Annotated in this window: 60 protein-coding genes and 1 pseudogene (2 of these 61 running past the window's edge); 41 read left to right on the top strand and 20 right to left on the bottom strand. The window is 60.0% G+C overall.

Annotation, left to right across the window (positions count from 1 at the left end; all coding sequences use genetic code 11):
• Together dnaN and dnaA are read right to left on the bottom strand one after the other, a co-directional pair.
• A protein-coding gene (gene dnaN, locus ACWTV3_RS08270) for a DNA polymerase III subunit beta (RefSeq protein WP_100387780.1) crosses the window boundary here: on the bottom strand, nucleotides 1–837 show its 5' portion. The gene continues 309 nt to the left of window position 1, outside the view; the window shows 837 of its 1146 coding nt (coding positions 1–837); the start codon lies at nucleotides 835–837; the stop codon falls past the left edge of the window.
• A gap of 326 nt (nucleotides 838–1163) precedes the next feature.
• Nucleotides 1164–2582, bottom strand: coding sequence for a chromosomal replication initiator protein DnaA (gene dnaA / locus ACWTV3_RS08265; RefSeq protein WP_100387781.1), 1419 nt, complete (start codon nucleotides 2580–2582; stop codon nucleotides 1164–1166).
• 287 nt (nucleotides 2583–2869) lie between these two features.
• Between dnaA and rpmH the strand changes: the two genes are divergently transcribed.
• From rpmH to ACWTV3_RS08220, 9 genes are all read left to right on the top strand, one after another.
• A complete protein-coding gene (gene rpmH / locus ACWTV3_RS08260; protein ID WP_022895130.1) occupies nucleotides 2870–3007 on the top strand; it encodes a 50S ribosomal protein L34 in 138 nt (45 codons plus the stop codon).
• Nucleotides 3008–3016: 9 nt separating this feature from the next.
• Nucleotides 3017–3358, top strand: coding sequence for a ribonuclease P protein component (gene rnpA, locus ACWTV3_RS08255; RefSeq protein WP_498477708.1), 342 nt, complete (start codon nucleotides 3017–3019; stop codon nucleotides 3356–3358).
• A complete protein-coding gene (yidD, locus tag ACWTV3_RS08250; RefSeq protein WP_100387782.1) occupies nucleotides 3355–3666 on the top strand; it encodes a membrane protein insertion efficiency factor YidD in 312 nt (103 codons plus the stop codon). The genes rnpA and yidD overlap by 4 nt, the downstream gene beginning before the upstream one ends.
• Nucleotides 3667–3673: 7 nt before the next feature.
• Entirely contained in the window at nucleotides 3674–4651 is a 978-nt protein-coding gene (gene yidC / locus ACWTV3_RS08245) for a membrane protein insertase YidC (protein WP_498477707.1), read from the top strand.
• Nucleotides 4648–5178 (top strand): Jag family protein, encoded by a 531-nt coding sequence (locus tag ACWTV3_RS08240; RefSeq protein ID WP_100387784.1) that lies wholly within the window; start codon nucleotides 4648–4650, stop codon nucleotides 5176–5178. The genes yidC and ACWTV3_RS08240 overlap by 4 nt, the downstream gene beginning before the upstream one ends.
• 14 nt (nucleotides 5179–5192) lie before the next feature.
• Nucleotides 5193–5828 (top strand): 16S rRNA (guanine(527)-N(7))-methyltransferase RsmG, encoded by a 636-nt coding sequence (gene rsmG / locus ACWTV3_RS08235; protein ID WP_498477706.1) that lies wholly within the window; start codon nucleotides 5193–5195, stop codon nucleotides 5826–5828.
• A 66-nt stretch (nucleotides 5829–5894) separates the two neighbouring features.
• The gene (locus ACWTV3_RS08230; protein ID WP_498477704.1) at nucleotides 5895–6812 is read left to right on the top strand and encodes a ParA family protein; all 918 of its coding nucleotides are present in this window, start codon (nucleotides 5895–5897) and stop codon (nucleotides 6810–6812) included.
• The gene (locus tag ACWTV3_RS08225; protein ID WP_498477703.1) at nucleotides 6812–7762 is read left to right on the top strand and encodes a ParB/RepB/Spo0J family partition protein; all 951 of its coding nucleotides are present in this window, start codon (nucleotides 6812–6814) and stop codon (nucleotides 7760–7762) included. Before ACWTV3_RS08230 ends, ACWTV3_RS08225 begins: the two co-directional genes overlap by 1 nt.
• Nucleotides 7763–8049: 287 nt before the next feature.
• Complete coding sequence (locus ACWTV3_RS08220; protein WP_498477702.1) at nucleotides 8050–8184, top strand: hypothetical protein; 135 nt, start codon at nucleotides 8050–8052, stop codon at nucleotides 8182–8184.
• Nucleotides 8185–8611: 427 nt separating this feature from the next.
• Here ACWTV3_RS08220 and ACWTV3_RS08215 read toward each other — a convergent pair whose 3' ends face one another.
• Together ACWTV3_RS08215 and ACWTV3_RS08210 are read right to left on the bottom strand one after the other, a co-directional pair.
• On the bottom strand, nucleotides 8612–9562 hold the full coding sequence (locus ACWTV3_RS08215; RefSeq protein WP_498477700.1) for a D-alanine--D-alanine ligase family protein: 951 nt from the start codon (nucleotides 9560–9562) through the stop codon (nucleotides 8612–8614).
• 7 nt (nucleotides 9563–9569) lie between these two features.
• Nucleotides 9570–10874, bottom strand: a complete 1305-nt coding sequence (locus tag ACWTV3_RS08210) for an aminotransferase-like domain-containing protein (RefSeq protein WP_498477698.1) — start codon at nucleotides 10872–10874, stop codon at nucleotides 9570–9572.
• A 235-nt stretch (nucleotides 10875–11109) separates the two neighbouring features.
• On the opposite strand from ACWTV3_RS08210, the gene ACWTV3_RS08205 reads away from it, so the two are divergent.
• On the top strand, nucleotides 11110–12054 hold the full coding sequence (locus ACWTV3_RS08205; protein WP_498477697.1) for an oxidoreductase: 945 nt from the start codon (nucleotides 11110–11112) through the stop codon (nucleotides 12052–12054).
• Nucleotides 12055–12087: 33 nt separating this feature from the next.
• Here the strand turns inward: ACWTV3_RS08205 and trxA are convergent, their stop codons facing one another.
• From trxA to ACWTV3_RS08185, 4 genes are all read right to left on the bottom strand, one after another.
• On the bottom strand, nucleotides 12088–12414 hold the full coding sequence (gene trxA, locus ACWTV3_RS08200) for a thioredoxin (RefSeq protein ID WP_100387791.1): 327 nt from the start codon (nucleotides 12412–12414) through the stop codon (nucleotides 12088–12090).
• Between the two features lie 27 nt (nucleotides 12415–12441).
• Nucleotides 12442–13428 carry a thioredoxin-disulfide reductase gene (gene trxB / locus ACWTV3_RS08195; RefSeq protein WP_100387792.1) on the bottom strand — a complete coding sequence of 329 codons (987 nt, stop codon included), beginning with the start codon at nucleotides 13426–13428 and terminating at the stop codon, nucleotides 12442–12444.
• 181 nt (nucleotides 13429–13609) lie between these two features.
• Nucleotides 13610–15298 (bottom strand): murein biosynthesis integral membrane protein MurJ, encoded by a 1689-nt coding sequence (gene murJ, locus ACWTV3_RS08190; RefSeq protein WP_498477696.1) that lies wholly within the window; start codon nucleotides 15296–15298, stop codon nucleotides 13610–13612.
• Entirely contained in the window at nucleotides 15291–16967 is a 1677-nt protein-coding gene (locus tag ACWTV3_RS08185) for a DUF6049 family protein (protein ID WP_498477695.1), read from the bottom strand. Before ACWTV3_RS08185 ends, murJ begins: the two co-directional genes overlap by 8 nt.
• 124 nt (nucleotides 16968–17091) lie before the next feature.
• Here ACWTV3_RS08185 and ACWTV3_RS08180 point away from each other — a divergent pair, with 124 nt between their 5' ends.
• The 14 genes and pseudogenes from ACWTV3_RS08180 to ACWTV3_RS08115 all read left to right on the top strand — a co-directional run bounded on the left by ACWTV3_RS08180 (nucleotide 17092) and on the right by ACWTV3_RS08115 (nucleotide 28126).
• Nucleotides 17092–18531, top strand: coding sequence for a CCA tRNA nucleotidyltransferase (locus ACWTV3_RS08180; RefSeq protein WP_498477694.1), 1440 nt, complete (start codon nucleotides 17092–17094; stop codon nucleotides 18529–18531).
• 157 nt (nucleotides 18532–18688) lie between these two features.
• Nucleotides 18689–19030 (top strand): annotated as a pseudogene (rpsF, locus tag ACWTV3_RS08175) (30S ribosomal protein S6); the annotation flags it as partial.
• Nucleotides 19031–19134: 104 nt separating this feature from the next.
• Nucleotides 19135–19644 carry a single-stranded DNA-binding protein gene (locus tag ACWTV3_RS08170; RefSeq protein ID WP_100387797.1) on the top strand — a complete coding sequence of 170 codons (510 nt, stop codon included), beginning with the start codon at nucleotides 19135–19137 and terminating at the stop codon, nucleotides 19642–19644.
• 42 nt (nucleotides 19645–19686) lie between these two features.
• Nucleotides 19687–19950, top strand: a complete 264-nt coding sequence (rpsR, locus tag ACWTV3_RS08165; RefSeq protein WP_009773575.1) for a 30S ribosomal protein S18 — start codon at nucleotides 19687–19689, stop codon at nucleotides 19948–19950.
• Nucleotides 19951–19962: 12 nt separating this feature from the next.
• The gene (gene rplI / locus ACWTV3_RS08160; RefSeq protein WP_100387798.1) at nucleotides 19963–20415 is read left to right on the top strand and encodes a 50S ribosomal protein L9; all 453 of its coding nucleotides are present in this window, start codon (nucleotides 19963–19965) and stop codon (nucleotides 20413–20415) included.
• 396 nt (nucleotides 20416–20811) lie between these two features.
• Nucleotides 20812–22200 carry a replicative DNA helicase gene (dnaB, locus tag ACWTV3_RS08155; RefSeq protein WP_339618552.1) on the top strand — a complete coding sequence of 463 codons (1389 nt, stop codon included), beginning with the start codon at nucleotides 20812–20814 and terminating at the stop codon, nucleotides 22198–22200.
• Between the two features lie 72 nt (nucleotides 22201–22272).
• Entirely contained in the window at nucleotides 22273–22920 is a 648-nt protein-coding gene (locus ACWTV3_RS08150) for a DUF308 domain-containing protein (protein ID WP_498477692.1), read from the top strand.
• Nucleotides 22917–23162 (top strand): FXYD domain-containing ion transport regulator, encoded by a 246-nt coding sequence (locus tag ACWTV3_RS08145; RefSeq protein ID WP_100387801.1) that lies wholly within the window; start codon nucleotides 22917–22919, stop codon nucleotides 23160–23162. Before ACWTV3_RS08150 ends, ACWTV3_RS08145 begins: the two co-directional genes overlap by 4 nt.
• 200 nt (nucleotides 23163–23362) lie before the next feature.
• The gene (locus ACWTV3_RS08140) at nucleotides 23363–24346 is read left to right on the top strand and encodes a siderophore ABC transporter substrate-binding protein (RefSeq protein WP_498477691.1); all 984 of its coding nucleotides are present in this window, start codon (nucleotides 23363–23365) and stop codon (nucleotides 24344–24346) included.
• A gap of 95 nt (nucleotides 24347–24441) precedes the next feature.
• Complete coding sequence (locus ACWTV3_RS08135; protein ID WP_498477689.1) at nucleotides 24442–25428, top strand: ABC transporter permease; 987 nt, start codon at nucleotides 24442–24444, stop codon at nucleotides 25426–25428.
• A 4-nt stretch (nucleotides 25429–25432) separates the two neighbouring features.
• Nucleotides 25433–26473, top strand: coding sequence for an iron chelate uptake ABC transporter family permease subunit (locus ACWTV3_RS08130; RefSeq protein WP_498477955.1), 1041 nt, complete (start codon nucleotides 25433–25435; stop codon nucleotides 26471–26473).
• Complete coding sequence (locus ACWTV3_RS08125) at nucleotides 26470–27225, top strand: iron ABC transporter ATP-binding protein (RefSeq protein ID WP_486176171.1); 756 nt, start codon at nucleotides 26470–26472, stop codon at nucleotides 27223–27225. The genes ACWTV3_RS08130 and ACWTV3_RS08125 overlap by 4 nt, the downstream gene beginning before the upstream one ends.
• Nucleotides 27226–27338: 113 nt before the next feature.
• The gene (locus ACWTV3_RS08120) at nucleotides 27339–27764 is read left to right on the top strand and encodes a hypothetical protein (protein WP_498477687.1); all 426 of its coding nucleotides are present in this window, start codon (nucleotides 27339–27341) and stop codon (nucleotides 27762–27764) included.
• Nucleotides 27764–28126, top strand: a complete 363-nt coding sequence (locus tag ACWTV3_RS08115) for a hypothetical protein (protein WP_498477686.1) — start codon at nucleotides 27764–27766, stop codon at nucleotides 28124–28126. The genes ACWTV3_RS08120 and ACWTV3_RS08115 overlap by 1 nt, the downstream gene beginning before the upstream one ends.
• Nucleotides 28127–28239: 113 nt before the next feature.
• Here the strand turns inward: ACWTV3_RS08115 and purB are convergent, their stop codons facing one another.
• Together purB and ACWTV3_RS08105 are read right to left on the bottom strand one after the other, a co-directional pair.
• Nucleotides 28240–29631 (bottom strand): adenylosuccinate lyase, encoded by a 1392-nt coding sequence (gene purB, locus ACWTV3_RS08110; protein WP_498477685.1) that lies wholly within the window; start codon nucleotides 29629–29631, stop codon nucleotides 28240–28242.
• Nucleotides 29632–29639: 8 nt separating this feature from the next.
• Entirely contained in the window at nucleotides 29640–30170 is a 531-nt protein-coding gene (locus ACWTV3_RS08105; RefSeq protein ID WP_498477684.1) for a low molecular weight protein-tyrosine-phosphatase, read from the bottom strand.
• A gap of 125 nt (nucleotides 30171–30295) precedes the next feature.
• Here ACWTV3_RS08105 and ACWTV3_RS08100 point away from each other — a divergent pair, with 125 nt between their 5' ends.
• Nucleotides 30296–30556: a hypothetical protein gene (locus ACWTV3_RS08100; RefSeq protein ID WP_498477682.1), complete on the top strand. Its 261-nt coding sequence runs from the start codon at nucleotides 30296–30298 to the stop codon at nucleotides 30554–30556.
• Nucleotides 30546–31973 (top strand): hypothetical protein, encoded by a 1428-nt coding sequence (locus ACWTV3_RS08095; protein WP_498477681.1) that lies wholly within the window; start codon nucleotides 30546–30548, stop codon nucleotides 31971–31973. Before ACWTV3_RS08100 ends, ACWTV3_RS08095 begins: the two co-directional genes overlap by 11 nt.
• On the opposite strand, the gene ACWTV3_RS08090 is transcribed toward ACWTV3_RS08095, so the two are convergent.
• Nucleotides 31970–32365 (bottom strand): phage holin family protein, encoded by a 396-nt coding sequence (locus ACWTV3_RS08090; protein ID WP_100387813.1) that lies wholly within the window; start codon nucleotides 32363–32365, stop codon nucleotides 31970–31972. The genes ACWTV3_RS08095 and ACWTV3_RS08090 overlap by 4 nt on opposite strands.
• A gap of 62 nt (nucleotides 32366–32427) precedes the next feature.
• Here ACWTV3_RS08090 and ACWTV3_RS08085 point away from each other — a divergent pair, with 62 nt between their 5' ends.
• From ACWTV3_RS08085 to ACWTV3_RS08065, 5 genes are all read left to right on the top strand, one after another.
• Complete coding sequence (locus ACWTV3_RS08085) at nucleotides 32428–33498, top strand: histidinol-phosphate transaminase (RefSeq protein WP_498477680.1); 1071 nt, start codon at nucleotides 32428–32430, stop codon at nucleotides 33496–33498.
• 24 nt (nucleotides 33499–33522) lie between these two features.
• Complete coding sequence (pdhA, locus tag ACWTV3_RS08080) at nucleotides 33523–34638, top strand: pyruvate dehydrogenase (acetyl-transferring) E1 component subunit alpha (protein ID WP_498477678.1); 1116 nt, start codon at nucleotides 33523–33525, stop codon at nucleotides 34636–34638.
• Nucleotides 34638–35615, top strand: coding sequence for an alpha-ketoacid dehydrogenase subunit beta (locus tag ACWTV3_RS08075; RefSeq protein ID WP_498477676.1), 978 nt, complete (start codon nucleotides 34638–34640; stop codon nucleotides 35613–35615). Before pdhA ends, ACWTV3_RS08075 begins: the two co-directional genes overlap by 1 nt.
• A 14-nt stretch (nucleotides 35616–35629) precedes the next feature.
• Nucleotides 35630–37027, top strand: a complete 1398-nt coding sequence (locus tag ACWTV3_RS08070) for a dihydrolipoamide acetyltransferase family protein (RefSeq protein WP_498477675.1) — start codon at nucleotides 35630–35632, stop codon at nucleotides 37025–37027.
• Nucleotides 37028–37097: 70 nt separating this feature from the next.
• A complete protein-coding gene (locus tag ACWTV3_RS08065; RefSeq protein ID WP_498477674.1) occupies nucleotides 37098–38234 on the top strand; it encodes an AI-2E family transporter in 1137 nt (378 codons plus the stop codon).
• Nucleotides 38235–38238: 4 nt separating this feature from the next.
• Here ACWTV3_RS08065 and ACWTV3_RS08060 read toward each other — a convergent pair whose 3' ends face one another.
• Nucleotides 38239–39492, bottom strand: a complete 1254-nt coding sequence (locus ACWTV3_RS08060) for an FAD-binding protein (RefSeq protein ID WP_498477672.1) — start codon at nucleotides 39490–39492, stop codon at nucleotides 38239–38241.
• A 153-nt stretch (nucleotides 39493–39645) separates the two neighbouring features.
• Here ACWTV3_RS08060 and ACWTV3_RS08055 point away from each other — a divergent pair, with 153 nt between their 5' ends.
• From ACWTV3_RS08055 to ACWTV3_RS08015, 9 genes are all read left to right on the top strand, one after another.
• The gene (locus tag ACWTV3_RS08055) at nucleotides 39646–40704 is read left to right on the top strand and encodes a metal ABC transporter solute-binding protein, Zn/Mn family (RefSeq protein ID WP_498477671.1); all 1059 of its coding nucleotides are present in this window, start codon (nucleotides 39646–39648) and stop codon (nucleotides 40702–40704) included.
• A gap of 13 nt (nucleotides 40705–40717) precedes the next feature.
• A complete protein-coding gene (locus tag ACWTV3_RS08050; RefSeq protein ID WP_498477670.1) occupies nucleotides 40718–41566 on the top strand; it encodes a metal ABC transporter ATP-binding protein in 849 nt (282 codons plus the stop codon).
• Nucleotides 41563–42468 carry a metal ABC transporter permease gene (locus ACWTV3_RS08045; RefSeq protein WP_498477669.1) on the top strand — a complete coding sequence of 302 codons (906 nt, stop codon included), beginning with the start codon at nucleotides 41563–41565 and terminating at the stop codon, nucleotides 42466–42468. Before ACWTV3_RS08050 ends, ACWTV3_RS08045 begins: the two co-directional genes overlap by 4 nt.
• Nucleotides 42469–42478: 10 nt before the next feature.
• Nucleotides 42479–42862: a Fur family transcriptional regulator gene (locus tag ACWTV3_RS08040; RefSeq protein ID WP_498477667.1), complete on the top strand. Its 384-nt coding sequence runs from the start codon at nucleotides 42479–42481 to the stop codon at nucleotides 42860–42862.
• A gap of 160 nt (nucleotides 42863–43022) precedes the next feature.
• A complete protein-coding gene (gene rpmB, locus ACWTV3_RS08035) occupies nucleotides 43023–43259 on the top strand; it encodes a 50S ribosomal protein L28 (RefSeq protein ID WP_022885355.1) in 237 nt (78 codons plus the stop codon).
• The gene (gene rpmG / locus ACWTV3_RS08030; RefSeq protein ID WP_009773536.1) at nucleotides 43259–43426 is read left to right on the top strand and encodes a 50S ribosomal protein L33; all 168 of its coding nucleotides are present in this window, start codon (nucleotides 43259–43261) and stop codon (nucleotides 43424–43426) included. Before rpmB ends, rpmG begins: the two co-directional genes overlap by 1 nt.
• A 2-nt stretch (nucleotides 43427–43428) precedes the next feature.
• Nucleotides 43429–43734: a 30S ribosomal protein S14 gene (gene rpsN, locus ACWTV3_RS08025; protein ID WP_100387825.1), complete on the top strand. Its 306-nt coding sequence runs from the start codon at nucleotides 43429–43431 to the stop codon at nucleotides 43732–43734.
• 71 nt (nucleotides 43735–43805) lie between these two features.
• Nucleotides 43806–44096 carry an HU family DNA-binding protein gene (locus ACWTV3_RS08020; protein WP_498477665.1) on the top strand — a complete coding sequence of 97 codons (291 nt, stop codon included), beginning with the start codon at nucleotides 43806–43808 and terminating at the stop codon, nucleotides 44094–44096.
• A 121-nt stretch (nucleotides 44097–44217) separates the two neighbouring features.
• Nucleotides 44218–46179, top strand: coding sequence for a bifunctional copper resistance protein CopD/cytochrome c oxidase assembly protein (locus ACWTV3_RS08015; protein WP_498477663.1), 1962 nt, complete (start codon nucleotides 44218–44220; stop codon nucleotides 46177–46179).
• A 28-nt stretch (nucleotides 46180–46207) separates the two neighbouring features.
• On the opposite strand, the gene ACWTV3_RS08010 is transcribed toward ACWTV3_RS08015, so the two are convergent.
• Complete coding sequence (locus tag ACWTV3_RS08010) at nucleotides 46208–47254, bottom strand: hypothetical protein (RefSeq protein WP_498477662.1); 1047 nt, start codon at nucleotides 47252–47254, stop codon at nucleotides 46208–46210.
• A 95-nt stretch (nucleotides 47255–47349) separates the two neighbouring features.
• Between ACWTV3_RS08010 and ACWTV3_RS08005 the strand changes: the two genes are divergently transcribed.
• Nucleotides 47350–48648: an ATP-dependent DNA helicase gene (locus tag ACWTV3_RS08005; protein ID WP_498477660.1), complete on the top strand. Its 1299-nt coding sequence runs from the start codon at nucleotides 47350–47352 to the stop codon at nucleotides 48646–48648.
• Between the two features lie 71 nt (nucleotides 48649–48719).
• Here the strand turns inward: ACWTV3_RS08005 and ACWTV3_RS08000 are convergent, their stop codons facing one another.
• From ACWTV3_RS08000 to ACWTV3_RS07970, 7 genes are all read right to left on the bottom strand, one after another.
• On the bottom strand, nucleotides 48720–49613 hold the full coding sequence (locus ACWTV3_RS08000) for a carbohydrate ABC transporter permease (RefSeq protein WP_498477659.1): 894 nt from the start codon (nucleotides 49611–49613) through the stop codon (nucleotides 48720–48722).
• On the bottom strand, nucleotides 49610–50491 hold the full coding sequence (locus ACWTV3_RS07995) for a carbohydrate ABC transporter permease (RefSeq protein ID WP_498477657.1): 882 nt from the start codon (nucleotides 50489–50491) through the stop codon (nucleotides 49610–49612). Before ACWTV3_RS07995 ends, ACWTV3_RS08000 begins: the two co-directional genes overlap by 4 nt.
• A 98-nt stretch (nucleotides 50492–50589) precedes the next feature.
• Nucleotides 50590–51858, bottom strand: coding sequence for an ABC transporter substrate-binding protein (locus ACWTV3_RS07990; protein ID WP_498477656.1), 1269 nt, complete (start codon nucleotides 51856–51858; stop codon nucleotides 50590–50592).
• A 2-nt stretch (nucleotides 51859–51860) separates the two neighbouring features.
• Nucleotides 51861–53282, bottom strand: coding sequence for a protein O-GlcNAcase (locus ACWTV3_RS07985; RefSeq protein WP_498477655.1), 1422 nt, complete (start codon nucleotides 53280–53282; stop codon nucleotides 51861–51863).
• Entirely contained in the window at nucleotides 53279–54037 is a 759-nt protein-coding gene (locus ACWTV3_RS07980; protein ID WP_498477654.1) for a sugar isomerase domain-containing protein, read from the bottom strand. The genes ACWTV3_RS07985 and ACWTV3_RS07980 overlap by 4 nt, the downstream gene beginning before the upstream one ends.
• Nucleotides 54034–54957 (bottom strand): N-acetylglucosamine kinase, encoded by a 924-nt coding sequence (locus tag ACWTV3_RS07975; protein ID WP_498477653.1) that lies wholly within the window; start codon nucleotides 54955–54957, stop codon nucleotides 54034–54036. The genes ACWTV3_RS07980 and ACWTV3_RS07975 overlap by 4 nt, the downstream gene beginning before the upstream one ends.
• On the bottom strand, nucleotides 54957–55598 hold the 3' portion of the coding sequence (locus ACWTV3_RS07970; RefSeq protein WP_339618595.1) for a GntR family transcriptional regulator. 99 nt of this gene lie beyond the right edge of the window; the window shows 642 of its 741 coding nt (coding positions 100–741); the start codon falls outside the window, past its right edge — the gene reads right to left on this strand; the stop codon is at nucleotides 54957–54959. Before ACWTV3_RS07970 ends, ACWTV3_RS07975 begins: the two co-directional genes overlap by 1 nt.

The raw sequence follows: 55598 nt of genomic DNA, 5'->3' as shown, positions 1-55598 counted from the left end.
GCGTTCGAGTACAAGAGAGACACGACGAACAGCTTCGATCAGCTCTCCCGTGTTCATGACGGCGAAGTTATCCACAGTCTCGGGAAAAAGTCGGCGAACCGGTGGAAAGTTGCCCTTGATGAGCAACGACGTCACAGTTTTCTTGTCTGCTTGGAAGGCGATGAGCTCGCGCTCATCGGTGCTCGTGATGGCCACGGAAATTTCTCCGCTGTTTCCGAAGGTCTTTCCGACCTCCATCAGCGTCTTCGCCGGCACGAGAGCGGTGGCGGTTTCAACGCCTGAGGCGCCAGCATCCCATTCGATGTCCCGAACGGCAACGCGGTAGCGGTCAGTGGCGACGAGCGAAATGTTGTTTTCAGAAACTTCGAGCTGCACACCGGTAATGACCGGAGTGACATCGTCACGCGAAGCCGCAACGGCGACCTGAGAGATAGCGGCCGAGAACAAATCCGCTTTCAGAGTTCCAACCTTGTCGGAAATCTGGGGAAGGCTTGGATACTCCTCGACGGGCATGCTCGACAATGTGAAATGACCAGTGCCACAGGCAACGATGATCTTGTTCTCTTCAGTGCTAAAACGCACGGGAGCATTGGGGAGTCGGCTCGCAATGTCGGCGAGAAGCTTGCCCGAAACAAGGATGCGACCTGGCTCTTCAACCTCAGCAACGATCTGGGTGCGAGCCGAAACCTCGTAGTCAAATGACGACAGTGTCAGACCCTCATCGGTGGCTTCAATCAAGACTCCACTCAAAATGGGCAGCGTTGTGCGCTGCGGCAGCAGTTTGACCGCAAACGAAACCGCCTCGCTGAAGACGTCACGATTGACCTGAAACTTCATGAACTACCCCTAACCGGATCACGCTCTGGCCGTTAATACTGGCACAGCCGATCCACTTGCGAACTACAGGTTATTTGGGATTCAAATTTCATTCTTTAAAGGTCACACTCTTAACCGCTGTGGATTGTGTGCATAACTCGTCGAAATTCTTGTAATTGCTGGAAACTACATCCTTGTGACTTGTTGACGAGTCGTGGAGAACAGTCGCACTCTCCGTGGAAACTCGAGTTACAAGAATTTCCAATTCCACAGAAAGATTCTTGTGATCAACAATCTTTCCGGCGAGTTGGAGAGGTTATCCCCAAGTTATCCCCAAGTGGAAAAACCTATTTTTGAGTGAATCGGTGGTTTTGCTTGATGCGACTGGTCAGTTCAGTGACCTGGTTATAGATAGAACGACGCTCTTTCATGAGCTCCGTGATCTTCTTGTTCGCGTACATCACGGTGGTGTGGTCCCGGTTGCCGAAGAGCTGACCGATCTTGGGCAGTGACAGATTCGTCATTTCACGGCAGAGATACATTGCGATCTGACGAGCAGTAGCTACAGCCTGGGAACGAGATGACCCGTAGAGGTCATCGACCGTGAGCTTGAAGTAGTCGGCTGTGTGATTAATGATGTCGACCGGTGCAATGACGTTGTCTTCGTCGAGGGTGATGAGATCTTTGAGCACTGTTTGAACCAGTGCCATGTCCACCTCTGTGCGATTGAGGCTCGCAAAAGCGGTAACGCGGATAAGCGTGCCTTCGAGCTCGCGGATGTTCGATGAGACCTTCGATGCCATGAACTCCAGGATGTCGTTTCCCACTTGCATCTTCTCGCTCTGCGCTTTCTTGCGAAGAATGGCGATGCGGGTCTCGAGATCAGGCGCCTGCACGTCGGTAATCAGGCCCCACTCGAAGCGTGACCGCATGCGGTCTTCGAAACCGGTGAGGTGCTTCGGAGGCAGGTCGCTCGTGATGACCACTTGCTTGTTGTGGTCGTGAAGGGTGTTGAACGTGTGGAAGAACGCCTCTTGCGTGGAGTCCTTGCCTTGTAAGAACTGGATGTCATCGATGAGCAGAATGTCGATCTCGCGATAGCGCGACTGAAATACCGAGGCCCGGTTGTTGGCGATCGAGTTAATGAAGTCGTTCGTGAATTCTTCTGAACTCACATAGCGAACGCGGATGCCGGGATAGAGGCTCTCGGCGTAATGACCGATTGCGTGCAAGAGGTGAGTTTTGCCGAGCCCTGATCCTCCATAGATGAAGAGCGGGTTGTAAGCCTTGGCGGGAGCTTCGGCTACGGCAACTGCTGCGGCATGGGCGAAACGGTTCGAGCCGCCGATAACGAAGTTGTCGAAGCTGTATTTGGGATTGAGTCGTGAGTCACTGCGGCGAGGAGAGGATGCTTTTTCTACGGGAGCAGGAGGAGTGGGTTCGATGTACGGCTGCTCGGTATGAGGAAGATCCTGGGAAAGAGCATCCTGTTGAATCTCTGGATTCACGACTGTCGCGAAGTTGGTGACTCCGTGCGAGTCATCGAGGGCAGCAATCGCATCGATGAATGGTTGTCGAAGTCGTTGTTCGAGCATGCCGCGGGTGAGTTCGTTCGGAACCTCGAGATAGAGCGTTCCAGCCATCACACCTTTAGGTTCAACCAGGTTCACGAAGCCCTGCAATTGCGGGGTAATTCGCTCGTCTCCGTTGAGGTGCGTTAGAACTACTTGCCATAGTCCCTTAGTCGGGTCGGGTGTTTCCGACATTCTTTTCCCATCCCTCTGCAGTAATTACTCACAGGCTTATCCACTGGTGAGTACAGCTATTCTCGCTGAAATACTGTGATCTTTTGGCCGTTATGCACCGATAGTCACCTTAGTTGTCCACAGCATGTCGTTACCAATACCGATGTATTCTGTGTGGATAATGCGGCGTTGTTCACATTGCGGTTTGACCGCATCCGTTTAACGCCGTAGTTTTAATCAGTTGACTTCCGGCCTTAGGGCCTACCAATTCTTCCCGGCTGCTAGAGCTGGGCCTTGGAGATATAGCTATGAGCAAGAGAACTTTTCAGCCGAACAACCGTCGCCGCGCGAAGGTTCACGGTTTCCGTCTTCGCATGCGTACCCGTGCCGGCCGCGCGATCTTGAGCGCGCGTCGTCGTAAGGGACGCACCGAACTCTCCGCGTAATCTCGTCCGGTGCTGTCTAAGGCGAACCGCGTCGCGTTACCAAGCGATTTTCGTTTGGCTGTTCGTCGGGGTCGCCGTTTTACATCACCGCACTGCGTTGTCCACATTGTGAACAACGAGAGGTCTCAGGGCGTGCGCTTTGGATTCATTGTTTCCAAGGCAGTAGGCAACGCGGTTATACGTAACCGGGTTCGTCGTCGGCTCCGGGCGGCGGCAGCTCAGTTGCTCCCGGACGTGCACGCGAATGCGGACATCGTTGTTCGGGCTCTGGCAGGTTCCGCTCAAGCGGAGTGGACTACGCTACAGGCTGAGATCTCAGAAGGGATTGACCGCATCGTGGTGAAGGTATGAACGCCGTCGTTACGTTCGCGTTGCTCATTCCGCGAAACCTCTGTGTGTTTATCCTGCGCATCTATCGTGCAGTAATTTCTCCGCTGTATGGAGATGTTTGCCGGTATTACCCGTCGTGCTCTCACTACACTCTTCAAGCTATTCAGCAGCACGGTGTTATCCGTGGTGTGTGGCTTGGCTCTCGTCGACTCCTTCGCTGCCACCCTTGGGCAGAGGGCGGTATCGATGACATCCCGGCTCGCCGGCATGACCGCTACCAGATCACCCGGTTCGGCTTTGTTATAGCCGCAAGCCACGAAAGGGGCTAACCACTTCATGGATCTTTTTGCTTTCTTTGGCAATCTGCTTTGGCCAATCAAGTGGGTAATCGAGGCAATCCTCGTCGCCTTTCACGAAATCCTTACCTTCTTCGGTATGGACGCGGATGCTGGCCTGACCTGGGTTCTTTCGATCGTCGGCCTCGTCCTCGTTGTGCGTGCAGCCTTGATTCCAGTCTTCGTGCGCCAGATCAAGAGCCAGCGTCGCATGATGGAAGTCGCACCTCAGCTCAAGAAGATCCAGGACAAGTACAAGGGCAAGAAAGATCAGTTCTCTCGCGAGGCAATGTCTCGTGAAACGATGGCGATGTACAAGGACGCGGGTACCAACCCGTTTAGTTCTTGCCTTCCTCTTCTTCTACAGATGCCGATCTTCTTCGGTCTCTTTTCAGTACTGCGCAACGCTCAACTCGAGGGAAATGCCCCGGGTGTTGGACTCCTCAACGCCGAGCTCTCAGAATCCTTTGGTACCTCGTCACTCTTTGACATCGCTCCCCTGCACCTCGCGATCAGCACGGCAGAGGGCAACGTAGCAGTCATCATCACCGCGGTCATCATGGTCATTCTGATGACCGGATCGCAGTTCATCACTCAGCTGCAGATCATGTCGAAGAACCAGTCGGCAGAGATGAAGGCTAGCCCCATGTACCGCCAGCAGCGGATCATGTTGTACCTACTCCCCCTCGTCTTCGCGTTCTCGGGATTCACGTTCCCGCTTGGCGTGATGTTCTACTGGCTGGTGTCGAACTTCTGGACCATGGGTCAGCAGTTCCTCGTCATTCGCAATATGCCCACCCCTGGCAGTGAAGCAGCACTCGCTCGAGAAGCGCGCCTCGCTAAGCGCAATCAGCGCAAGGGCATCGTTGAAGAGACTCCCGATGCTGGCACGATCGTGATCGAGGAACCTAAGAACCCGCAGCGGGAACAGCCCGTTAGCAAAAACCGTGCGAAGAAGAAGCAGGGAAAGAAGAAATGACGAACGTTTCTGACACCGAGACCACCGCTGTCGAGTCCGCTCCCGTGGACGATCGCGAAGACCGAACCACCGCGCAACTCGAAGAAGAAGGCGATATTGCGGCTGACTACATCGAGGAGCTGCTCGATATCGCAGACCTCGATGGCGACATCGAGATCGATGCGCGGGCGGGTCGCTCATATGTATCAGTGACATCCAGCGAAGACACTAATCTTCGTTTGCTTTCCAAGCCTGACACTGTGACAGCACTTCAGGAACTGACCCGAATCGCGGTTCAGAACAAGACCGGTGCATTCTCGCGTCTTATCTTGGATATTGGTGGCTCGCGTGAGGCTCGCGCCGCGGAACTCTCGAAGCTTGTCGATGCGGCGGTTGCGCGCATCGAAGCGGGATCTGATTCCGCAGCACTCCCCCCGATGTCTTCGTACGAGCGCAAGCTTGTTCACGATGTTGTGGCTGAGCGCGGTTTCGTCTCGCAGTCCAGCGGTGAAGGCCGCGACCGTCACACTGTCATTACTCGTTCATAGTTTCACGTGAAACATTGACCGACGGAGTAGTGCTCGAACAAGAGCCTCAAATTGCGGCTGAGCTATTTGGCTCGCGTATCGATCTAGCGCGTGCGTACACCGAGAGCTTGGCTCTTCGAGGTGAAGAACTTGGTCTTATTGGTCCCCTAGAGGTTCCCCGTTTGTGGTCCCGTCATATTGTGAACTGTGTGCTTGTCGCTCCCCTGCTTCGACCGGGGCTCGTCGGTGACATTGGCAGTGGCGCAGGTCTTCCTGGTCTGGTTCTAGCAATTGCTCGCCCCGACGTGAACTTCGTTCTCATCGAACCGATGGAGCGGCGCGTGGACTGGCTTAATGCTGAGGTCGAGCGCCTCGGGTTGTCGAATGTAGTCGTTGATCGCTCTCGTTCACAGGATGCTCCTTACGCTGAAGCTCTCTCGCAGATTACCGCGCGTGCTGTTACTGCGCTCTCGAAGTTGATCCCCTCCACAGAGCACCTCCTTGCACCTGGCGGCGAGATGGTGTTCATGAAGGGTGCGCGCATCGACGAAGAGATAGAGGCTGCTGCGAAGGTGATTCGCAAGGCCCGCCTCAAGGATGTGGAGTCTCTCGTTCTAGGCGAAGGCATCACTCCGGAGATCACAAGGGTCTTTCGGGCTAGAGTGGACTAATTCGGCATTCACTATTGTCGCTACCAGTCTTCCCCGTTTTTACAGCAGTCTGAGAGAAAGTTTCACGTGAAACATCCCGAAAGCGAAGTCAACGAACAAGGTAAGCCGTTCGATGAAACCACGCCGCTTGCGCGGGAGATTGCGGATCTCACTCGTCGCCGACAGGCTGTTGCATCAGCCTCCTTGCCCCTCCCCTCTTCGCCACGTGTTTTCACAGTAGCGAACCAAAAGGGCGGGGTTGGAAAGACCACATCCACAGTGAACCTTGCTGCTGCTCTGGCACGCACGGGTGCCCGCGTTCTTGTGATCGATCTTGACCCGCAGGGAAATGCTTCGACTGCCGTTGGTGTCGAGCACCGTTCGGAGACGTCAAGCGTCTACGACGTCATGATCAACGATGTTCCGATGGCAGATGTCGTACAGAAGAGTCCTGAATTCGACGCACTTTACTGCGTGCCGGCCACGATTCATCTGGCTGGTGCCGAGATCGAGCTTGTTTCTCTCGTTGCCCGTGAACAACGGCTGCGGTCAGCGCTCGACGCCTTCCTCTTGGAGACGCCGGAACCGTTCCACTACGTTTTCATCGACTGCCCGCCGTCACTAGGACTGCTCACCATCAACGCTTTCGTTGCAGCTCAAGAGGTCCTGATCCCGATTCAGTGTGAGTACTACGCACTTGAGGGCCTGAGCCAACTCCTTAATAACATCAAGCTCATCGAGCGCCATCTGAATCCGCGACTGCGAGTCTCCACGATTTTGATGACCATGTATGACTCTCGGACCAATCTTGCTAACCAGGTCGTCGATGACGTGCGCGCTCACTTTCCTAAGCAGGTGTTGACTACCCTCATCCCCCGCTCGGTCCGTATTTCTGAGGCACCCAGCTACGGCCAGAGTGTTATTAGCTACGACCAGAACTCCCCTGGATCGCTTTCCTATCTTGAAGCGGCAGCGGAGATCGCACATCGAGGAGCACCCAAATAATGGCAGCACCAAAACGAACTGGTTTGGGTCGGGGAATCGGCGCGCTGATTCCCTCCGCGGATGAGAACCAAGAGCGCCCTGTCGACGTATTCTTCCCCGGTGGCGAGATTGCGCCCGAACGGTTGCGTTCCGTTCCTGGGGCTCGCCTCGCAAGCCTCTCCCCTCTCGACATCGTTCCTAATTCGCGTCAACCGCGCAGTGAATTCCGTCAGGAAGAACTAGAGGAACTGATTGTCTCGATTCGCGAGATCGGTGTTCTTCAGCCAATAGTGGTTCGCCCTCTTGTCGATGCGGTCGAAGGTGGGCCACAGTACGAACTGATTATGGGTGAACGTCGCCTTCGCGCGAGCAAGCACCTCGGGCTTGCAAGCATTCCGGCCGTTATCAAGAGCACTGCTGATGAAGACATGCTTCGTGATGCTCTTCTCGAGAACCTGCACCGCGCTAACTTGAATCCGTTGGAAGAAGCATCCGCCTACCAGCAGCTTCTTGCCGATTTTGGGATCACCCAGGAACAGCTTGCGGAGCGGATTGGCCGTTCTCGCCCGCAAATTACGAACACAATGCGTCTTTTGCGCCTTCCAGAAAGCGTTCAGCGCCGAGTAGCGGCGGGAGTTCTCACCGCAGGACACGCTCGAGCGCTCCTATCGCTGCCTGACAGTGCCGGAATGGAGCGTTTGGCGGAGAAAATCGTCAATGAAGAGCTCTCCGTGCGCGCAGCGGAAGCCGCTGCAGGGTCGCTTTCAACCAAGCCCCCTCGCACTAAGCCGTCCCGCGGCAAGAAGCAGGGCCATCTCGATGAGATTGCTGAACGCCTCGGTGACCGACTGAATACCCGCGTGAAGGTAACTCTTGGAGCGAGTAAGGGCCAGGTGGTTATCGACTTCGCAACCGTGGCGGATCTCAACCGTATCCTCGAAGAACTGGGCGACACCGGTTTCAGTTCCTAGAGAGCGATGACGACCACTCCCCCCGCGGGAGTGCTTTAGCTAAGTGCGCTGCTATTCAAGATTGCGGTGAGCTGTGGTCCAAGGAAGCTGTGCGGATTGGCAATCGTGATCACGGCGAGCCTTAGTGCCAACACATGAAACAGCTAACACACGGGTTACGCGGGATCTAAAGCCTCGATCCCTTCATCGGTAGATGGGTTTCGTCGTGGCTGGCACGTTGAACGTGCTGGTCATGTTCGTCTGGGGTGTTCGTCGACCTATATGCCGCTGAAGTAGAGGGGCGGCGATTGCCCCGGGTTCCGCGGTCGGCTTGGTTGGTGTGGGTGTGGGTGTGGGTGTTGGTGTTGGTGTGGGTGTTGGTGTTGGTGTGGGTGTTGGTGTGGGTGTTGGCGCTCACCGCCACCGCCACGCTGACCGTGTGAGGGTGACGGTGACCGCCACACCGCCCGTGCACGTTCACGGCTGATCGTGCGATGTGGTGAGCATGCGCCTCGCTGCAACACCGGGTTACACCGGGCATGTTTCACGTGAAACTTCGCTATTCGCTATTCGCTATTCGCTATTCGCTATTCGCTATTCGCTATTCGCTATTCGGCAGTCGGCAGTCGGCAGTCGGCAGTCGGTTCAGCAGCGCTTACAGAACGACGGTGCGGAAGGCGCGTGGGGTGTGTACGACCTGTGGATAACGGGGCCTCACTTTTGCTATGTTCCACGTGAAACATGGCATCTCGTGCTGTGGATAGGCCTGTGTATAACAGCAAGGGCATCCGCGGCCGAACGTTAGATAAAGACTTCGCCGGACGATTAAATCTGCACTGCTGCTGACGGCACGAGGGTGGTTGAGGTGCCCTAGTTCTCCATCGCAATGTCGGCGAGAGCGGCGTAAACCCAGCCGAGATCGTGGCCCGCGGCGACCAAAGCTTGCGGCAGAATCGAAGTTTCGGTGAGGCCGGGCAGCACGTTTGCCTCGAGGAACCAGGGCGTGCCGGCACCGTCCACGATGAGATCTACGCGCGACAAGTGACGGAGTCCGAGCGCGGAATGAGCGGCGAGTGCTGCTTCAGCGGCGCGATCAGCGTGCTCCTGCGAAATGCGAGCCGGGGTGTAAAAGCGTGTCTGACCAGCGTTATAGCGAGCCTCGAAAGTGTAGGCTCCGTCGACTGGATCGATCTCCACGGCGGGAAGTGCCACTGGACCCATACCGCTGTCGAGAATGCCGATAGCGATCTCGACTCCGGTAATGCGTTGTTCGATGAGAGCAACGTCGCAATAGTTGTAGGCATTAACCATGGCGCTCGGAAGATCGGCACGGTCCGTCACGATCGAGACACCCTGTGCTGATCCACCCTGAGCTGGCTTCACAACCAACTCCCCCGACAATTCGTCGGCAAGCTCGTCCAAGATGCTGTGAGCACCCAGTTCGCGGAAGGAATCGCGAGACAAAGCGATCGACAGTGGCGTACGAACTCCCACACGAGAGACAAGCGACTTGGCGGTGGGCTTATCCCACGCCAAACGCGCTGCGTCTGCTCGCGATCCCACGTAGGGAATGCCGATGAGGTCGAGGAGACCGCGCAGGGCACCGTCCTCTCCACTTGCGCCGTGGAGTGCAGGCCAGACCACATCCGGCTTAGCCTCACGCAAGTAGGGCAGCAATGACGCATCCGGGTCTCGGAGCTCGACGATCTTGCCCTGAGCACGGAGGCCATCGGCAACTCGGCGACCGGAACGCAGCGAGACGTCCCGTTCATGCGAGATTCCGCCAGCTAGAACGAGTACGCGGATGGGTGAATCGTTCATGATGTTCCTAGCTGAGGTTGGCTGGAGGGTTGATCATCGATGGCGCGGGGGGCGACACCGTCAAAGGAGCTGTCTGCGAAAAGGTGTTGAGAAGCTCGAGTTCACCGTTGATCACAGTAGAAAGCCGGCGAATGCCCTCGCGAATGAAATCGGGGGTCGGATAGCAGAACGACAACCGCATATTGCTGCGTCCATTTCCATCCGCAAAGAAGGCGGTGCCAGGAGTGTAGGCCACTAGTTCTTTCACGGCACGGGGCAACATCGCCTTGGAATCAAGGTTGTCGGGCAGCGTGACCCAGATGTAGAACCCACCGTTGGGCACTGTCCACTCAAGATCGGGGAGGTAATCACCGAGGGCGCCCAACATGGCGTCACGACGTTCGCGGTAGACCCCGCGGAAGGTATCGATCTGCCCCTTCCAATCGGCGACGCTCATGTACTCGCTAATGATGTTCTGGGTGAACGAGCTCGGCGACAACACCGCAGCCTCATTTGCTAAAATGAGTTTCTCTCTAATTGCGTGAGGTGCGAGGACCCAACCCACGCGGAATCCTGGAGCAAGAGTCTTGGAGAACGTGCCTAGGTAGATGACGCCGTCTTCTTCGACCGAACGCATCGCGTGGGGCGGAGGGCCATCGAAGTAGAGGAGCCCATAAGGGTTGTCCTCGAGAACGAGAATGCCGTTTTCGCGCGCAATCTCGAGAACTTCGAGACGGCGTTGCCAGCTCAAGGTTACGCCGGCAGGGTTGCTGAAGGTGGGAACCGTATACAGGAATTTGATCGTCTTGCCCGCGGCGCGCACCGAGGCGATGTGGGCCCGGAGTGAATCGGGAACGAGCCCGTGCTCATCCATTTCAACGTGGGTGATTTCAGCCTGAAACGACTTGAACACGACCATGGCCGTGACGTAGCTCGGCCCCTCGGCGATTACGACGTCACCGGGGTTGATAAAAAGCTTTGTGACGAGCTCAAGTGCGTGCTGAGAGCCCGTGGTGACAACGACATCGTCGACGCTGGCACGGATGCCCTCGAGTGCCATGACGTCGAGGATCTGCTCACGTAGGGCCGGGAGACCCTGCCCTGAGCCGTACTGGAGAGCGGCAGGCCCACGATCGCGCATGACGCGGTCGATCGACTCTGTAACGAGATCTTGAGGCAGCGCAGAAACGTACGGCATACCGCCGGCAAGCGAGACAACTTCCGGTCGCGAGGCTACGGCAAACAACGCTCGTACTTCAGAGGCGGCGAGTCCTGAGGCGCGATCGGCGTAGTGGTCAAACCACTGGTCGAGGTTGTTTGGCTGTGTTGTCATGGGTAGTCCCGTTCGGTTGACTTTAAACAATAGGCGTTTGAGGGTTCTGACCCGAAACTGAGCCTTCATCTCGATGCACGCGCCCACAATCCACGGCAGCCGCGGCTCCGAATAACTTTCACAGCATCACCTGCGGAATTCGCTGACAAACTCCGCGGTTCTACAGTGAGCAGAGCGGCAAACTACCTTTGCCCCTCCCCTGTCTCACCCCTCGATTTCTTTACGAAAGCTGACGATGAACGCTCGCACCGACTGGACCGAAGCCGACCTCGGAGACCTCTCCGGAAAAGTTGCGATTGTGACGGGAGCGAACTCGGGCCTCGGGTTAGAGACAAGCCGCGCGCTGCTGCGGGCTGGCGCCCATGTCGTGATGACTATGCGCAGCGAGACTAAGGCCGAATCGACCGTGGCTGCTCTGAGGGCAGAACTGGGCGACGTGCCCCTTGAGACAATGCTTCTCGATCTCGCTGATCTCGAATCGGTGCGACGCTTCAGCGAGATGTTTCACGGGAAACATTCGCGTCTTGACCTGCTGATCAACAACGCCGGAATCATGATGACGGATGCACAGCTCACGATCGACGGATTCGAATCGCAGCTCGGCACCAACCACCTAGGTCACTTCGCTCTCACTGGGCACCTGCTCGACCTCATCCGAGCCACCCCCGGCGCACGCGTCGTGAGCCTGTCGAGCGTTGCCCACCGCTGGGGTTTCATGGAATTCGGCAATCTGATGTTCCAGAACGGTTCCTACACTCCTCGAGCTGCTTACGGCCGCTCCAAACTCGCCAACCTGCTGTTCGCCTACGAGCTGCAGCGCCAGTTCGAGGCAGCCGGTGTCGACGCGATTTCGGTAGCCGCGCATCCGGGAACCGCAGGCACCGGGCTCGCCGACCACCTGTTCAACCGCTGGTATTTGCGCCCGTTGAAGCCGCTGGTGTTCCTAGGGATCCAGACCCCCAAGCAAGGCGCTCGCCCGTCGTTGCGGGCTGCGACAGACCCGCAGGCGAAGGGTGGCGATTACTTCGGCCCCGGTGGCCGCAAGGAATACCGCGGTGCCCCGGTGCTGGTCGAGTCGAACGCGGCCTCGCACTCTGAGGTCGACGCCCGCAAACTCTGGGTCGAGTCCGAACGCTTGACCGGCGTTAAATACGAAAGCCTCCGTACATCCACCGAATAGTGGATGCCGGAGGCTCTCGGCAGAGTCTGAGCTTTAGGCCAGGAACTCTGCGAGGTCTGCTTCAATCGCAGGCTTCGGCTTGGCGCCGATAACGGTCTTGACGACCTCGCCACCCTTGAAGACCTTCATCGCGGGGATAGAGGTGATCTGGTACTTCATGGCCATCTGCGGGTTGTCGTCAACGTTGAGCTTGACGATCTTGATCTTGTCGGAGTTTTCCGCAGCGATCTGATCGAGGATGGGGCCAACCTGGCGACAGGGGCCACACCACTCAGCCCAGAAGTCAACCATGATGGTCTCCCCTGAGTTGATGACGATCTCTTCAAAGTTAGCGTCGGTTACATCTGTTGCTGAAGACATTTTGTGTTCCTTTGTTCGGTGAAACGATTAGACGGTGGCGGCGACGGGCGCTGCGGGCTCTGGAGGCTGTACTGCGCTGGCGACGAGTTCGCGCGGCAGTGATGCGAGGTAGTGCTCCGCATCGAGCGCAGCAACAGTGCCGGAACCGGCGGCTGTGACTGCTTGACGGTAAGTCGGGTCGATAACATCGCCGGCTGCGAAAACTCCGGTGATGTTGGTGCGAGAGGAGCGACCATCCACGGCCACTGTTCCGTCAGCGTTGATGTCGAGCTGACCGTGCACGAGGTGCGTGCGGGGGTCGGCGCCGATAGCAATGAAAAGACCGCTGACATCGAGGTGAGAAGTGGAACCGTCAACGGTGTCCGTGAGGTCGATACCGTCCACGAGGTCGGAACCGGTGATGCCGGTTACAGCCTTGTTCCAGACGAACTCGATCTTCGGATCGCTGAAAGCGCGCTCCTGCATCGCTTTGGAGGCACGCAGCTCATCCTTGCGGTGAACCACATAAACCTTCTCGGCAAATTTAGTGAGGAAGGTTGCTTCTTCCATGGCCGAGTCTCCCCCGCCGACAACCGCAATCGTCTTCTGACGGAAGAAGAAGCCGTCGCACGTGGCGCACCAGGAAACTCCGTAGCCACTGAGACGTTCTTCGTCAGCCAGGCCGAGCTTGCGGTAGGCAGAACCGGTCGCGAACACGACGGCGAGCGCTTCGTGAACGTCGCCGTTGCCAAGCGTGACCTTCTTGACTTGGCCCTCGAGCTGAAGGTCGGTCACGTCGTCGAGAACGATCTCGGCGCCGAAGCGTTCGGCCTGCTTCTGCATTTCGAGCATGAGGTCAGGGCCCTGGATGCCATTGGCGAATCCGGGGTAGTTTTCGATCTCGGTGGTCTTCATGAGTTCACCACCGGCCTCGACTGAACTAGCAATCACCAGCGGCGCGAGGTTTGCGCGCGCCGCATAGATCGCAGCGGTGTAGCCGGCCGGGCCGGATCCGATGATGATGAGTTGGCGCACTTTTCGTGTCTCCTTGGGATTGTGATTACCCGGTTCAACACATCCTAGCTACGGAGTATTCCGAGCGGCTGTGGCGTGCGGGCTAGCTACAGAATGTTCGTAGCCGAGACACTTTTGGTTGGCTTTCGTTCGCTACGAGGACGCGTGACGCGACGCGGAGCGGCGCCGTTTGCGGGCCCGTTTAACGACGAACGAGTCTCGCCATGATCGGGCGAACGAAGGCAAAGAACTCATCGTTCTTGGTGAGAGCCAGAACGCCTGCGTACACGGCGAGCATTGCTGTACCCGTAATGGCGATGGAAGCGAAACCGCCAAAGAAGCCGGACACGACAAAGGAGTCCTCGCCAAATCCGCCCAGCAGTTGCAGGATGCCGTAGCCGGCGCCAGCGGCGGGAATCATGGCTGCAGCGAACCAGAGGATGCGGCGCAGCAGCGGAAGGATCTCGAAGCCAGGGACGCGCTTGCGAATGACGAACAGCGCCACGGTGGTCTGGATAGTGCCAGAGATCGAAATCGACGTCGCCAGGCCCATCGCAATCTGCTCCACGGGGAGCGTGGAGACAAACAGCGCACCGCAAATGTAGAGCACCACCTGGAAGCTCTGCAGAAAGAACGGAGTGCGGGTGTCTTCGAACGAGTAGAACACGCGCTGCAGCACGTACATCATGCTGAAAGGCACAAGGCCGATCAGATAGATCATGAGCACACCGGCAAGCGACACCACTTGCTCGTGGTCATTGCCAAACAGAGCGCTGAACGGGAAGGCGATGACGATGAGGCCGATCGCAGCGAACACCAGAAGGATCAGGATGGAGCGCAGGGCACCCGAGACATCGGTGCGCATAGCGACGAGGTCTTTGTCTCTCGCGTGGCCACTCATTCGGGTGAAGTAGGCCATTCCGATCGACACGGCGATGACCGAGTGCGGAAGCATGAAGATCAGCCACGCGGTGCCCATGGCGAACACCGAGGGACTACCCGACGCTAAGGAGGCCACGTTGGTCTCCACGACGGCCCCAATCTGGGTAACCAGGATCATGCCAAAGGTCCACGCGGCCGCCTTGCCGGCGTTACCGAGACCAACGCCGCGCCACTGAAACTCCGGGCGGTAGCGCAAGCCGGCGCGGTGCCAGAAATACGCCAGAAGACTTGCCTGCACCGCAATGCCGAGAGTGGCACTGCCAGCAAGCACGGCGATCATTTCCGGAGTCCAGTCTGTAGACGGCAGGCCGTCGGCACTGCCGAAAATGAACTGGAAAACGATGAGGCCGGTGACCATGACCACGTTGTTTGCCACCGGAGCCCAGGTGAAGGGCCCGAACTTACCACGGGCGTTCAGCACCTCGCCGAGGAGTGAGTACAGCGCGTAGAACAAGATTTGAGGGAGGCACCAGTACGCGAACGCTGTAGCAAGAGCGACCTCGTCGGTCCCAAATTTTGCGCTGGTCTGCGTATAAAGGTCGACCAAGAGCGGAGCGCTCAACGTCGCTGCGATCGTTACCGCGACAAAGATGACGATGCCGAGAGTGACGAGGCGGTTGATGAACTTCTGGCCACCGTCTTTGTGCACGGCAGCGCGCACGATTTGAGGCACGATGACCGCGCTCAGCATTCCCCCGGCCACAATCGCATAAACACTCTTGGGCAGTTGATTCGCGATCGCGTACGCGTCAGCGCCTGATCCGATGACTCCGAGCGTGCGAGCAAGGAGAAGTGCGCTGAGGAAACCTAGGATGCGCGACACAAAGGTGCCCGAAGCCAAGAGAGCGCTTGCGCGACCAATGGATGATTCCTTGTGGTCAGGTAGCCCCAGCGAGGCGGAGGGCACGCCGGGTTCGGGCTCGGCTTCGGGACCGGGCTGATTAGTCATCTTCTGGCTTTCTGCGGCGAACAATGCTGCGCACAAGGCCGACAGCAAAGATCACGACGACTATCGCGGCGAACGAGAGCACAATAGGTGTCTCCCACCCGGCTTGCACATTGATCTCGCTCACCGTGGTGGAGCCGATGGTTGTGCCGTTGCTGCTGGTCAGGCTGATCTCGACATCCACGACACCGTTGGAGAGCGATTGAACGGGGATCTCACCTTTGGCTTGGGAGTTCGCCTCGATGCGGAGTTCAACAAGCTCGTCTCCCACCGCGAGGAGCCCCGTGCGAGGATCAACCGTGATGTAGACGGTGACAGCTTGGTTGAGGTCGTTGCTCACGGAGATAGGCAGGTAGCCGTTGTCAGCGACGAGCAGGAAGTTGCTGGCTTCCACCACGGTCACCGCGTCGCGCAGGTCACGGGAATCCACCAGAAAACGGTTCACTTGAGTGAGCCAGCCAGAAGGGTCCTCCGTGGGCATAGTGCCCAAGACGTCTAATAGAGCGAGGCGACGTTCGGCTGCGAGCGCGTCGGGGTCTTCAGCAATAGAGAAGAAGGATCGTTCGGCTTGGGCCGCATCGAACAAGCGAGTGACATCACCGATACGTGATTCGGACTGCGGCATGTCCGCGATTGTGGCTGCCGTTGGTGTTCCGCTAGCCAGCTCCGTTAGGGAGATCATCGTGATGGAGGGGCTTGCCGTGAGGGTGGCGAGTGCAGCATCGAGACGCGCGGAGCTCACTTCGAGCGAGTGATCGATGGCAATGAGAACGGATGCCGTGCCCGCCGTCTGAGCTGCGCCAGCATCTAATACAGCCTGACTGAGGGCAGTATCTGCGGCGGTGACGTCGCGGTCGAGAGTAGAACCGAGGGCGTTGTCCATTGCGGCGGATGCGGTGGCGTCGGAGATGAGCGCCGTGACACCGTCGATGGTGGTTACGGCACCAGCTCCTGTTGTTCGTGAAACATTCGTAGACGACAACACGACAGTGCTGAAGCCACTCTCGGTGAAGGCGGTGAGGTCACTCGCGATGACAGTGTCTGTGCGTGGGCGAAGAAAACCGTCGATTGCGTAGTCCCAGCCGAGAAGCTGCTCGGTGGTGGGGTAACCGGTGATCATGGTTACGGCGTCATCCAGAGGATCAGCAGTGGCGGTCGGAGCAGGCTCAGCGGCATCCGTTTCGGCCTCGTCGAAATTCGCCGCATCGAGCGCGAAGTCGAAAGAAATAGGGTCGGGAGTCGACTCGAGACCACTCTGAGTAGCGAGCGTGACATCAGCATGCGCATAGGGCAGTGGAACAACGTCGTTGCTGATGAGCGAGAGGCGCTCCAACCAAGAACGAGCTGACTCGGGAGCACTCGTGCCGAGCACGCGAATGGAGGCCAAAATCATCGGATCAATAGCGATAGCAACGGGCTTACCGGCCACGGCATCCAATTGACGAGTGAGCAACCCGAGGGGCGCGGTGTACTCGGCGAGGGTCTCCGCATCAAGGATGCCGCCATTACCTGCGGGCACCGTCATCGGCGCCATAACGGCGACGTTGGTCTCCGCGGACGCCGTGGTAACCGCCGAAACTTCGCTGACGACGGGTGCGGCACTGGCTCCGCTCGCGGCGAGCGTAAGCCCGAGACCGAGCGCGATGGCGGCGCTAAAGACTCTTATAGGCAAGGGGAAACCCCGTACTCTCGCTCGGCCAGCATGATGTGAGTTTATTCGTCCTTGCCTGAGTGGTGGGTGCTTTGATGTTAACCGAGCAAACTTCACCCGATGTCCGTGCAAAACTAGTCGCACCATGGAGAGTGTTGCCCACGCGATTAAGAGTCTCGACAAACTTGCCGACTCTAAGCCAGTAGCCACCCTAGCGGCGCGATTCGCTGCCGAGGGTTTCGAACTCGCGCTTGTGGGCGGACCCGTTCGGGATGCGTTCCTGGGCCGTAAGGTCACCGACCTTGATTTCGCCACGAATGCTAACCCTGACGACATCATGCGGTTGGTGAAGCCCATCTCGGATGCCCAGTGGGACATCGGTCGTGACTTTGGAACTATCGCTGCACGTATCGATGGCGAGACCGTAGAGATCACGACGTATCGTGCGGATAGCTACGACGGCGAAACCCGCAAGCCGGTCGTAGCTTTTGGCGACTCGCTGGAGAAAGATCTTGAGCGCCGCGACTTCAGCGTCAATGCGATGGCATTGCGCTTACCGGAACGCGTTCTCGTTGATCCCTGGGGAGGAGTGGAGCACCTTCTTACTAAAACGATCACTACGCCGGGCTCCCCCGAAGTGTCGTTTGGTGATGACCCGCTGCGGATGATGCGGGCTGCGCGCTTTACATCGCAGCTTGGTTTCACGGTTGACCCGGCGACGGTGGCGGCGATGACGGAGCTCGCTCCGCGCCTCGACATCGTGAGTGTTGAGCGCGTGAGCGATGAGTTGACGAAACTCTTGAAAACGGATGACCCGGTTCCGGGCATCCGCCTCATGGTGGAGACGGGGCTTGCCGAGCAGGTTCTCCCCGAGATTCCTGCCCTGAAGCTTGAAATGGATGAGCACGCTCACCATAAGGACGTCTACGAGCACTCTTTGACAGTGTTGCGTCAGGCGATCGACCTGGAGAAGAGTCGGCCCGGTATTGAGGGCCCCGACCTCATCCTGCGCATGGCGGCCCTGCTGCACGACATTGGCAAGCCATCCACTCGTAAGATCGAGCGCGGTGGAGTGGTGACCTTCCACCACCACGATGTGGTGGGCGCCAAGCTCGCGACGAAGCGCCTACGGGCTCTGCGCTTCGACAAAGAGACTGTTAACTCGGTAGCGCGCCTGGTTGAGCTGCACTTGCGCTTCTTTGGCTATACCGAGGGCGCGTGGACTGACTCGGCAGTACGTCGCTATGTTCGGGATGCCGGCGATCAGCTCGAGCGCCTGCACATCATTACCCGGGCGGATGTAACCACGCGCAACGTGCGCAAGGCCGACCGATTGGCGTTTGCTTACGACGACCTCGAAGACCGCATCGCCGCGATCGCCGAGGCGGAGGGCATTGCCGCAGTGCGCCCTGACCTCGATGGCGAAGAGATCATGGCGATCTTGGACCTCAAGCCCAGTCGTGAGGTGGGAGAGGCCTACAAGTTTTTGCTCGAGTTGCGCCTTGATGAAGGGCCGCTCGGCGCTGACGAAGCGGAAAAGCGCTTGCGGATGTGGTGGGCCGAGCGCTCTCGAGCGTCGCTTTAATCTCCACCTTGAGTATTGCCCCGCGTAACAACTACACTAGGCAGGTTGTCTGACTGCTTTCGTGCGGTCGGATGAACGTCAACACCCTCCTGTTACAGACCGTCTGTAACCGTTTAAGTCCGAAGGAGGTGGGTTTGTGACGCATCAGTACGAACTCATGGTTATCCTCGATCCAGAGATCGACGAACGTACCGTGGCTCCCAGTCTCGACAAGTTCCTCAATGTCATCCGCAATGACGGTGGCACCATCGATAACATCGATATTTGGGGTCGCCGTCGTTTGGCCTACGAGATCAACAAGAAGACCGAAGGCATCTACGCCGTCGTTAACTTCACCGCAGAGAGCGCGTCGACTGACGAGCTCGACCGCCAACTCTCACTCAGCGAAGCTGTCATGCGCACCAAGGTGCTGCGTGCAGAAGCTGGGTTCGCCCAGGTAGCTGCTGCCAAGAAGGTTGCTGAAGAGAAGGCTGCTCGCAAGGCTGCTGCTCCGGCAAAGACTCCTGCTGCAGACGCTAAGGCTCCTGCTGCTCCCGCTGCTGAAACTAAGGCTCCCGCGGCTCCTGCTGCTGACGCCAAGGCTGAAGCGGAAGCTAAGTAACCGTGGCCGGCGAAACAGTCATTACGGTCGTGGGAAACCTCACGGCAGATCCCGAACTGCGTTACACGCAGGGTGGACTTGCCGTAGCTAACTTCACCATTGCCTCTACGCCGCGCACCTTCGATCGAGCATCCAACGAGTGGAAAGACGGAGAAGCACTATTCCTCCGCGCTTCCTGCTGGCGTGAATTCGCCGAGCACGTTGCCAGCTCACTGACTAAGGGAACCCGCGTTGTTGCGCAGGGTCGCCTTCGTCAGCGTTCCTACGAAACCAAAGAGGGCGAAAAGCGCACGAGCATGGAACTGGAGATCGACGAGATCGGTCCCAGCCTCCGCTACGCGACGACGCAGATCACCCGCGCCCCCCGTGACAGCTCAGCTCCTCGTGGAGTTCAGCAGAACAACGGCGGCGGCCAGTCAAACGAAGAGCCGTGGGCAGCTAGCGCTCCTGCAGCATCCTCGGGCGACGTGTGGAACACCCCTGGCAACTACTCCGACGAGACGCCTTTCTAGGCCCTCGGCGCTCAGTCTTAAATACAGAAAGAAGTAACACTCATGGCAGGAAAGAGCAGCGGCGACCGCCGCAAGCCCATCCGCAAAGGCAAGGACGGCAAGAACGCCGCACCCGCCAAGTCGATCCGCGTAGGCGTCATCGACTACAAGGATGTCGCAACGCTTCGTAAATTCATCTCCGAGCGTGGAAAGATCCGCGCCCGTCGTATCACCGGTGTTTCCGTTCAGGAGCAGCGTCTCATCGCCACGGCCGTCAAGAACGCTCGTGAGATGGCATTGCTGCCCTACGCCGGCGCAGGCCGTTAAGGAGCCACCGACATGTCAAAGCTCATCCTCACTCACGAAGTGACCGGTCTCGGCGCGCCTGGCGACGTTGTAGACGTAAAGAACGGGTTCGCTCGTAACTACCTCATCCCCCAGGGCTTCGCCGTGGCGTGGACTCGCGGTGGCGAAAAGCAGGTTGAATCCATCAAGGCAGCACGCGCCTCGCGCGAGCACGCCACTCTCGAAGAAGCGCAGGACCTCAAGGCTCGCCTCCAGGCGACCAAGGTCAAGCTCACCGTGACCGCTGGTCAGGGTGGACGTTTGTTCGGTTCGGTCAAGCCCGCACACGTAGCGGATGCTGTTGCCGCTGCAGGACTTGGCGACATCGACAAGCGCAAGATCGAGATCACCTCGGCAATCAAGATTGTTGGAGATCACGAAGCTACGATCCGTCTGCGTGACGACATCGTTGCCACGATCACCCTTCAGGTGGTTGCTAGCAAGTAACTGTTTTAGAACAAGGACGACGGGCCGTTTGGCTCGTCGTCCTTGTGTTTTAAGGCCCGTTGTCAAGGGTTTTGTACACAGGATTTGGAAAAATGCGGAACCCTCAAGCGTGACTTTAGGTATGTTTCTACACACTGTGTGTGAAAAGTAAAAGTGCTGGTCAGGGGATAATTTTAGTGATTACCCACTGTTGTTTCCACAGGAGTTTCCACAGCTTGTTCACACGGTCCCCGGCGTTTCGCCGGAGTTGTGCACAACGTTATCCACAGCCCCAGTTGTGGGTAGTTGATTCTGGTTCGTAAGGTGAAGCAGCCTTGAAGCGGGACTCGCTCTGAAGCTAGCCCGAGTGTCGGGGGTTGCCCGTATAACTAGGGCTGCCCCACTAGGAGGAAAACTATGTCGATTGCGCATCTAGGCCTTGCTGGCGACGATCGCCAATCCGGCGAATCTCGCGGTGGCTCGCGAGGAGATCGCGTTCCTCCCCACGACCTTCTCGCTGAACAGAGCGCTATCGGTGGAATGCTCCTGAGCAAGGATGCCGTAGCCGACGTCATCGAGACCGTGCGCGGAGTGGACTTCTATGTCCCCAAGCACGAAACGATCTTCAACGCGGTACTCACCCTCTACTCTCACGGTGAACCGACCGACGTCATTGCCGTCACCGACGAACTCACCAAAACGGGTGAACTTTCCCGCGCGGGTGGAGTCGAGTACCTCCACACGCTGACAGGACTTGTTCCTACCGCGGCTAACGCCGGCTTCTACGCGACCATCGTTACGGAGAAAGCTGTACTGCGTCGTCTCGTGGAGGCGGGAACCCGCATCGTTCAGATGGGTTACGCCAGCGAGGGCGAAGTGCTCGACCTCGTCAACAACGCCCAGGCCGAGATCTACTCGGTTACCGGCGGCGTGGAAACCGAAGACTACGTACCCCTCACGATGGCCGTCGAAAGCGCTATCGACGAAATCGAAGCAGCGCGCGGCCGCGACGGCCAGATGATCGGTGTTCCCACCGGCTTCGCTGAGCTCGATGAACTCACCAACGGTCTACACCCCGGTCAGTTGATCATTCTGGCCGCGCGACCCGCTATTGGTAAGTCGACTCTTGGTTTGGACTTTGCTCGCGCAGCATCCATCCATCACGATCTGCCCTCGATTGTGTTTTCGCTCGAAATGGGTCGAAGCGAAATCGCTATGCGTTTGTTGTCGGCAGAAGCCAGCGTTCCTCTGCAGCACATGCGTAAGGGCTCGGTGCACGCCAACGACTGGACCACGATCGCTCAGACCCGTGGTCGTATCAACGATGCACCGCTCTATATCGACGACAGCCCCAACATGACCCTGGTTGAGATCCGCGCCAAGTGCCGTCGACTCAAGCAAAAGGTCGGCCTGCGCATGGTCATCATCGACTACCTGCAGCTCATGACGAGCGGTAAGAAAGTCGAATCACGTCAGCAAGAGGTCAGCGAGTTCTCGCGTGCTCTCAAGCTTCTCGCCAAGGAACTCGAAGTTCCCGTTATTGCTATCTCTCAGCTGAACCGTGGTCCTGAGCAGCGAGCCGACAAGAAGCCTGCGCTCTCCGACCTTCGTGAATCAGGCTCGCTGGAGCAAGACGCTGACATGGTGATCCTGCTGCACCGTGAAAGCGCCTACGAAGCAGACAGCCCTCGCGCCGGTGAAGCTGACCTGATCATTGCCAAGCACCGTAACGGACCGACACGCACCGTCACCGTGGGCTTCCACGGTCACTTCTCGCGCTTCGTCGACCTCCCGCCCGGCTCCTAAGCACCAGGGTAAGAGATCGTTGCAAGCGGCCTAGACTAGAAGCACCCGCTTGTTCAGAAAGAAGGCGATCGCTTGACTAGTGCTCACACCGAGCCGCTGCCTGCATCTACTGCGTGGTACGTGCCCTTAGCCCGCGCCATCCCTGCGCTGATTCTCGCTGTTGTCATCACGTTCTCGGCTGACCATTCGTCGCGCCTCGGGCTTGTCACGCTGGCCAGTTACACGCTTATCGTCGGCGCCGTGCTGTTGACCGCAAGCGTGCTCTCCACGCACCGTGGAATCGGGCGCAACCTCACGATTACCCAGGGCGTCCTTTCGATCGCTACCGCCATCGCCGCGTTCATTGCATCGAACGGCGGGCAAGCCTATTTTGTCTTCCTGTTGACCGCGTTCGCCGCGATCACCGGATTCATTGAGCTTTACCTCGGGCTGCGCAGCCGCGGCCGCGACGCATCATCGCGCGACTGGGTTTTCGTCGGTAGCCTCACCGCGCTGCTCGCCCTCGTGGTGCTGCTCGTGCCGCCGGGATTCAGCCAACCCTTTACGGGGCCGGATGGAATCGACCGTGAACTCACGGCATCCATCGTGGTAGTCGGGCTTCTCGGAGCCTATTGGGCCATCCTTGGTGTGTACCTAGTGATTGCTGCACTCTCTCTCAAGTGGAGCACAACCGATCATGATGCTGTTACTTCAGCCGTGCAAGAGAAAGAGGACCAGTGACTACCCCAGACAAGCGTGACCGCACGCGCCCCGCAGAGATGCTCGGCCTCTCCGCAGTTTTCGGGCTGTTTACGGGACTGGTGGTTTTCATGGCTACCCGCGACCTGATGCTTGGCCTCATCTTCGCCGGTGTTGCCTTCATCGTGTCGCTGGTCGTTATCGCAATGCTCACGCTCGCGGTGCGCCCCGACAAGAATGAACTTCTCGATCTCGACGAACAGGATCGCGAAGCCGGGCACTAGCTCCTTCCCGTTCTAGCTCGCTGCCGAGGGGTAGTTCTGCGCGGCGTAATTGCGGCGCGCCCGGGGTTCAGAATTTCGCCCGAAGCTCTTTGACTCCCCGTCTTTATTAAGGTTAGGCTTACCTAAGCAACACTCGCTGCAGCGGGTGTTGCGTTTTTACGCCCGACCGCTTTCGGTCATCCGAAATAACTAAGGACATCATGAACTTTTCACGAACTCGGCACGGAGTGCTCGTCGGAGTACTGGCTCTCGCGCTTGCTGCCTGCAGCACCGCGGCGCCTGAAGCTGCAGATTCAGACGGTGCAGAAGCATCCGTTCAGTTTGAGGACAACAATGGCAGCCACACGCTGATGACGCCGCTTACCTCGGTCGTGGCCACCGATAACCGCACGTTCGAAACTCTCTCAGACTGGGGAATCGAACTCAGTGCCGCTGCTGTCGCCCTGATGCCCAGCACGATTGCCTACACCGAAGACGACTCGATCATCGATCTCGGTAATCACAATGAGCCTGACCTCGAAGCTGTCGTTGCCGTCCAGCCCGACGTCATCATCAACGGGCAGCGGTTTGCGCCGTACCACGACGACCTCGCCAAGCTCGTGCCTGACGCCGTGGTCGTTAACCTCGACCCGCGCGAGGGTGAGCCCTTTGACGCCGAACTCAAGCGCCAGACCACCGTTCTGGGTGAGATCTTCGGCAAGCAAGCAGAGGCCGAACAGCTGAATGCTGACTTCGATGCCGCTATCGAGCGCGTGAACGCGGCGTACAACAGCGAAGACTCCGTGATGGCTGTCATCACCTCCGGTGGAGAGATCGGATACGCGGCTCCGACCGTCGGTCGTACCCTCGGCCCGCTCTTTGACATCTTCGACTTCACCGCGGCACTGGATGTCGATGACAGCAGCGAAGACCACCAGGGTGACGACATCTCGGTAGAGGCAATCGCTGACTCCAACCCCGACTGGATTCTCGTTATGGACCGCGACGCCGCGATTCTCGCCGACGACCCCACCTACGTGCAGGGCAGCGAAGTTCTTGAGAACTCCGAAGCGCTCTCGGGCGTCACCGCGGTGAAGGAAAGCAACCTCGTATACATGCCGGCCGACACCTACACGAACGAAGGCATCCAGACCTACACCGAGTTCTTCAACGCTCTCGCTGACGCGCTAGAAGCCAAGAACTAGCGTTACTCACGCCGTTCGGTGCTGAAGCGTGCCCCCCCCGGGCGAACTTCAGCACCGAACGGTTCTGGCCTTCAATCAGAAACCCTCACTCACGGATGACGTCAACACTGGCCCGACGGCGGCCCGCTAACACGACCACCCTCTTCGACTGGAAACTCCTGCTCGCGACGGTGGGTGTTGTGCTGCTGCTGATCGCCTCCCTCTTCACGGGTGTTTACGACATTTTCGGGGCGGATGACGGCCAAAGAATGTTCGCCATCACGCGCGTTCCGCGAACGATTGCCCTAGTGCTCGCGGGCGCCGCGATGGCGATGAGCGGCTTGGTAATGCAGCTGCTGACGCAAAACCGTTTCGTGGAACCGACCACGACGGGCACCACCGAGTGGGCTGGCCTTGGACTGCTCACCGTCATGATCCTCTTTCCGGGAGCCAGCATCCTCGCCCGCATGAGCGGTGCGGTTGTAGCCGCGTTCATTGGCACCGGAATCTTCTTCCTCTTCTTGCGCCGCGTCACGCTGCGTTCCTCATTGATCGTGCCGATCGTCGGCATCATGCTCGGCTCGGTGGTCGGTGCCATCTCCACCTACATCGCTCTCTCGACGGACATGCTTCAGAGCCTTTCCGTGTGGTTCGCCGGTAGCTTCACCTCGGTGATGCGCGGGCAGTACGAGCTCCTCTGGATCGTTGCGCTCGTGGTCGTTGCAATCTTCTTTTTCGCCGATCGGCTCACCGTCGCGGGGCTCGGCCAAGACATCGCAACCAATGTCGGCGTGAACTACAACCAGATTTTGCTCATCGGCACCGCGCTCATCGCAATCGCGACCGGAGTCGTGACCGTTGTCGTGGGCAATCTGCCGTTCTTGGGCCTGATCGTTCCCAACATCGTGTCGATGTTCCGTGGCGACGATCTGCGCAGCAACCTACCCTGGGTGTGTTTACTGGGCATCGCGATCGTGACGGTGTGCGACATCGTCGGTCGCACGATCATCATGCCGTTCGAAGTTCCCGTCTCGCTCATCTTGGGTGTTGTGGGCGCGATCGTCTTCATTGCCCTCCTGTTGAAGCAGCGCCGCCGTGCATAGCGCCGTGCATGCTGAAGAGAAGCCGACTATTGCAGTCGGGGCGCCCGGCGTGACTGGCCCATTCCCCACGGTCAAGGCACGACGCCGCTACTGGATACTCCTCAGCATCCTGAGCGTGGCGGCTGTCTCGATCGCCGTCGGCCTGTTGGCGTGGGACAACCCAATGCCGGTGGGCACCGACGGCTTCTGGCTCATCGCTGAACTGCGCGCCACCAACGTGATCGTGATTGCGGTCGTGGCCTTCTGTCAGGCGATTGCAACCGTGAGTTTTCAGACCGTAACGAACAACCGGATTCTCACGCCATCCATCATGGGTTTCGAATCGCTGTACGTGGCCGTTCAAACCTCTTCGGTGTATTTCCTCGGCATCAGCGGCATCGTCGCCCTACAGGGTCTCCCCCAATTCTTGCTTCAGATCGCGCTGATGGTGGGGCTTTCGCTGCTGCTGTACGGCTGGTTACTCACGGGAAAGTACGGCAACCTGCAGATCATGCTGCTCGTGGGCATCGTCATCGGCGGCGGGCTGGGAGCAGTGTCGACGTTCATGCAGCGCCTGCTCACGCCCAGTGAGTTCGACATCCTGACGGCCCGCCTGTTCGGCTCCATTTCGAATGCGGATGCCAGCTACCTGCCCATCTCGCTCGTGCTGTGCCTGGTGGCCGGCACCGTGCTGCTCTCGCAAGGCCGCCGCCTCAACATCATTGCGCTGGGTTCTGACACCGCCACGAACTTGGGAATCAGCTACCGGTTCGAGATCATGCGCGTGCTGTTCTTCGTCTCGATTCTGATGGCTGTCTCGACGTCGCTCGTCGGCCCGATGACCTTCTTTGGGTTTCTGGTCGCGACGCTCGCCTACCAATTCGCGGACACCTACGACCATCGCCGCATCTTCCCGATCGCGGTGTTGGCCGGGTTCGTGGTCTTGGGTGGCGCGTATTTCGTAATGAAGAACCTGTTTTACGCGCAAGGAGTGGTGTCGATCATTGTTGAACTTGTCGGAGGAACCGTCTTCCTCATCGTCATTCTGAGAAAGGGACGACTGTGATCACCCTGAACAATGTGGGCAAAAGCTACGGCCACGAAATCACCATTGGCCCCGTCGACCTCACGATTCCCGAGGGCGGCATTACGGCGCTGGTGGGCCCGAACGGTGCGGGCAAATCCACGCTGCTAACCATGATCGGTCGCTTGCTCGGGATTGACTCCGGCCACATCGAAGTCGCGGGCTACGACGTCGCGAAGACTAAGTCGAAAGACCTCGCCAAGATCATCGCGATCCTGCGGCAAGAGAACCATTTCATCGCCCGCCTCACGGTGCGTCAGCTCGTGGGGTTCAGCCGCTTCCCGTATTCGCAAGGTCGACTGACCGAAGCGGATGAGGTGGCAATCAACAACTCCATCACCTTTCTGAACCTTGAAGGCCTGCAAGACCGCTATCTTGACGAGCTCTCAGGCGGACAACGCCAGCGCGCCTACGTTGCCATGGTGCTCGCGCAAGACACCGAATACGTGCTGCTCGATGAGCCCCTCAACAACCTCGACATGAAGCATTCTGTCCAGATGATGCGCCACCTCAAGCGCGCCGCGCAAGAACTCGGCCGCACCATCATCATCGTGCTCCACGACATCAACTTTGCGGGGCACTACGCTGACCATATTTGCGCCGTCAAAGACGGCCAAGTCACCGAATTCGGAACGCCCGCTGAGATTTTGACCGATGACGTGCTCACCCGAATCTTTGACACACCCGTTCACGTCATCGACGGCCCCAACGGTGCGCTCGCTGTGTACTACTAACGCTGCCTCACGACGACATCGTTAGCCCCGGCGGCCGTCCCGTCCCAAGGGGCCGCACCCCTGCAGGTAATGTCGTGAGTATTCATCGCCTGCAACGACGATAAGGGGTTCCTATGTTCCAGACGAACGGTTCATCGACGGAAATGACAGATTCCGAGCGGGGGCTCAGCTGGCGGGTGGTGGGTCGGATAGAGCAAGGCTTGGTGACCATCGTTGCGATCACCGTCGACGGGGTGGAGGTTCCCTATGAGTATCGCGTAGAGCAGCAGCGGGGTGAATCCGAGCCTTGGTACAACATAGAAATCGGAGCTTTCGGCACTAGCCCGATAGGTCAGCTCGAGATGGGCCTGAGCCCGGTCTACTTTGATTCTGCGAAAGACCGTGATCCGGTAGTTCTTCTTGCGATTGAAGCGGTTCTCGCTTGGGAGCCCCATGGGCTCGGGATGCGTCGCGGCGACGGTTACAACCGCTGCACGTTCAAGGGCGTGCAGTACCGATTGAGTGACTTTGGTTCGTACTTTGACGATGAGGGGCGCTGATGTTTCAGCTGAGTGAGTCAGATACGAAGATGACGGACTCTGCCAGGGGAAACACCTGGCGCCATGTAGGCGACATCGAGCAGGATCTCGACAAACCTGACCCTTGGTACAACATTGAGCTTGGAGCCTTCGGCACTAGTCCGATAGGGCAGCTCAAGATGGGCCTGAGCCCGGTCTACTTTGATTCTGCGCAAGACCGTGATCCGGTAGTTCTCCTCGCGATTGAAGCGGTTCTCGCGTGGAGACCGTACGGGCTTGGCATGCGCAGGGGCGACGGTTACAACCGCTGCACGTTCAAGGGCGTGCAGTACCGATTGAGTGACTTTGGTCCGTACTTTTCAGAGGAGCCCGATGCACCGTAGGGCATCCACCGCCTGAATAATACGACCCAATCGCACCTGTCGAACAGAGTGATCACGGGCGGAAACACTAAAGGCCGGCCTCACGAAGAGGCCGGCCTTCTATAGAGCGTGAACTACTTGGTGTCGCCCAGGTAGTCGACGAGCGAGCTCGCAAGGCCGACATAGGTCGCCGGCGTGAGCGCCTGCAAGCGGGCTTTGGCATCGGCACCGATGTCGAGCCCTGAGATGAACTCGGTGAGGTCGACGGAGTTGATGCGCTTGCCGCGCGTGAGTTCCTTGAGGATGGCGTAGGGGTCGCTGATCGTGCTGCGACCGGCAGTGACCTCGGCGCGAATGACCGTCTGGATGGCCTCGCCGAGGATCTCCCAGTTGCTGTCGAGATCAGCGTCGAGAGCCACCGGGTCAAGGGCGATCTCCTTGAGGCCGCGCTCGATGTTGTCGAGAGCGAGCAGCGAGTGACCGTATGCGACACCCACGTTGCGCTGCGTCGTGGAGTCGGTGAGGTCACGCTGAAGTCGTGAAGTAACGAGAGTCTGAGCGAGCGACTCAAGAAGAGCACTCGAGAGCTCGAGGTTGGCTTCAGCGTTCTCGAAGCGGATCGGGTTGATCTTGTGCGGCATCGTCGACGAGCCGGTCGCGCCCGCTTGCGGAATCTGGCGGAAGTAGCCCATCGAAATGTACGACCACACGTCGGTGCAGAGGTTGTGCAGCACGCGGTTGGCGTGGCTCGTGGCCTGGTACAGCTCCACTTGCCAGTCGTGCGATTCGATTTGCGTGGTCAGCGGGTTCCAGTCGAGCCCGAGGGACTCCACGAACTCCTTCGAGAGGGCTGGCCAGTTCTGCTCGGGGTCTGCAGCGAGGTGAGCGGCAAACGTGCCAGTTGCACCGCTGAACTTGCCGAGGTAGCTGATGCCTTCAATGCGAGTCAGGATGCGGTCGAGACGGTATACGAAGACCGCGAACTCTTTGCCCATGGTGGTCGGCGTCGCCGGCTGACCGTGGGTGTGAGCGAGCATCGCGTTGTCGCGCATGAGCTCGGACTGCGCGCGAAGGGCATCGATCACGGTACGGAACTTGGGCAGCCAGACTTCGCGTACGGCATCCGAGATGGTGAGCGCGTAAGAGAGGTTGTTGATGTCTTCGCTCGTGGCGGCGAAGTGAGTGAGTTCAGCGATCGCGCTGAGGCCTAGCTCGTCGAGCTTGGCGCGCACCAGATACTCGACGGCCTTGACGTCGTGGCGGGTGGTGGCTTCGAGGCGAGCGAGTTCATCGATCTGCTCTTGGCCAAAATCGGTGGCGAAGGCGCGCAGGGCGGTGACCTGGTCGGCGCTCATTGGGCTCGAACCGAACAGGCTCTTGCTCGTGAGGAAAATCAGCCATTCGACTTCAACGTGCACGCGGGCCCGGTTGAGGCCAGCCTCGGAGAGGTGCTCGCCCAGGGCCGAAACGGCGGGACGGTAGCGGCCATCGAGGGGGCTCAGTGGTTGAACGGGCAACGGGCTCATGGGGCTCCCTAGTTGTTTGCGGTGGATGCCGAGATACCTGGCGTGATCTGACGAAATAGTGAGCCGCAAGCCTGCTCAATCATGCCGAGGACATGATCAAAAAGTGCGGCATCCGAATAGTAGGGGTCTGGCACGTCAATGAGCGGAGCGAGTTCGCTGTCAAAGCTCAACATGGGCTGCACTTTCGACCGGTCTTGATCGTTGGGTGCCCACGTGCGCAGAATTCGTTCCTGTCCTCGATCGAACGCGACAATGAGGTCGAACTTGTCAAACCATTCGGGGTCGAACTGGCGGGCGCGATGCCCAGAACCATTGTAGCCGCGTGCTGCAAGGGCGTTAATGGTGCGATCGTCGGCAGCTTCACCCACATGCCAATCGCCAGTTCCTGCTGACGTGACGGCGATGTGGTTCTCGAGACCGGCCTGAGCGACGAGGTCTCGGAAAACTGCTTCCGCCATCGGTGACCGGCAGATGTTTCCGGTGCACACGAAACAGATTCGGAACGTAGTCGAGTCAGAGAGTACTCGCTCGAAGGTCATGCCTCATTGTGTCGCAGTTTCACCTCCTCAACAGCGGTGGGTGCTGGATTCTCTCAACCGAAAGCTGGTGGTCACCGTGTTGTGGAGCGCTGTTTAGCGAGAGTTGTCTTCTCGAAAGGTAGGAAATGACGACTCCCCCCAATGCGATGGCTCTCGATGCCCTCGACTTTCAAGCGCAACAACTCCGCATGATTCTCGAACGACTGACCTATGTGACGAGCCTCTTACCCGACGCCAGCATTGACTGGCGCGGACCTGCTCAGCAGCTTTTCGATGCCGGGGTTGGAGAGTTGCATAGCGACCTTGCCTGCGTTCGCAGGTTGATCGAGGCTGCGGAAAATCGAACCGTGATGGCCGCCAGTCAGATGGGTTCCTATGTCGGATAGTCTCACCATCTCGGGAGGCGGCAGTGTCTCCGTCGCCACCACTGAAATGCTCATCAGCGCGAGTGCGCTACACCGCGCTGCGAGTATGTCGCGAGACATCGCGGGCGCGGTTTCGATGGTGGATGCTCGGCTCACGACGAATCAGCTCGTGACGTTGGGCATCCCCACCGCTGCCGCACTCGCGGAGAACGATCTCGATTGCGCGTTCGCTGAGCTTCAGTCGCTCGCGCAGCGCGCGGAGAGGCTGAGCAGCTTGGTGCGATTTGCCGCGGAAAGCTACGGCATGGCGGAGGCCATTGCCGAGGGGCTGAGCCGGAAGTTCACCGCCGAAGCCGCTGCGCTGTTCGGATTCTTGTTCCCGAAACACCTTCTGGTTTGGGGGGCCAGCCTTGTTGGCTTGCCGATACTGTTCGGCTTCACAGCGGCAGCGTTGGTGACAGGGCGCCAACCCGCAGAGTTGCTGGCCGATAAGGAGCTCATGGCGGGGCTCAACGCCCTGATTTCTGACCCACTCTTCGTGCAGACGGTGCGCTTGGGCGTGATGAATGTCGACGAGATTGTTGCCGGGGCAAGCGGGTTACCGCCGTCGCTCGTGGCGTTGCTGAGCGCTGCAGGACTGATTGGGTTGTCGTCATCAGCGGCGGGCGTCGGACGCTTGGCAGGAGTGGCGGGGATGATGGCCGAAACTCCCGTAGCGCTCGTGAGTAGAACCGACACGACACCAGTGAAGCCAGCACAGACCGTCGACGAGCGGGCCGAGCGAATTCCTCAGCACACCGAAGAGAGTCCCTTCCAAGTGCGCGTCGAAAAGACCTCGCGCCCCGGAGAGGAAGACACCTTCGAGGTCTACATCGGCGGCACTGTGGACTTCGCATTTGGAGACTCCGCGCAGCCTTTTGATGGTTCAAGCAACGTCAACCTCGCTGCCGGTCAGGAGGCGGCGGCGATGAAGGCCGTGCTGATGGCGATGGAGGAGGCTGGGATCACGGCCGAAAGCGAGGTGATGCTCAACGGTTACTCGCAGGGTGGTGCCGTTGCCGCGATGATCGCGGCGACCGGCGACTACAACGTCACGGGAGTTCTGACGTTCGGTGGAAACACCGGCCAGATTCCTATTCCGGCCGGAGTGAATGCCGTACTTGTCGAGCATGAGGATGACATCGTTCCCGCTGCAGGCGGCTCCCAAGACAACCAGCACGCAACGATTGTGACCCGCGAAGCCTTCGGAGGAAGACAGTTACCCGAGGGGGTTCTTGCTCCCGCACATCAATTGAGTGAATACCGTGACACGGCTCAACTCATGGATATCGACGGCAGCGATGAACTTCAGGCGGCGATCGCACGCATTACGCCGAAGACTTACGACGATGCCTCGACGACGGTGACGAGTTACGAGTTCGAGCGGGTGCAGCCCTAGCGGTTCTTGCCGACGATCGGGCGAACCAAGATGCCGATGAACCAGCTGATAAGACCGAGCACGAGAGCGCCGAGTACGCCCCACCAGAATCCATTGACGACGAGTCCGAAGCCGAACAGGCTCGAGATCCAGCTCGTCAGCAGAAGGAGAAGACCATTCACCACGAGAGCGAGCAGGCCAAGGGTCAGAACATACAGCGGGAAGGCAACGATTCGAATGAGGTTGCCGAGCACTCCATTGACGATTCCGAAGACGGCGGCGACGAGCAAGAAGGTCAGCACGACCTCAAGGGTTCCCCCAGGGGAGAAAGGAACAATCTCAACCCCGGCGACAACCACCGTCGTAAGCCACAAAGCAAGAGCGTTGATCAGCAAGCGCACGATGATTCTCATGCATCAACTATGCACCCCAAAATTAGGAAGCCGCAATGGTTACTCGCCTCTAGGCTGGTGACGTGACCAGCAAACGAGTACAGCTCCGCCCCGAAATTGCCGCCATCGTGCCCTACCGTCAGGGGGCGCCCGCCGCAGCGGATGCCTTCAAGCTGTCCTCCAACGAAAACCCCTACGAGCCATTGCCCTCAGTGCTGGCGCAATTATCGACGCACTCGATCAACCGCTACCCCGACGCCTCCGCCCTCGAATTGCGCACGCAACTGGCAGAACGCTTCGGCGTCACCGCCGACAGCGTTCAAGTAGGAGCCGGTTCCGTTGCCGTGCTCGCCCAACTCGTCAGCGCCGCCGCCGCCCCCGGTGACGAAGTCATTTATGCCTGGCGCAGTTTCGAGGCTTACCCGCTGCTGGTGTCCTCCGCCGGAGCCAGGAGCGTGCAGGTCGCGAATCAGGCCGATCACCGGCACGACCTTGCTGCCATGAGCGCTGCAATTACGACATCCACTCGTGTGGTGATCGTCTGTAGCCCCAACAACCCCACCAGCACCGTCGTGACGGATGCCGAATTCCGTGATTTCATGGCCACCGTTCCCGAGAACGTGCTTGTCGTTCTCGACGAGGCCTACCGCGAGTTCGTGGCAGACCCCGAGGCCGTGCGGGGAGAAACCCTTGTGGGCCAGTACCCCAACCTCGTATTGCTGCGCACCTTCTCTAAGGCTTACGGCCTCGCTGGCCTGCGTATTGGGTACGCCATTGGCCCCGAATACGTGATGGATGCGGCGCGAGCGGTAGCGATTCCGCTCTCGGTTACGGAGCTTGCTCAGAAAGCTGCCATCGCATCCCTCGAACATGAAGATGAATTGTTGGAGCGAGTGAGCCAGATTAACGAGGTGCGCGAGCAGATCGTGGCGGGGCTTCGCGGGCAGGGCTGGGCGGTGCCGACGCCCAGCGGCAACTTCGTGTGGTTGCCCACTGGGGCAGTAACCGACTGGGCTGCCGAGGTTTTCCGCAGCCACGGCATCGTCGTTCGAGCCCTCGGCGAAGGCCTGCGAATCAGCGTTGGCGAAGCCGAATCTGTGGAGAAACTCCTAAGGGCAGCCCAAGAGGTTGTCGCTTCACGGAAAACGAACTGACCCTAGCCGCGTTAGATTAGTCGAATGTCTTATACCGCCGCGACGGTTCAGCTGCTGTCTCCCGAGGGCACGCTCGTTCACAGCGATGCCAGCGAACAGTACCTCCCGTATGTAGACAAGCTCAGTGACGACGCTCTTCAGGAGTTTCACCGCCACATGGTGGTGATGCGCCGCTTCGATATCGAGGCCGCCAACCTGCAGCGTCAAGGTCAACTTGCCCTCTGGGTGCCGAGTCACGGCCAAGAGGCTGCTCAAGTGGGTTCGGCTCTGGCCGCGAAGCCGCAAGATCACCTCTTTCCCTCCTACCGGGAGCACGTCATCGCGCTCATGCGCGGCGTTGATCCGATCACGATCCTCTCGATGTTCCGCGGCCTCAGCCACGGTGGCTGGGACCCGAAAGAGCACGACAACTTCCACCTCTACACGCTCGTCATTGGCTCGCAGACTCTGCACGCCACGGGCTACGCGATGGGAATGAACCTCGACGGCCGCAGCGGAACAGGTGACCCCGAGAAGGACGCCGCCGTCATGGTCTACTTCGGCGACGGCTCCACGAGCCAGGGTGATGTGAGCGAAGCAATGGTCTTCGCCGCCAGCTACCAAACCCCGCAAGTCTTCTTCTTGCAGAACAACCACTGGGCAATCTCGGTTCCCGTGTCGCGCCAGTCGCGCACCCCGCTCTACCTGCGCGGCGAAGGCTTCGGCATCCCGAGCGTTCAAATCGACGGCAACGACGTTCTTGCGAGCTTCGCCGTAACCCAGGCCAACTTGGATGCCGCCCGCTCCGGCGAGGGACCCCGCTTCATTGAGGCCCTCACCTACCGCATGGGTGCCCACACCACGAGCGACGACCCCTCGAAGTACCGCGACAACAGCGAGCTCGAGTTCTGGGCGCAACGTGACCCCATCACTCGCTTCGAAACGTATTTGCGGGCCCGCGGCGCGAGCCAAAGTTTCTTTGACGAACTCGCAACGGAAGGCGACGACCTCGCCGCCGACATCCGCAAGCGCATTCTTGAGCTGCCAGTTCCGGCAACCTCCACGCTCTTTGACCACGTCTATTCCGACCCTCACCCCGTGATGGATGCGCAGCGCCAAGCGCTCGCCGACTTCGAGGCATCGTTTGAGGAGGGCAACTAATGACTGAAACCATGACAATGGCGAAGGCTCTCAACGAGGGTCTGCGTGCCGCCATGGGCGCTAACGACCGCGTGCTCCTGATGGGCGAAGACATTGGTCCGCTCGGCGGCGTCTTCCGTGTCACCGAGGGGCTGCAGTCCGAATTCGGCGACAAGCGCGTTCTTGATACTCCGCTGGCTGAGTCCGGCATCGTGGGTACCGCGATCGGGCTGGCGATGGGCGGATTCCGCCCCGTGTGCGAGATTCAGTTCGACGGTTTCATTTTTCCCGGCTTCGACCAGATCACGTCTCAACTGGCCAAGCTGACTGCTCGCCACGAGGGCACGCTGCAAATGCCCGTCGTGATTCGTGTTCCCTACGGCGGTCACATCGGCGCGGTTGAGCATCACCAGGAAAGCCCGGAGGCGTACTTTGCGCACACTGCGGGGCTGCGCCTGCTGAGCCCGGCCACTCCGCACGATGCTTACTGGCTCATTCAAGAAGCCATTGCCAGCAATGACCCCGTCATGTTCTTCGAGCCCAAGTCGCGCTACTGGCAGAAGGGTGAGGTCGATCGCGAGTCGAGCGGCATTGCCACTCACGCCAGCCGGGTGGTTCGCGAGGGCACCGAAGTGACGCTCGTAGGTCACGGCGCTATCGTCTCCACCCTGCTGCAGGCGGCAGAACTCGCTGCTGAAGAAGGCACGAGCGTCGAGGTTGTTGACCTTCGATCGCTCTCTCCCATCGACTACGACCCGATTGTGGCATCCGCCCAAAAAACGGGCCGCGTCGTTGTTGTTCAAGAGGCACCCGGGAATGTCAGCGTGGGCTCAGAGGTTGCCGCCACGGTAACCGAGCGCGCGTTCTACTCACTCGAAGCCCCCGTGCTGCGGGTGAGTGGCTACGACCTCCCGTTCCCTCCCGCCAAGCTGGAATCCGTGTACTTGCCCAGTGTTGACCGCATCTTGGATGCTGTTGACCGGGCATTGGCCTACTGACGAAGGAGGCCCCCGTGGCCGTATCTGAATTTCCTCTCCCCGATGTGGGCGAGGGTCTGACTGAAGCCGAGATCGTCTCCTGGAAGGTTGCGCCCGGTGACGAGATCACCGTCAACCAAGTGCTCGTCGAGATCGAGACCGCGAAGTCGCTCGTCGAGCTGCCCTCGCCGTTTGCCGGCACCGTGCAGAAGCTTCTGGTCGAGGAAGGCGCGACCGTCGAGGTCGGCACCCCGATCATCAGCGTGAAGTCCGTCGGGGGCTCGGTTGAGCTGACCGCACCCGGCTCGGGTGAAGACGAAAGCCACGGCATGATGTCCGACGTCGGTACTGAGAGCAGTGCAGCGGATGACGCTGCCGCTGCTGTCGCTGACACGGCATCCACTATTGCTAACGAAGATGACAAGCCCGGAGCCGTGCTCGTGGGCTACGGCACTGGCGGCCACGTGAGCTCGCGTCGCCGCAAGGGCGGGCAACCGGCCAAGGCCGACGCCACCGCGACGGCCACCAGCGCGTCGAAGCCGCGCCCGGCATCCGTGCCCGCGTCGTTCGCGAGCCCGATCATTGCCAAGCCGCCGATTCGCAAGCTGGCCAAGGACCTCGGGGTTGAACTCGCGGAGGTTGCTGCCACCGGTCTCGCTGGCGAGACCACGCGCGAAGATGTGATTCGTCATGCGTCGCAGGCGAGCGTCTTCCGCAACATCGAAACTCCCGCGTGGGGCGACGAGCGCGAAGAGCGCATTCCCGTGAAGGGTGTGCGCAAGGCCATCGCTAAGGCCATGGTGCACAGTGCTTTCACCGCGCCGCACGTGAGCGTCTTTACCGACGTGGATGCCACGCGAACCATGGAGTTCGTGAAGCGTCTCAAGAACTCCCCCGATTTCGCTGGCGTGCGCGTGAGCCCACTGCTGATCATGGCCAAGGCCGTGAACTGGGCCGTGCGCCGCAACCCCACCGTGAACTCCAGCTGGACGGACAAAGAGATCATCGTTCACCACTACGTGAACCTTGGTATCGCCGCGGCAACCCCGCGCGGTCTCATCGTGCCAAACATCAAGGACGCTCAAGACTTGAGCCTCATCGACCTCGCCAAGGCCCTTGAACAGCTCACGCTCACCGCGCGCGATGGCAAGACGCAGCCCGCCGAGATGTCGAACGGCACGATCACGATCACCAACATCGGTTCGTACGGCATGGATACGGGTACGCCGATCATCAACCCCGGAGAGGCTGCAATCGTGGCGCTTGGTTCGATCAAGCAGAAGCCGTGGGTTGTCGATGGCGAAGTACGCGCCCGCTACGTGACGACCGTGAGCGCAAGCTTCGACCACCGCATCGTCGATGGGGATGTCGCTAGCCGCTTCGTCGCCGACCTCGCGAGTGTTCTTGAAGAACCTGCGCTGCTGCTCGACTAATAGCTGAGCGTTAGGCAACAACGAGCCTCAGCTTCACCACAACAGGTGAAGCGGTAGGTAATGTAGCCGCATGATCTTCAGAAAGAAGCCTTCGACCGAAGTGTCGGCATCCGATTCCGCGCGCCCCGGAATCCAAGAGTTGTGGACAGACCGCCTCGGCGCCTGGTCCATTCGGGCACTGCAAGTCCTCTTGCTGCTCACGCTTGTTTCGGTGATCGTTTTTGCTCTCACGCAGCTCAAGCTCGTCGTCATTCCGGTACTGATCGCGCTGATCTTCGCTGCGGCCGCGAGCCCGATCGTGGTGTGGATGCGCCGCCGCGGTGTGGGCCGAGCGCTGTCGACCTGGATCGCGCTGCTCGGCGGAATCGCGCTGTTCGGTGGCCTAGTCACTGCCGTGGTGTTCGCGGTAGAAGACCAGTGGTCCGAGCTATCTGACTCGGCTGTTGAAGGCTTCGAACAGCTCAAGAACTTCGCACTCGATGGCCCCTTCCCCATTGATCAGACCGCCCTTGACGATGCCTGGAACGCGGTAATCGACTTTGTCACGAGCGCGACCTTCGGCCTCGGCGCTATTCAGGGAGTGTCGGCAGCGGCTCAGGTTGTCACCGGAATCTTGCTCGGCTTGGTCATCCTGTTCTTCTTCCTCAAGGATGGCGACCGCATTTGGGAGTTCTTCCTTCGTCCGATGTCAGGCGAACGCCTCGCACGAGGGCACCGCATCGGTCACACGGCCGTTCGCACTCTCGGTGGCTATGTACGAGGAACCGCAACGGTGGCTGCCGTCGACGCCCTCGGTATCGGCATCGGTCTCGCGATCTTGCAGGTGCCGCTCGCGTTGCCCCTCTCGGTAATCGTCTTCTTGGGTGCGTTCATCCCGCTCGTCGGTGCGACCGTCGCCGGCATCCTGGCCGCCGTTGTCGCGCTCGTGACGAACGGCTGGGTCGTGGCGCTCATCGTGCTGGGCATCGTTGTGTTGGTCAATCAGCTCGAGGGCAACTTCTTGCAGCCCGTCGTGATGGCACAGTCCCTGAGCATCCACCCGCTGGTGATCTTGGTGGCGTTGACCGCCGGAACGATCCTAGGCGGCATTGTGGGCGCCGTACTGGCCGTGCCGATCGCTGCGGTCGGTTGGGCGATTCTCAAGACGTGGAACGAAAAGGGCCACCGGCCCGATGTCGATCCGGCGGCCGCGAAAAAGACGAAGTAGCGCGCTAGCGCGGCCCGAGGGTTCGTTCGAGAAATGGATTCCAGAACTTGCCGTGCGGGTCGTACTCTCGCTGAAGTGCGACGAAATCGGTGCTTCGCGGGAAGCGTTCACGGATGACGTCGGCGCCGTAGTGAAATAGCTTGCCCCAGTGCTGCCGCGGCGCGAGGGGCGCCAGAGCCTCTTCGATGACCGGCAGTAGCGCTGCGACCTCGGCCGGGTGCTTCGCCCACGTGAAGCCAATGCAGAGAACGTCGCGCTGGTAGGCGGGGCTCATCCACAGCGAGTCGGCGGTGGCAGTGCGAATCTCGGAGATCAGCAGGTGGGGCGAGATCTGGGCGCCCAGGGTTCGCAGTACCTCCAGCGCCTCAACGCCGTGCTCCCGCGCTACGTAGTACTCGCTTTGCAACTCGTCGCCGCCGTTAGAGGGTTGGCCGTCGAGGCTAAAGTGCGGCATCCGTTCTGACCACGGGCCGGGCACGCTTGCGCGCTGGTTCACGTTCTCGGGAGTGAGTTCGTCAGCGTCGTCATACCAAGAACCACCGAACAGAGCGGATGCCACGGGTGGCTCAGCGCCGTCATCGAGGCGCGTCTTGAGCCAGATCTGCGCCACGGTCGGGCTCGCGAAGTCAGCAAGGAGGCTCACGCTGTAGGCGCTCGCCATCACCTCATCCAGTTGAGCCAGCACGGTCTCCCAGGGGGCAAAGCGGTACACATCTTGACGAACGACATAACTGGGTTGGATGTCGAGGCTCACGCGCGTGATGATGCCAAATGCACCGAGGCCCACAGCCAGCGCTGGCAGGTCATCACTGGAGCGATCGACCTTCACGAGCGTGCCGTCGGCAGTGACGACTTCGACTTCAGCGATTGCCGTGGAGAGGATGCCGTTGCCGTCTCCGGAGCCATGGGTGCCCGTTGCGGTCGCGCCGGCGACCGAGATGTGCGGCAGCGACCCCGTGTTGTGGAGGGCGAACCCGTGGCGTTGCAATTCATCGATCAGGATGCCGAAGCTGGTGCCCCCGGTGACACTGACGGTCATCGATGCCGTATCGATGCGGATGCCAGATTCGAGCCCAGCCAGGCTGACGAGCGCTCCGGGCGTATCCGCAATGTCGGTGAAGGAGTGCCGGGTGCCGAGCGCTCGCACGCGCGGCCAGCGGGCAACAAGTTCTTGCACTTCAGCCGCTGTAGTCGGCTGCAGGATCGTTTCGGCACCGTAGGTGAGGTTGCCCGCCCAGTTGGTGGTCTTCGGTGACATCGCGCGCCCTCTTTCTGTGCCCATCACAGTGCTCCTTGAGCGTAGCCAGCGGGCATGGATGTCGGCTGATTCGCCGTCACCATCGTGCGGGTGTATTCTGTTGATAACGAATCTCATTACCGCTATCATCTACAGCTTTCGAAGGACACTCCCTTGTCTCGCTTCACCTCCGCCTTTTCTGCAACTCCGCGCTCGCGCGCGCTGACCGCTGGGGCCGTGCTTGCGGTCTCCGCGCTTACCCTCGCCGGATGCTCGACCACTGAGCCCGCCGAAGACGACGGCACGGTTTCCGTCGTCGCGTCCACGATCGTTTACGGTGACATCGCTGCCACGATCGGTGGCGACGCCGTTACCGTCACGAGCTTGATCGATAACCCGGCTCAAGATCCCCACAGCTACGAAGCGTCGGCTCAGGACCAGCTCGCTGTCTCCGAAGCTGACCTTGTGGTCCTCAACGGTGGCGGATACGACCCCTTCGCTGAAGCGCTGTACGAAGCTGCCGGTTCCGAAGCCCACTTGATCAACGCGGTGGAAGCATCTGGGTTGCTTGAGGAGGACGAAGACGATCACGATCATGCTGACGAAGAAGAGCACGCCGATGAAGACGATCATGCTGACGAAGAAGAGCATGCTGACGAAGACGAGCATGCCGACGAAGAAGAGCATGACGACCACGATCACATCGAGGGCTTCAACGAACACATTTGGTACAGCTTCCACGCAATCGAGCACGTTGCGGAGCACATTGCCGAGGAACTCGCGGAGCTAAGCCCCGAGAACAGCGACGCATTTGAGACAAACCTCGAATCGTTCCTCTCTGACCTCGAAGGCCTTGAAGAGCAAGCTGACTCGATCGCGGAAACGGCTGAGGGTCAGGGTGCTGCTGTGACAGAGCCTGTTGCGGTCTACTTGCTTGAGGCAGTGGGCCTTCACGACGACACGTCCTCCGACTTCACCGAGGCGATCGAGGAAGGCGCGGACGTTCCGCCGGCAGCGCTCCTCGAAGTGCTCGAGTTGGTCGAATCTGATCACGTGGCGGTCTTGGCCTACAACGAGCAGACCGCGAGCCCGGAGACGGAACGCGTTCGTGAAGCTGCCGAAGAGGCTGGACTTCCCGTAGTGTCATTCACCGAGACGCTGCCCGAGGGTGCAGACTACATCGAGTGGATGTCATCGAACTTGGATGCACTCGCGGTGGTTCTTGTCCCGTAATGGCGACAACCCGGTGAGCGCTTCGCCCTCTTTACCCGGAACTGCCGCGGACGCTTCGGCGCCCGCGGCAGTTCCCGTGCTGAGCATCCGTGATGGGGTGCTCAGCTTTGGCGCGCGCACGCTCTGGTCAGGGCTGAATGTGGATGTAGCTCCGGGAGAGTTCATCGCAGTGCTCGGCGCCAATGGCTCGGGCAAATCCAGTCTGCTTAAGACGATCCTGGGCCAGCAAAAGCTTGATGCCGGCACGATTTCCGTTGCGGGGCATCCTGTTCGTCGCGGCGATCGTTGCATCGGCTACATTCCGCAGCAAAAGCTGGCGGCACCCGGCACACCGTTGCGTGGCCGCGACTTAGTGACGCTCGGCGTGAATGGCCATCGCTTTGGAGTTCCAACACTCCCCCGTGCGGTGAAGGGTCGTGTCGATGAGCTCATCGCTGACGTAGGCGCTACCGACTATGCCAGCCAACCTCTCGGTTCGCTCTCCGGTGGTGAACAGCAGCGTTTGCGAGTGGCTCAATCCTTGGCTGCAGATCCGGTGTTGTTGCTCTGCGACGAACCACTGTTGAGTCTTGACCTGCAACATCAGCGTGGTGTTTCTGAGCTAATCGACCGGCGTCGTCGAGAGCACGATACTGCCGTGCTTTTTGTGACCCACGATGTGAACCCCATCCTGAGTATGGTCGACCGCGTTCTGTACTTAGCCGGCGGAAAATTCACGATCGGTACGCCGGAAGAAGTCTTGCGCAGTGACGTGTTGAGTGAGCTGTACGGCACTCCCGTCGAGGTCGTTCGCGTCGGCGGTCGCGTTATTGTGGCCGGAACCCCCCTCGGTGATCACCACCATGAGGAGGAGATCGCATGACGTTCGACGAATTCTTGGGCCAGGTCGTGAACTTCAGCGACTATGGCAAACTGCTCGACCTCGTGCGATTCTCGCTCGTTGCTGCAGCGGTGCTTGGCATCGCCGGTGGTCTCATCGGTGTCTTTGTAATGCAGCGCGACATGGCGTTCGCAGTGCACGGCATCAGTGAACTCTCCTTCGCGGGGGCGGCGGCAGCATTGCTCTTCGGCGTCAACGTGGTGGCGGGGTCATTGCTTGGCTCACTCGTGGCTGCACTTCTGATCGGGATGCTCGGGGCAAAGGCCCGCGATCGAAACTCGATCATTGGGGTGCTTATGCCATTCGGGATGGGGCTCGGAATCCTCTTCTTGGCGCTCTATACCGGACGCAGCGGCAACAAGTTCGGTCTCCTCACTGGGCAGATTATTTCTGTGGACAGCGAGCAACTTGGCCTGCTGATCGTGATCAGCGTGGTCGTCTTAGCAGCGTTGTTTGTCGTGTGGCGTCCGCTGACATTCGACAGTCTCGATCCCGAGGTGGCAGCGGCCCGCGGGGTGCCCTCGAGGGCACTAGCGCTGGGCTTCATGGTGCTGCTGGGCCTGATGGTCGCGGTTGCCGTACAGATCATCGGCGCTTTGCTAGTGATGGCACTGCTCGTGACGCCGGCAGCGGCCGCGATGCGAGTGTCGTCATCGCCGCGCCTGGTTCCTGTGCTCAGCATGATCTTTGGGTTTGTCTCGGCAACGGGCGGTGTGCTCTTGGCTATCGGTGGTTCATTGCCGATCAGCCCGTACATTACGACGATTTCCTTTCTGATCTACCTCGTTTGTCGCGTCATTGGCTCGCGCCGGGCTAGTGGGGGGCGCCGGGCGTCGCGCGTTGCTGCACCCCTAGCCATGACAAGTTCAGGTGGCCGAAGTTAGAATGGCCACCATGAAGCGCAATACGTGGCAGCGAGAAGCGGTGCGGGATGCTCTGACCCAGTCAGAGGGCTTCGTGAGCGCCCAAGCGCTGCACACCGCGCTGCGCGACGCGGGCAGCGCGATCGGTCTGGCGACGGTCTATCGCGCCCTGGCTGACCTCGCCGGAGCCGGCGATGCCGATTCGCTGCAGCAAGACGGCGAAAGCCTGTTTCGTGCCTGCACGCCCGACTCGCATCATCACCATTTGATCTGCCGCAACTGCGGAACAACCGTTGAAATCAAGGCGGATGCCGTCGAAGAGTGGGCCAAGAATGTCGCGGCTGAACACGGTTTCACGCAGCCGCACCACATTGTTGACGTCTTCGGCTTGTGCCGAGCGTGCTCTAGCACGTAACATATACCGTTGATCGAGCGGTATCTTCCGCTCTCGCAGACACATCCCACCCTGATTGAAACCGCGTGAAAATGCGGCTCGAGAAGAATGCAGTGTGTGTGCCGACAAGTGATCTTGGGTAAGGCTTAGTCCTTACGGTAACTAGAACAGGAGTATCACCATGGCAGCAACCTGCCAAGTGACCGGCGCCATTCCCGGCTTCGGACACAACATCTCGCACTCGCACCGTCGCACCAAGCGCCGTTTCGACCCGAACATCCAGAAGAAGACGTACTACGTACCGTCGCTTCGCCGCAACGTAACTCTTCAGTTGTCCGCAAAGGGCATCAAGGTAATTGACGCTCGTGGCATCGAATCCGTTGTCAAGGACCTCCTTGCACGTGGGGAGAAAATCTAATGGCAAAGGCACAGGACGTACGTCCGATCATCAAGCTCCGTTCAACTGCTGGAACGGGCTACACCTATGTGACGCGCAAGAACCGTCGCAACAACCCCGACCGCCTCGTACTCAAGAAGTACGACCCGGTGGTTCGCAAGCACGTTGAATTCCGCGAGGAGCGCTAAACATGGCTAAGAAGAGCAAGATTGCAAAGAACGAACAGCGCAAAGTTATCGTTGCGCGTTACGCTGAGCGTCGTCTCGAGCTGAAGAAGGCTCTCGTCGATCCCAACGGAACTGACGAGTCGCGCGAGGCTGCACGCCTCGGACTTCAGAAGCTCCCCCGCGATGCTTCGCCGATCCGCGTACGCGGTCGCGACGCCATCGATGGACGTCCCCGTGGATTCCTCAACCAGTTTGGTGTTTCCCGTGTTCGCTTCCGTGAAATGGCTCACCGGGGCGAGTTGCCCGGAATTACCAAGTCAAGCTGGTAGATTCCAAGCGGTTCCGACGTTTTCTAACGTTTTGGAACAACTAACTGCACAACGTCCCGAGGAGGACCACTATGGCTGACAAGTCGCTAAACCGTACTGAATTCGTAGCGGCGGTTGCCGCACAGTCTGGCCAGAGCCAGGCTGCCGTATCCGGCGTCGTTGACGCTTTCTTCGCCGTGCTGTCTGAATCGGTCAGCAAGGGAGTTAAGGTTTCGATCCCGGGTTGGATGGCTGCAGAGCAGACGTCTCGCGCGGCTCGCACCGGCCGTAACCCGCAAACGGGCGAAGCCATTCAGATCGCGGCCAGCAACGGCGTCAAGCTCAGCGCAGGCAGCAAGCTCAAGGCAGCAGCCAAGGGCTAAGCAGCAACTTTGAAAAGGGCGGCATCCTTCGGGATGTCGCCCTTTTTGCATTCCCGGTCGGGGAACGACGTCGTCGCGGTCGCTGGGCACACTCCCGGATAACCGCGAGTACTCTTGAGGAGTGTTACGAATCAGCCGGATAGCCGGTCCCGCGCTGCTGATCGTCATTGCCTTTGTTGTGGTCGTGACGGGCCTGCGCTTCGGTGGCGGAGCAGAAGCTCCGATCCTCCTCGACCCCGGCGCCGTCGTGCGGTGGGGTTTGCCCATCTCCAAACTGTTCGTGAACCTCGGTCTCTCTGCCACGATCGGCGCGCTCATGATCGCGATCTTTGCGATGAGCCCCAAGCGCGACGAATTCACCCTCACTCTCGACTTTGCTGCCGCTGGCGCCGCCGTATGGGCTGTGGCCTCTGCCTTTACGGGCTTTTTCACCTTTCTGGCCGTGCGCAACCAGCCGATCGACCTCTCTAGCGCCTTCGGTGACGTTCTCGCCAGCTTTCTTACGGTCACCGAACTCGGTCAGGCCTGGCTCGCCACGGTGCTCATAGCGGCTGCTGTGACCGTTCTGTGCTTCGCGGTGCGCAATATGAGCGCGCTCGTGTTCGTTCTCGTGCTCGCGGTTGCCGGTCTCATCCCCATGGCACTCCAAGGTCACAGCGGCGGAACCGAAGACCACGACGCCGCCACGAGCGCCATCTATCTACACCTCGTATTCGCTGCTCTCTGGCTTGGCGGGCTTCTCGCGATCGCAATCGCCCGCTCCGCCCTCGGCAAAGAGCGTCTCGCGACGGTGCTGCGCCGCTATTCCAGCATCGCGCTGGTGAGTTTTATCGTGGTGGCCGCCTCCGGCTATGTGAGTGCAGAAATTCGTGTCGAAAACCTGACGAACCTGCTGTCGCCGTACGGCATCCTCGTGCTCGTCAAGGTCTTTGCCTTGATCGTGATGGGCCTCTTCGGGGCGGTGTACCGCAATTATGCGATCGGCCGGCTCGAAGCCAGCCCTCGCAAGGAACGCGGATGGTTCTGGTGGATTGTTACCGCCGAGCTCGGTTTCATGGGCCTCGCGTCGGGCGCTGCTGCCGCGTTGGCTGCGACGCCCACGCCCGTTCCCGAGGTTGTGGCCGCTGATTTGCCCGACTCCTCCCCCGCTGCCTATCTCACGGGCTCGCCATTGCCGCCGCCCGTCACCGCCGGCAACCTCTTCACGCTGTGGAGCTTCGACCTCATCTGGGTACTCATCTGTGCCTTCGCGATCTTCTTCTACCTCGCGGGCGTCTGGCGCTTGCACAAGCGTGGCGACCGCTGGCCCGTGCACCGCACCGTGTTCTGGGTGCTCGGAATGCTGCTGCTGTTCTACATCACCAACGGTGGCGTAAACGTGTACGAGGGCTACCTTTTCTCGATGCACATGCTCGGGCACATGACGCTCGGCATGATGATTCCTGTGCTGCTGGTTCCGGGGGCTCCTGTCACGCTCGCGATGCGCGCGATCGCCAAGCGCACCGATGGCAGCCGCGGAGCGCGCGAGTGGATTCTGCTGATCGTGCACTCGCGGTATCTAGCGGTAATCGGGCATCCGCTCATCGCTGCCGGCATCTTCGTGGTCTCGCTGTGGGTGTTCTACTACACACCGCTGTTCCGCTGGGCGACAACCGACCATGTGGGGCACGAGTGGATGATCATCCACTTCCTCGCCTCGGGCTACCTGTTAGTGCAGGCCCTCATCGGCGTCGACCCGACACCGCACCGCACGTCGTACCCGATTCGCTTGTTGCTCTTGTTGGGCACGATGGCCTTCCACGCGTTCTTCGGCCTAGCTCTCATGACCGGCTCTGGGCTGCTGCTCGCCGATTGGTACGGCGCGATGGGCTGGGACACCGGCGTGAGTGCGCTCGAGGACCAGCGCATCGGAGGCGGGATCGCCTGGAGCGTGGGAGAAATTCCCACGATTGCTCTCGCGATTGCGGTTGCCATTATGTGGCGCCGCAGCGACGGCCGTGCCTCGGTGCGTTACGACCGCAAGGCCGAGCGCGACGGAGATGCCGAACTCGACGCCTACAACGAGATGCTCGCTAAGCGCTAGAAGCGCTCCCCTCGCGGGCGGATGTTCGCTAGTTGGGGTACTGCGCGGTGATGAGCAACTCATCCTCCGGCATAAACGTCACGAGGTAGCTCGCGGTGAAGTCGACGTCTTTATCGAAGGTGGAGACCGAGCCATCGAAAATGGAACGGACATCGACCTTGAGATGCGCCGCGGCATCCGTAGCGGGCATGAGCCAGCTTCCGGCAGAACCACCGGGAAGGAGCGTTACCTCGGGGTAGGTTGCCATGCTCCACTCGGGAGTCGTGACGATGCGGTTGGCCATGGGCTGGCCGAACGGGCATCCGGTGGGCAAGAGAACCACCTGAGTGGCGCACTCGTCGAGGTAGTCGTTCACTTCGCTCTGAACCTGCGCGACCATGGCGTCGTTGGCAACAACCTCGAGGCTGGCACGCACGGTATCGCCGGGGGTGACGGCGGAGACCCGGATGGGCTCTGCAGTCAGGAACGTCGAAGTGTGACTGATCTCGAAGCTGCTGGGGGTGAGAACGACGTAGGGCGTGGGAGCGTCTTGCGCCGGAGCCACAAATTCGGCGCCATTGGCGGTGAAGCTCTGGGCGTTGGCAACGGTGAGGCGCACGATGGTCAGCGGAGTACTGACGAACTTCCAGTCGGCGAAGACCCCAAAGGTGGTGCCGTTGCGTTCCACCGTGAAAGCGGAGCTGGTGGTGATGCCGTCGAGGTCATAGACGAAGGTGACCGTCTCGGTGCCGTTCTCGTTGACCGTGCGATTGGCGAGCTCGATGTTTTCAATCGTGCTGAGCGCTGACGGGCGCAGCAAGTCGTGGGATCCGGCCAGCAGCATTGAGCCCGCACCGGTGGTGTCGATCGGGGTTGCGCCCGAGCCGTCGTCGGAGGCGGCCCCAGGATCGTCTTCTAGCTGGATGTCGGCAATCTGCAGTGCCGATTCCATGTCATGACGGGCGAGGGCGCCGAGATAGCTGCGCACAAAACCGTCAGCGCTGAAGAGCGTGGAATTCACGATCAGAACAGTCGTAACGAAGGCGGCAGCGATCAGCCCGAGCACGATAGACCAGGTGACAAGCTCGCGACGCATTCACACATCCTAAACCGCTGAGGTGAGAGATACGCTGCACACAGAATGTGGCGCGCAGGCGCAGTCGGGGCCACTGGCAGCATTAGGGTGATTGGGTGTCCGAAATAACCCTCTCGCCTGAGCAAGCAGCCGTCTTCGCTGCGATCGAGACGACGCGCGAGAACCTCTTTGTTACGGGCCGAGCTGGTACGGGTAAATCGACGCTGCTCAATCATCTGGCGCACAACACGTCGAAGCAGATCGTGATCTGTGCGCCCACCGGTGTCGCCGCTCTCAACGTGGGTGGGCAAACCATCCATTCGCTGTTTCGGCTGCCGATCGGCGTTATTGCTGACCACGAACTCGAGCAGAACGATCAGCTTCGCAAGCTGCTCAACACTATTGAGACCCTCGTTATCGACGAGGTATCCATGGTTAACGCCGATCTCCTCGATGCAATTGACCGCAGCCTGCGTCAGGCACGGCAACGCAAGAAGGAACCATTTGGTGGCGTGCAGGTCGTGCTGTTTGGCGACCCGTACCAGCTTGCTCCGGTTCCGGGAGATCCGGATGAGCGGGCGTACTTCGAAGACCGCTACCGCTCCATCTGGTTCTTCGATGCCCTCGTGTGGCAAGAGACCGACCTGACGATTTACGAACTCACGAGCATCCATCGCCAGCACGAGGATGAGTTCAAATACATGCTCAATGCCGTTCGTCACAACGGCGTCACCGCTGAGATCGCGGGCCGCCTCAATGCGGTGGGTGCTCGCCCCGCGCCCAACGACGGCACCATCACACTCGCGACCACGAACAGCACCGTGACGCGCATCAATGCTTCGGCACTCGCACGGCTGCCCGGTCGAGTGCTCACGGCGAAGGCCGAAATTTCGGGAGAATTCGGCGGGCGCGCCTACCCGGCTGATGAAGCTCTTGAACTCAAGGTGGGCGCGCAAGTGATGTTCTTGCGCAACGACACTCAAGAGGGCGGCACCCAGCGCTGGGTCAATGGCAGCGTCGGCACCGTCGTCAAGATTGCTGACACCGTCTGGGTCGAGATCGACGGGCGCGACTACGAAGTGAAGCCCGCCGTCTGGGAGAAGTTCAAGTACTCCTACTCAGCGCGCACTAAAGCGCTGCGCAAGGATGTCGTGGCCGAGTTCACGCAGTTTCCGCTGCGCCTAGCGTGGGCCGTCACCATCCACAAGTCGCAAGGCAAAACCTACGACAGTGCGATCGTGGATCTGGGACCGCGCTCGTTCGCCCCCGGTCAGACCTACGTGGCACTCAGCCGGATCAGCCGCCTTGAGGGGCTCTACCTCACGCGCCCGCTGCGCCCGAGCGACATCATCGTGGACGAGAACGTGGTGCGCTTCATGTCGCGCTCAAAGCCGATTCCCGCCATTCAGGCGTAGACGCGGAGCAAGCGCTCCCCCATGGTGTGATCGCACTCCCCCGTTGCGACTGCCGCTACCGAACGCTGTCGCTACTTCACGCTGCCGGCCGTGATGCCTTCCACGATCTGCTTGTTGAAGACGATATAGATCACGATCATCGGCAGTGTGACGATTGAAAGCGCCGAGAACAGCAGTCCGTAGTCGGTTACATACCGGCTGGAGAATGCAAGCAAGCCGGTCGGAATTGTCTTGAGCGCGTCATCCTGAATGTAGAGCAGAGCGAGCAAAAACTCATTCCAGCTCGAGAGCGCCGAAAAGATCGCCACTGTCGCCAGGCCGGGGCGCAGTAGCGGGAGCGCGATTGAAGCGAAAACGCGCAAGTCACTCGCTCCGTCGATGCGCGCGGCTTCGAAGAGTTCGTTGGGCACGGCATCCAAGTAGACCTTGAGCAGGTAGACCGCCAGCGGTAGCCCCATAGCGGTGTAAGGAATGATGAGCGCCCAGCGCGTATCGGTGATGGCGAGCTGGGTGAACATCGTTGACTGAGCGATGAAGTACGACTGCAAGGGCAGCAGGAGACCCAGTGCAAGTAACCCCATCAGTAGGTTACGACCCCGGAAGCGGTAACGGCTGAACGCGAAGGCAGCGGCGGCCCCGAATAGCAGGATGCCTAGAACCGAAGCGCCCGTGACGATGATGCTGTTGAGAGCGTACTGGCCGATGTGGCCGATCTCGAAGGCCTCGACCCAGCGCCCGAAGTCGATCTCGGTCGGCAGGGAGAAGGGGGACGCAAAGATCGCGGAGTTCGACTTGAAGCTGGAAAACACCATCCAGAGCATGGGGAAGAAGAAGACCACGGCGATGACCGCGAGAGCGCCCGTGAACAGCACGTCGGGAATGCGCAGGGGAGCCTTGCGCCCCGCATGATGCTTGCTGCCTGAGCCCCGCTGCGAGGATGGCGCTTTACGTTTGGTCAGGCTCATGAGCGCACGTCCTCTGGCTTCTCACGATTGACTCGCGTGAAGACTAGGCCCAGCGCCACAACAACAGCGGTGAGCACGACAGCCATGGCGGAGCCGTAGCCAACATTCTGAAAAGTGAATACTGACTTCACAAGGTAGGTCGTGGGGATCTCGGTGGCGCCGTAAGGCCCGCCGTTGGTCATCACGTAGAAGAGATCAAAGCCTTGGAAGCCGCCGGTGATGCAGAGCAGTAGTGCGACGGTGATCGCATTGCGAATCATGGGTACCTTGATGCGGCGAAAGAGCTGCCATTCGTTCGCTCCATCGAGCCGAGCCGCCTCGACAACCTCGGTAGGCACCTGATTGAAGGCCGCGTAAAAGATAGTCATGTAGAAACCGGCATATACCCAGCCGGAGACCACGCTGACAGCGAGGAGTGCCGTCGCCGGATCACCGAGCCAGACACGTTGCAGGCTGTCGAGGCCGAGGGACTGCAGCGCTGCGTTGAGAAGACCGAAGTCGTTGTTGTAGACGAAGGCCCACAACACGGCGACGACCACCATCGGCAACATGACCGGGGTGAAGATTGCCACGCGGAACCAGAGCGAGCCGCGCCGGTGCACGCTCACGAGACCGGCAAGAACGAGGCCCACCACTACCTCCAACACGATCGTGATGGCGATGTAAATGAGCACGTGCACGAAGGAGTCGCGAAATAAGACGTCGTTTGCGGCCTTGATGTAGTTGTCGATGCCGACAAACACCATGGTGCCGTAGCCGTTCCACTCCGTGAAGCTATAGGCGAAGGTCATGATCACGGGAAAGAGCACAGCGAAGCCGAAGACCGCCATGGCGGGCACCAAGAACAGATACGGGGTGGCCGTACGGTTCGGCTTCATCGGTGTTCCCTTCGAAAGAAAGAACTGGTCGTCCGCCTTCGGGTGACGGACGACCAGCGGTGTGCCGCGCTAGCGCACTGACGAACTAGCGCGAACGGTTAGCCCAGCTTCTGATCAATGCCGGCTACGGCATCCGCGGGGGAAGACTGACCACCGAGCACTTCAGCGAGAGCCGCATAGAGGGCGTTCGCTGTTTCAAGGTCGTAGCCGTTGTCGGGCGGAAGCACGATTGCCGGTGCGGTCTCGAGAAGCGCCGTGAGGGACGCGGTGCGTGAGTCGATGTCTTCGCCGGATGCCGCGGAAAGCGTCATCGGGGTAAGTTCTGCTCCGATGAATTGCTGAACGTTCTCGTCGCTGTTGAGCAGTGCGAGGAATTCTGCTGCTTCATCCTGCTTCGTGCTCTGAGCGTTGACGACGTAGCCGGTGACAACGCCGATCACGCTCTCCTGGTTTCCTTCGCCGGGCATGGCGGGAAGGTTGACGTAGTCGAAGTTCAGGTCGGGCGCCTCGTCGATCGCCCAGCTCACGAGCCACGAACCAATGGCGTGCATGGCAGCCTTGCCCTGGAAAAACAGTTGCGCGCCTTCATTGTCATCAACCGCATTCACGCTCTCGTTGACGCAGTTGTGGTCGGCGAGCTCTTCGACATAACCAAAGGCTTCAACCCACTCCGGGGTGTTGAAGTCGGCCTCGCCAGCGAGCGAAGCGCTGTACGCCTCTTCGCCCACAACACGGGAAGTGAGGTGGGCGAGCCAGTTGCCCGCCGCCCACAGATCCTTGTTGCCTGAGGCGATCGGGATGATTCCCTCAGCGTTGAGAGCGTCGCAGGTGTCGAGAAGCTCGTCCCAGGTGGTGGGAGGCGTGAGTCCGGCATCCGCAAAGATGTCTTCGTTGAACCAGAGCACGTTGGTGACGTCAGCGGAGTGAGGCACCATAACGACGGAACCATCGACGGTGAGTGAGGTGAAGACCTCGTCGTCGAAGAGCCCCGCAAGAGGCCCGGATGTCACCGCATCGGTGAGATCAGCAGCGAAGCCGTCGGCCGCACGCTGTTCGAGCCGAGCGCCCGCCCACTCGAAGTAGATGTCCGGAGCGTTGCGCCCGTTGAGCAGGTTGGGAAGTCCGATCGTTTGGTACAGATCGTCGTCTTGGTAGTTCATCTCGACGGTGACGTCGGGATTCGCCGCCTCGTACTGGGCGGCGACGTCGTCCCACACCCGGATCTGAGCTTCACCGGGGGAGCCCATCGCGATGCGAAGTACGTTGTCGTCGGAACCTCCGTCACCGGCTGAACAACCGGTGAGGATCAGGGCTGAGGCGCTGAGAGCAGCGACAGCAGCGAGAGTCTTCTTTCTCGTGACGGGCATGATCATTCCTTTGCTGTAGGTGATGCAGTGTCGGGTGATGCAGTGCGGGGTCGTGCGGGTGGAGCAGGTGATTCGGGTGGTGAACCCCCGGCGGAAACGAGCTCCGCCAAAGTCATATCGAGCAGATCGCCAAAAACTCGGCGGCGAGCGGCGCGCAGCGCAGCGAGGAAAGGGCGAAGCCGCGACGGGCCATCGGTGGTGAGCCGGCCTGCAGCGGCGAGCTGCGCGACTTCCACGAGCGCGTGGGCGCCCACACGGAACGACTCGAGCCACGGGCGAACTTCGTCAATGAGCTTCTGGTTGGTAACCGGGCCATCGAGCAGCCGATCGGCGCTGCGCACCATCGAGTCTGCAATCGTGAGCAACTCGGATGCCGCGGCGGCGGAATCGCCGAACTCCGACTCAAAAGTGAAGCGCTCGAGGGCTTCGCCCAGCGCGGGAGCGTCGTCAGCCGAGAGGCACGAGGAACGAACCGTGTCGGCGAACATGCTGAAGTCTTCGGCGTTTTCGGAACCAACGACATCCAGAATCGCTTGCTTCCAGCTGGCCTCGGGGTCGTAGCCCGCGGGGTCGCGCAGGTAGTCGGCGATCGTAGCGAAGGGAATTTTGGAGGACTCGAAGAGCTCCATGCCGTTCGCGATGATGCCGGTCGAGAAGCGGTGCAACTGTGGGTCACGGCCGCGATAAGGCCCGATGTGCAGCTCATGGCCCATCGCGACATCGTTCACGGGATAGTTATCCCAGTAGGTAGCGGGGCGACCAGTGGCGCGGGCAAAAACAGCGGCATCGGCGAGATCGAGCGTGGCTGAGCAAATGGCGCGGCCTGTCCAGAAGAGGTCGATGCGCGGGTCAATGCCGAGCCCGAGCTGGCTGATGTATTCCTCGTCGCCGTAACCCCAATACTGCGTGGGGCACACGGTGAGCTGAGTACTCGAGTCGAACTGGGCAAACACGCGGCCAATGACTGACTGGTGAGCCGTAACGAGATCGGGGAAGGTGGCTCGGTCGGCTGGATGCTGCAGCCGGGCCGGGATGTCATCCAGCAACAGTCCGAAGCTGGTGACGCCCAATTCGCGCACGGAGTCGAACTTGGCGAGCAGCATCGCGATGTCGTCGTCACTGGAGTACTTCATCGTGAGCCCGGGGGAGAGGCAGTACATGAACGTCATGTCGTGCGTGGCGCAGCGCGCGATGAGTTCGTCCATGCGGGCGAGTTCGGCACCCTCGTAGGGAGTACGCCAATCGTGCCGTACGAGCGGGTCGTCTTTGGGGGAGTACACGAAGGTGTTCATACCGCGCTCGCCGAGAAAATCGATCAGGTCGAGCCGCTGCTCATGGCTCCAGGGCGCGCCGTAGAACCCCTCGATGACGCCGCGGACGGCGAAAGGAGAGGGCGTGGCGCTGACCCGGGAGTGAGTGGTCATGGTGTCGTTATCCGGCCAATGAATCGGTGGTTGCTGACATCGCCGCTCGAGGTATTGCTGCTTTCGTAGATGTCGGGGATCACTCCGGCATCCACCGAAAGCTGAATGGCTTCGGCCATCACGGCGTTGAGGATTGCTGCTCCCACCACAGTAGAGGTCGCAGACACCCGGCTGCCGAGGCCAGCGATGTCCACGGCCGCATCGCCGACGGCGCCACCGTTGTCGATCACGACGGTCGCGAGTTCATGGAGTCGCGGCAGCACGGTGGGGCGGGCCTCGGGGGAGGTGGCGTGGGTGAGGCTCGTGATCGCAATTACGGGGGTGCCGTTTGCCATTGCCAGCTGCACGAGCTCTGAGGTCACGGCGTTGCTGCCGGAATTGGATGCCACGATCAGTACGTCATCGGGGGCGATGGGGTGATCGCGCAACAGCGCCTCGGCGAGGCCGGGAAGACGTTCGAGGGAGGTGCTGAGGAGTGCACTCGTGTGCAGCATCAGCCCTTCGAACAGCAGAGGCTTCACGTTCACGAGGCCGCCAGCGCGGTAGTACAACTCTTCCGCCAACATATGGGAGTGGCCAGTGCCAAAGATGTGAATGGTGCGCTGCGCGACCAGGGCATCGGCGATGATGCGGGCGGCGGCGAGAATGTTGGCACCTTCGTTGGTGCGCAGTCGATCAACGAGTTCGGTTGCCAGTCCCAAGTAACGCACGGCGGGTGAGTGCGCGTCGAGTGTGGTCGGGGTCGAGGACATCATGCGGGGTTTCCTTCTTTCCACACGTGGATGAGGCTGCGATAAAGGTTGTCGGTGTCGCCCGTGCCGATCAGCAGGGCGCCTTCCAGAGCCGAACCATCGGCGGGCCGGAACGACATGCCTTCGGAGGCGAGGTGCTCGACTAGGCGAGCGAAAAGCAGGGTGTTGGGGCCGAGCAGCTTGCCGCCGAGCGCGAGCGGAGCATCCGCTGCCACCCAAGCCACGGCAACTCGTGCGGTGAGAAAGAGCTCGCGCGCGGCGTGCTCGACGATGGAGTTGGCGACAGCGTCTCCGTCGCTTGCTGCGGCGAGAACGGAGCGTGCGAACTGAGAAATACGATTGACCGGGCGGTGAGCGCTGTGAAGTCGGGCCGCCAAATCGTTGAGGCCCTCAAACTGTTCGGCAGCGCGGGTGGTGAGAGAGGTCGTCTCGCCGCGGCCATCGAGGGCGCGGAGCACGGCTGAGATTCCCCGGCTGCCGAGCCAGAACCCGCCGCCAGAATCGCCTAAAAGGTAGCCATCCCCATCAACGGTGCGCGTCTCGCCGTTCTCGCGGACCGCAAGGCAAGCCACGCCGGTTCCGGTGTTGAGCGAGACGCCCGCCTCGGCAGAAAGAGCGCCGGCGTGAGAGGTGGCAGTGTCGTTGGCTATCCACACCTCGCTGGCGCCCGTGGTGGCCGACACCAGTTCGGCCAGGCGGGAGAAGGAGGCGGCATCGGCGGGAACAGTCGTCAGCCCCATGATCACGCGATCCACGGGGGCAAATTTGCCGTGGTTCCACGCGGTGGCGACGGCACCAGCAACGGAGCGCATGGTGTCGCCTTCGAGACGGCTGACGCCATCCACTTCTACGGTTCCGGGCTGTGCACTGCTCCTAAGCCGGATGCCAGATTGGCCGCCGTCGACAGCGAGCACGCGAAGCATTAGCTGTTCCGAGCCGGATCTGGAGAGAAGGCGCCGCCCGAAACCTGAGCGGTGAGCTGGTACTTGTCGCCGCGGTAGAAGCAATTGGCGATCATGATGATGTTTCCGCGCGCGTCGGAATCGACCATCCGGATGCGCAAGCAGGCCTGGTTCTCGCTAATGGTGAGCAGCTCGCGCACTCGCTCGTCGGGCAAAACCGGCTCGATCGAGACGTTCGCGGCGCCAGGGGAGACGCGGTAGCGGCTGCTCAGTAGCTCGTACAGGGAACCACCGAGGTCGCTGCCGTTGATTCCGGGAACGAGTGCCTGAGGAATCCAGACGGTTTCGACGGCCATGGCTTCGCCGCTGCCGAGGCGCAAGCGTGTGAAGCTGACTACGGGGTCGCCGGGCGCGATCTGAAGTTGGGTGGCCATTGCGGCATCGGCGGGAGCGACGCGGTAGGCGAGCAAGCGTGCGCTGGGCTCGAGGCCGCGATCGCGCATATCTTGCGAAAAAGAGGTGAGCCCGAGCAGTCGCACGAAGGGTTGCGGGGTGACGTAGGTGCCAGAACCGTGGCGGCGTTCAACCAGACCCTCGGCGACGAGCGCGTCAACTGCGCGGCGGATCGTCATGCGGGCGACACCCCAGCGGGCACTCAAGTC

The sequence above is a fragment of the Salinibacterium sp. AL4.1 genome (assembly GCF_059767305.1).
Note: the sequence above shows the minus strand (reverse complement) of the source record. Positions and strands in the feature narration are given on the sequence as shown.

Excerpts from the sequence above, each read along its gene's own strand:
- dnaA (WP_100387781.1), bottom strand. The coding sequence starts at position 2,582 with ATGTCGGAAACACCCGACCCGACTAAGGGACTATGGCAAGTAGTTCTA.
- rpmH (WP_022895130.1), top strand. The coding sequence starts at position 2,870 with ATGAGCAAGAGAACTTTTCAGCCGAACAACCGTCGCCGCGCGAAGGTT.
- yidD (WP_100387782.1), top strand. The coding sequence starts at position 3,355 with ATGAACGCCGTCGTTACGTTCGCGTTGCTCATTCCGCGAAACCTCTGT.
- yidC (WP_498477707.1), top strand. The coding sequence starts at position 3,674 with ATGGATCTTTTTGCTTTCTTTGGCAATCTGCTTTGGCCAATCAAGTGG.
- ACWTV3_RS08240 (WP_100387784.1), top strand. The coding sequence starts at position 4,648 with ATGACGAACGTTTCTGACACCGAGACCACCGCTGTCGAGTCCGCTCCC.
- ACWTV3_RS08225 (WP_498477703.1), top strand. The coding sequence starts at position 6,812 with ATGGCAGCACCAAAACGAACTGGTTTGGGTCGGGGAATCGGCGCGCTG.
- ACWTV3_RS08215 (WP_498477700.1), bottom strand. The coding sequence starts at position 9,562 with ATGAACGATTCACCCATCCGCGTACTCGTTCTAGCTGGCGGAATCTCG.
- ACWTV3_RS08210 (WP_498477698.1), bottom strand. The coding sequence starts at position 10,874 with ATGACAACACAGCCAAACAACCTCGACCAGTGGTTTGACCACTACGCC.
- ACWTV3_RS08205 (WP_498477697.1), top strand. The coding sequence starts at position 11,110 with ATGAACGCTCGCACCGACTGGACCGAAGCCGACCTCGGAGACCTCTCC.
- trxA (WP_100387791.1), bottom strand. The coding sequence starts at position 12,414 with ATGTCTTCAGCAACAGATGTAACCGACGCTAACTTTGAAGAGATCGTC.
- murJ (WP_498477696.1), bottom strand. The coding sequence starts at position 15,298 with ATGACTAATCAGCCCGGTCCCGAAGCCGAGCCCGAACCCGGCGTGCCC.
- ACWTV3_RS08180 (WP_498477694.1), top strand. The coding sequence starts at position 17,092 with ATGGAGAGTGTTGCCCACGCGATTAAGAGTCTCGACAAACTTGCCGAC.
- rpsR (WP_009773575.1), top strand. The coding sequence starts at position 19,687 with ATGGCAGGAAAGAGCAGCGGCGACCGCCGCAAGCCCATCCGCAAAGGC.
- rplI (WP_100387798.1), top strand. The coding sequence starts at position 19,963 with ATGTCAAAGCTCATCCTCACTCACGAAGTGACCGGTCTCGGCGCGCCT.
- dnaB (WP_339618552.1), top strand. The coding sequence starts at position 20,812 with ATGTCGATTGCGCATCTAGGCCTTGCTGGCGACGATCGCCAATCCGGC.
- ACWTV3_RS08140 (WP_498477691.1), top strand. The coding sequence starts at position 23,363 with ATGAACTTTTCACGAACTCGGCACGGAGTGCTCGTCGGAGTACTGGCT.
- ACWTV3_RS08135 (WP_498477689.1), top strand. The coding sequence starts at position 24,442 with ATGACGTCAACACTGGCCCGACGGCGGCCCGCTAACACGACCACCCTC.
- ACWTV3_RS08120 (WP_498477687.1), top strand. The coding sequence starts at position 27,339 with ATGTTCCAGACGAACGGTTCATCGACGGAAATGACAGATTCCGAGCGG.
- ACWTV3_RS08115 (WP_498477686.1), top strand. The coding sequence starts at position 27,764 with ATGTTTCAGCTGAGTGAGTCAGATACGAAGATGACGGACTCTGCCAGG.
- purB (WP_498477685.1), bottom strand. The coding sequence starts at position 29,631 with ATGAGCCCGTTGCCCGTTCAACCACTGAGCCCCCTCGATGGCCGCTAC.
- ACWTV3_RS08105 (WP_498477684.1), bottom strand. The coding sequence starts at position 30,170 with ATGACCTTCGAGCGAGTACTCTCTGACTCGACTACGTTCCGAATCTGT.
- ACWTV3_RS08100 (WP_498477682.1), top strand. The coding sequence starts at position 30,296 with ATGACGACTCCCCCCAATGCGATGGCTCTCGATGCCCTCGACTTTCAA.
- ACWTV3_RS08095 (WP_498477681.1), top strand. The coding sequence starts at position 30,546 with ATGTCGGATAGTCTCACCATCTCGGGAGGCGGCAGTGTCTCCGTCGCC.
- ACWTV3_RS08090 (WP_100387813.1), bottom strand. The coding sequence starts at position 32,365 with ATGAGAATCATCGTGCGCTTGCTGATCAACGCTCTTGCTTTGTGGCTT.
- pdhA (WP_498477678.1), top strand. The coding sequence starts at position 33,523 with ATGTCTTATACCGCCGCGACGGTTCAGCTGCTGTCTCCCGAGGGCACG.
- ACWTV3_RS08075 (WP_498477676.1), top strand. The coding sequence starts at position 34,638 with ATGACTGAAACCATGACAATGGCGAAGGCTCTCAACGAGGGTCTGCGT.
- ACWTV3_RS08065 (WP_498477674.1), top strand. The coding sequence starts at position 37,098 with ATGATCTTCAGAAAGAAGCCTTCGACCGAAGTGTCGGCATCCGATTCC.
- ACWTV3_RS08060 (WP_498477672.1), bottom strand. The coding sequence starts at position 39,492 with ATGTCACCGAAGACCACCAACTGGGCGGGCAACCTCACCTACGGTGCC.
- ACWTV3_RS08045 (WP_498477669.1), top strand. The coding sequence starts at position 41,563 with ATGACGTTCGACGAATTCTTGGGCCAGGTCGTGAACTTCAGCGACTAT.
- ACWTV3_RS08040 (WP_498477667.1), top strand. The coding sequence starts at position 42,479 with ATGAAGCGCAATACGTGGCAGCGAGAAGCGGTGCGGGATGCTCTGACC.
- rpmB (WP_022885355.1), top strand. The coding sequence starts at position 43,023 with ATGGCAGCAACCTGCCAAGTGACCGGCGCCATTCCCGGCTTCGGACAC.
- rpmG (WP_009773536.1), top strand. The coding sequence starts at position 43,259 with ATGGCAAAGGCACAGGACGTACGTCCGATCATCAAGCTCCGTTCAACT.
- rpsN (WP_100387825.1), top strand. The coding sequence starts at position 43,429 with ATGGCTAAGAAGAGCAAGATTGCAAAGAACGAACAGCGCAAAGTTATC.
- ACWTV3_RS08020 (WP_498477665.1), top strand. The coding sequence starts at position 43,806 with ATGGCTGACAAGTCGCTAAACCGTACTGAATTCGTAGCGGCGGTTGCC.
- ACWTV3_RS08010 (WP_498477662.1), bottom strand. The coding sequence starts at position 47,254 with ATGCGTCGCGAGCTTGTCACCTGGTCTATCGTGCTCGGGCTGATCGCT.
- ACWTV3_RS08000 (WP_498477659.1), bottom strand. The coding sequence starts at position 49,613 with ATGAGCCTGACCAAACGTAAAGCGCCATCCTCGCAGCGGGGCTCAGGC.
- ACWTV3_RS07995 (WP_498477657.1), bottom strand. The coding sequence starts at position 50,491 with ATGAAGCCGAACCGTACGGCCACCCCGTATCTGTTCTTGGTGCCCGCC.
- ACWTV3_RS07990 (WP_498477656.1), bottom strand. The coding sequence starts at position 51,858 with ATGCCCGTCACGAGAAAGAAGACTCTCGCTGCTGTCGCTGCTCTCAGC.
- ACWTV3_RS07985 (WP_498477655.1), bottom strand. The coding sequence starts at position 53,282 with ATGACCACTCACTCCCGGGTCAGCGCCACGCCCTCTCCTTTCGCCGTC.
- ACWTV3_RS07980 (WP_498477654.1), bottom strand. The coding sequence starts at position 54,037 with ATGATGTCCTCGACCCCGACCACACTCGACGCGCACTCACCCGCCGTG.
- ACWTV3_RS07975 (WP_498477653.1), bottom strand. The coding sequence starts at position 54,957 with ATGCTTCGCGTGCTCGCTGTCGACGGCGGCCAATCTGGCATCCGGCTT.